This is a genomic window from Stenotrophomonas sp. CC22-02, from assembly GCF_004365115.1.
In the GTDB taxonomy this organism is placed as follows: Bacteria; Pseudomonadota; Gammaproteobacteria; order Xanthomonadales; family Xanthomonadaceae; genus Stenotrophomonas; species Stenotrophomonas forensis.
On the sequence record NZ_SOCO01000002.1, the window covers coordinates 282,785 to 339,934 of the forward strand.

The 57,150-nt window shown below is 66.4% G+C and carries 52 protein-coding genes (2 of these 52 only partly in view); 20 read left to right on the forward strand and 32 right to left on the reverse strand.

What is annotated here, in order from left to right; all coding sequences use genetic code 11:
* Positions 1-8, reverse strand: partial view of a 5'-nucleotidase, lipoprotein e(P4) family gene (locus tag N440_RS19130; RefSeq protein WP_053448397.1) — the start only. It extends 916 nt beyond the left edge of the window; only the first 8 of its 924 coding nucleotides appear in the window; it begins with the start codon at positions 6-8; the stop codon falls past the left edge of the window.
* 100 nt (positions 9-108) lie between these two features.
* On the opposite strand from N440_RS19130, the gene N440_RS19135 reads away from it, so the two are divergent.
* Positions 109-759, forward strand: coding sequence for a DUF480 domain-containing protein (locus N440_RS19135; protein ID WP_133936287.1), 651 nt, complete (start codon positions 109-111; stop codon positions 757-759).
* Between the two features lie 121 nt (positions 760-880).
* Here N440_RS19135 and N440_RS19140 read toward each other — a convergent pair whose 3' ends face one another.
* Positions 881-1,405 (reverse strand): GNAT family N-acetyltransferase, encoded by a 525-nt coding sequence (locus N440_RS19140; RefSeq protein WP_133936289.1) that lies wholly within the window; start codon positions 1,403-1,405, stop codon positions 881-883.
* A 268-nt stretch (positions 1,406-1,673) separates the two neighbouring features.
* Positions 1,674-3,650 carry a UvrD-helicase domain-containing protein gene (locus N440_RS19145; RefSeq protein ID WP_133936291.1) on the reverse strand — a complete coding sequence of 659 codons (1,977 nt, stop codon included), beginning with the start codon at positions 3,648-3,650 and terminating at the stop codon, positions 1,674-1,676.
* Between the two features lie 101 nt (positions 3,651-3,751).
* On the opposite strand from N440_RS19145, the gene N440_RS19150 reads away from it, so the two are divergent.
* Together N440_RS19150 and N440_RS19155 are read left to right on the forward strand one after the other, a co-directional pair.
* Complete coding sequence (locus N440_RS19150) at positions 3,752-4,372, forward strand: thymidine kinase (RefSeq protein WP_024958734.1); 621 nt, start codon at positions 3,752-3,754, stop codon at positions 4,370-4,372.
* A 99-nt stretch (positions 4,373-4,471) separates the two neighbouring features.
* Positions 4,472-5,179, forward strand: a complete 708-nt coding sequence (locus N440_RS19155; protein ID WP_004153410.1) for a sel1 repeat family protein — start codon at positions 4,472-4,474, stop codon at positions 5,177-5,179.
* Positions 5,180-5,215: 36 nt separating this feature from the next.
* Here the strand turns inward: N440_RS19155 and N440_RS19160 are convergent, their stop codons facing one another.
* The 4 genes from N440_RS19160 to N440_RS19175 all read right to left on the reverse strand — a co-directional run bounded on the left by N440_RS19160 (position 5,216) and on the right by N440_RS19175 (position 9,322).
* Positions 5,216-6,820 carry a glucan biosynthesis protein D gene (locus N440_RS19160; RefSeq protein WP_133936293.1) on the reverse strand — a complete coding sequence of 535 codons (1,605 nt, stop codon included), beginning with the start codon at positions 6,818-6,820 and terminating at the stop codon, positions 5,216-5,218.
* Between the two features lie 105 nt (positions 6,821-6,925).
* Entirely contained in the window at positions 6,926-7,738 is an 813-nt protein-coding gene (mutM, locus tag N440_RS19165) for a bifunctional DNA-formamidopyrimidine glycosylase/DNA-(apurinic or apyrimidinic site) lyase (protein ID WP_133936295.1), read from the reverse strand.
* 52 nt (positions 7,739-7,790) lie between these two features.
* Positions 7,791-8,123: an EF-hand domain-containing protein gene (locus N440_RS19170; RefSeq protein WP_133936297.1), complete on the reverse strand. Its 333-nt coding sequence runs from the start codon at positions 8,121-8,123 to the stop codon at positions 7,791-7,793.
* Entirely contained in the window at positions 8,120-9,322 is a 1,203-nt protein-coding gene (locus N440_RS19175; RefSeq protein WP_133936299.1) for a fatty acid desaturase, read from the reverse strand. The genes N440_RS19170 and N440_RS19175 overlap by 4 nt, the downstream gene beginning before the upstream one ends.
* A 151-nt stretch (positions 9,323-9,473) precedes the next feature.
* Between N440_RS19175 and N440_RS19180 the strand changes: the two genes are divergently transcribed.
* Positions 9,474-10,295 (forward strand): ATP-binding cassette domain-containing protein, encoded by an 822-nt coding sequence (locus tag N440_RS19180; RefSeq protein WP_133936301.1) that lies wholly within the window; start codon positions 9,474-9,476, stop codon positions 10,293-10,295.
* A gap of 128 nt (positions 10,296-10,423) precedes the next feature.
* Here N440_RS19180 and N440_RS19185 read toward each other — a convergent pair whose 3' ends face one another.
* Together N440_RS19185 and N440_RS19190 are read right to left on the reverse strand one after the other, a co-directional pair.
* Positions 10,424-11,632, reverse strand: a complete 1,209-nt coding sequence (locus N440_RS19185; protein WP_133936303.1) for a DUF4785 domain-containing protein — start codon at positions 11,630-11,632, stop codon at positions 10,424-10,426.
* A gap of 11 nt (positions 11,633-11,643) precedes the next feature.
* A complete protein-coding gene (locus N440_RS19190; RefSeq protein ID WP_004153391.1) occupies positions 11,644-12,522 on the reverse strand; it encodes a hypothetical protein in 879 nt (292 codons plus the stop codon).
* A gap of 262 nt (positions 12,523-12,784) precedes the next feature.
* Between N440_RS19190 and N440_RS19195 the strand changes: the two genes are divergently transcribed.
* The gene (locus N440_RS19195) at positions 12,785-13,624 is read left to right on the forward strand and encodes a phosphatase PAP2 family protein (protein WP_133936305.1); all 840 of its coding nucleotides are present in this window, start codon (positions 12,785-12,787) and stop codon (positions 13,622-13,624) included.
* 112 nt (positions 13,625-13,736) lie between these two features.
* Here the strand turns inward: N440_RS19195 and N440_RS19200 are convergent, their stop codons facing one another.
* Positions 13,737-16,007, reverse strand: coding sequence for a TonB-dependent receptor (locus N440_RS19200; protein WP_133936306.1), 2,271 nt, complete (start codon positions 16,005-16,007; stop codon positions 13,737-13,739).
* A 159-nt stretch (positions 16,008-16,166) separates the two neighbouring features.
* Here N440_RS19200 and N440_RS19205 point away from each other — a divergent pair, with 159 nt between their 5' ends.
* Positions 16,167-17,180, forward strand: a complete 1,014-nt coding sequence (locus N440_RS19205; RefSeq protein ID WP_049456661.1) for a TIGR00266 family protein — start codon at positions 16,167-16,169, stop codon at positions 17,178-17,180.
* A gap of 177 nt (positions 17,181-17,357) precedes the next feature.
* Complete coding sequence (locus N440_RS19210; protein WP_133936308.1) at positions 17,358-18,350, forward strand: patatin-like phospholipase family protein; 993 nt, start codon at positions 17,358-17,360, stop codon at positions 18,348-18,350.
* A gap of 46 nt (positions 18,351-18,396) precedes the next feature.
* Here the strand turns inward: N440_RS19210 and N440_RS19215 are convergent, their stop codons facing one another.
* Together N440_RS19215 and N440_RS19220 are read right to left on the reverse strand one after the other, a co-directional pair.
* Positions 18,397-19,140, reverse strand: coding sequence for a hypothetical protein (locus N440_RS19215; protein WP_133936311.1), 744 nt, complete (start codon positions 19,138-19,140; stop codon positions 18,397-18,399).
* Between the two features lie 156 nt (positions 19,141-19,296).
* Positions 19,297-19,782, reverse strand: coding sequence for an Lrp/AsnC family transcriptional regulator (locus tag N440_RS19220; RefSeq protein ID WP_133936313.1), 486 nt, complete (start codon positions 19,780-19,782; stop codon positions 19,297-19,299).
* Positions 19,783-19,907: 125 nt separating this feature from the next.
* Between N440_RS19220 and phhA the strand changes: the two genes are divergently transcribed.
* The gene (gene phhA, locus N440_RS19225) at positions 19,908-20,801 is read left to right on the forward strand and encodes a phenylalanine 4-monooxygenase (protein WP_133936315.1); all 894 of its coding nucleotides are present in this window, start codon (positions 19,908-19,910) and stop codon (positions 20,799-20,801) included.
* A 105-nt stretch (positions 20,802-20,906) separates the two neighbouring features.
* Here the strand turns inward: phhA and N440_RS19230 are convergent, their stop codons facing one another.
* The gene (locus N440_RS19230) at positions 20,907-21,962 is read right to left on the reverse strand and encodes a LacI family DNA-binding transcriptional regulator (protein WP_133936317.1); all 1,056 of its coding nucleotides are present in this window, start codon (positions 21,960-21,962) and stop codon (positions 20,907-20,909) included.
* Between the two features lie 238 nt (positions 21,963-22,200).
* Between N440_RS19230 and N440_RS19235 the strand changes: the two genes are divergently transcribed.
* The 4 genes from N440_RS19235 (at position 22,201) to N440_RS19250 (ending at position 25,178) form a co-directional block, all read left to right on the forward strand.
* Positions 22,201-22,791, forward strand: a complete 591-nt coding sequence (locus N440_RS19235) for a cysteine dioxygenase family protein (protein ID WP_133936318.1) — start codon at positions 22,201-22,203, stop codon at positions 22,789-22,791.
* Between the two features lie 105 nt (positions 22,792-22,896).
* Positions 22,897-23,535 (forward strand): bifunctional 4-hydroxy-2-oxoglutarate aldolase/2-dehydro-3-deoxy-phosphogluconate aldolase, encoded by a 639-nt coding sequence (eda, locus tag N440_RS19240; protein ID WP_133936319.1) that lies wholly within the window; start codon positions 22,897-22,899, stop codon positions 23,533-23,535.
* Positions 23,536-23,631: 96 nt separating this feature from the next.
* Complete coding sequence (adhP, locus tag N440_RS19245) at positions 23,632-24,660, forward strand: alcohol dehydrogenase AdhP (protein WP_133936320.1); 1,029 nt, start codon at positions 23,632-23,634, stop codon at positions 24,658-24,660.
* 125 nt (positions 24,661-24,785) lie between these two features.
* Positions 24,786-25,178, forward strand: coding sequence for a hypothetical protein (locus N440_RS19250; protein WP_133936321.1), 393 nt, complete (start codon positions 24,786-24,788; stop codon positions 25,176-25,178).
* A gap of 71 nt (positions 25,179-25,249) precedes the next feature.
* Here the strand turns inward: N440_RS19250 and ligD are convergent, their stop codons facing one another.
* From ligD to N440_RS19265, 3 genes are all read right to left on the reverse strand, one after another.
* Positions 25,250-27,736 (reverse strand): DNA ligase D, encoded by a 2,487-nt coding sequence (gene ligD / locus N440_RS19255; protein ID WP_133936322.1) that lies wholly within the window; start codon positions 27,734-27,736, stop codon positions 25,250-25,252.
* A 3-nt stretch (positions 27,737-27,739) separates the two neighbouring features.
* Positions 27,740-28,645, reverse strand: coding sequence for a Ku protein (locus N440_RS19260; RefSeq protein ID WP_133936323.1), 906 nt, complete (start codon positions 28,643-28,645; stop codon positions 27,740-27,742).
* Positions 28,646-28,812: 167 nt separating this feature from the next.
* A complete protein-coding gene (locus tag N440_RS19265) occupies positions 28,813-29,211 on the reverse strand; it encodes a hypothetical protein (protein ID WP_053448370.1) in 399 nt (132 codons plus the stop codon).
* A 146-nt stretch (positions 29,212-29,357) separates the two neighbouring features.
* Between N440_RS19265 and N440_RS19270 the strand changes: the two genes are divergently transcribed.
* On the forward strand, positions 29,358-29,702 hold the full coding sequence (locus N440_RS19270; RefSeq protein WP_004153343.1) for a hypothetical protein: 345 nt from the start codon (positions 29,358-29,360) through the stop codon (positions 29,700-29,702).
* Positions 29,703-29,781: 79 nt separating this feature from the next.
* On the opposite strand, the gene N440_RS19275 is transcribed toward N440_RS19270, so the two are convergent.
* Positions 29,782-31,872, reverse strand: coding sequence for a TonB-dependent receptor (locus tag N440_RS19275; RefSeq protein ID WP_133936324.1), 2,091 nt, complete (start codon positions 31,870-31,872; stop codon positions 29,782-29,784).
* 171 nt (positions 31,873-32,043) lie between these two features.
* On the opposite strand from N440_RS19275, the gene N440_RS19280 reads away from it, so the two are divergent.
* The 3 genes from N440_RS19280 to N440_RS19290 all read left to right on the forward strand — a co-directional run bounded on the left by N440_RS19280 (position 32,044) and on the right by N440_RS19290 (position 35,418).
* Positions 32,044-33,246, forward strand: a complete 1,203-nt coding sequence (locus N440_RS19280) for an amino acid aminotransferase (protein ID WP_133936325.1) — start codon at positions 32,044-32,046, stop codon at positions 33,244-33,246.
* A 341-nt stretch (positions 33,247-33,587) separates the two neighbouring features.
* Positions 33,588-34,604, forward strand: coding sequence for a class 1 fructose-bisphosphatase (locus tag N440_RS19285; RefSeq protein WP_133936326.1), 1,017 nt, complete (start codon positions 33,588-33,590; stop codon positions 34,602-34,604).
* A gap of 106 nt (positions 34,605-34,710) precedes the next feature.
* Positions 34,711-35,418, forward strand: coding sequence for a 2OG-Fe(II) oxygenase (locus N440_RS19290; RefSeq protein WP_049457828.1), 708 nt, complete (start codon positions 34,711-34,713; stop codon positions 35,416-35,418).
* 33 nt (positions 35,419-35,451) lie between these two features.
* Here N440_RS19290 and N440_RS19295 read toward each other — a convergent pair whose 3' ends face one another.
* From N440_RS19295 to dnaA, 15 genes are all read right to left on the reverse strand, one after another.
* Positions 35,452-36,543, reverse strand: a complete 1,092-nt coding sequence (locus N440_RS19295; protein WP_133936327.1) for a PA0069 family radical SAM protein — start codon at positions 36,541-36,543, stop codon at positions 35,452-35,454.
* A 143-nt stretch (positions 36,544-36,686) separates the two neighbouring features.
* Positions 36,687-37,430, reverse strand: a complete 744-nt coding sequence (locus N440_RS19300) for a pyridoxine 5'-phosphate synthase (protein WP_133936328.1) — start codon at positions 37,428-37,430, stop codon at positions 36,687-36,689.
* Between the two features lie 9 nt (positions 37,431-37,439).
* Complete coding sequence (locus N440_RS19305; RefSeq protein WP_049457825.1) at positions 37,440-37,709, reverse strand: hypothetical protein; 270 nt, start codon at positions 37,707-37,709, stop codon at positions 37,440-37,442.
* A gap of 40 nt (positions 37,710-37,749) precedes the next feature.
* A complete protein-coding gene (gene cls, locus N440_RS19310; protein ID WP_133936329.1) occupies positions 37,750-39,210 on the reverse strand; it encodes a cardiolipin synthase in 1,461 nt (486 codons plus the stop codon).
* Positions 39,211-39,312: 102 nt separating this feature from the next.
* Positions 39,313-39,726, reverse strand: a complete 414-nt coding sequence (locus N440_RS19315) for a biopolymer transporter ExbD (protein WP_004153330.1) — start codon at positions 39,724-39,726, stop codon at positions 39,313-39,315.
* Positions 39,727-39,729: 3 nt separating this feature from the next.
* On the reverse strand, positions 39,730-40,155 hold the full coding sequence (locus N440_RS19320; protein ID WP_040006786.1) for a biopolymer transporter ExbD: 426 nt from the start codon (positions 40,153-40,155) through the stop codon (positions 39,730-39,732).
* 57 nt (positions 40,156-40,212) lie between these two features.
* Entirely contained in the window at positions 40,213-40,974 is a 762-nt protein-coding gene (exbB, locus tag N440_RS19325) for a TonB-system energizer ExbB (RefSeq protein ID WP_008265438.1), read from the reverse strand.
* 92 nt (positions 40,975-41,066) lie between these two features.
* Entirely contained in the window at positions 41,067-41,624 is a 558-nt protein-coding gene (locus N440_RS19330; RefSeq protein WP_170871767.1) for an energy transducer TonB, read from the reverse strand.
* Positions 41,625-41,878: 254 nt separating this feature from the next.
* Positions 41,879-43,069, reverse strand: coding sequence for a tetratricopeptide repeat protein (locus N440_RS19335; RefSeq protein ID WP_006479408.1), 1,191 nt, complete (start codon positions 43,067-43,069; stop codon positions 41,879-41,881).
* Positions 43,070-43,201: 132 nt separating this feature from the next.
* A complete protein-coding gene (locus tag N440_RS19340) occupies positions 43,202-44,008 on the reverse strand; it encodes a M48 family metallopeptidase (RefSeq protein ID WP_006479406.1) in 807 nt (268 codons plus the stop codon).
* Between the two features lie 71 nt (positions 44,009-44,079).
* Positions 44,080-44,925, reverse strand: a complete 846-nt coding sequence (locus N440_RS19345; protein WP_133936330.1) for a CPBP family intramembrane glutamic endopeptidase — start codon at positions 44,923-44,925, stop codon at positions 44,080-44,082.
* A 67-nt stretch (positions 44,926-44,992) separates the two neighbouring features.
* Positions 44,993-47,452, reverse strand: a complete 2,460-nt coding sequence (gene gyrB, locus N440_RS19350; RefSeq protein ID WP_133936331.1) for a DNA topoisomerase (ATP-hydrolyzing) subunit B — start codon at positions 47,450-47,452, stop codon at positions 44,993-44,995.
* Between the two features lie 112 nt (positions 47,453-47,564).
* Complete coding sequence (gene recF, locus N440_RS19355) at positions 47,565-48,659, reverse strand: DNA replication/repair protein RecF (RefSeq protein WP_133936332.1); 1,095 nt, start codon at positions 48,657-48,659, stop codon at positions 47,565-47,567.
* 951 nt (positions 48,660-49,610) lie between these two features.
* Entirely contained in the window at positions 49,611-50,711 is a 1,101-nt protein-coding gene (dnaN, locus tag N440_RS19360) for a DNA polymerase III subunit beta (RefSeq protein ID WP_005411731.1), read from the reverse strand.
* Positions 50,712-50,986: 275 nt separating this feature from the next.
* Complete coding sequence (gene dnaA, locus N440_RS19365) at positions 50,987-52,318, reverse strand: chromosomal replication initiator protein DnaA (protein ID WP_005411730.1); 1,332 nt, start codon at positions 52,316-52,318, stop codon at positions 50,987-50,989.
* A gap of 255 nt (positions 52,319-52,573) precedes the next feature.
* On the opposite strand from dnaA, the gene rpmH reads away from it, so the two are divergent.
* From rpmH to N440_RS19385, 4 genes are all read left to right on the forward strand, one after another.
* Positions 52,574-52,714, forward strand: coding sequence for a 50S ribosomal protein L34 (gene rpmH / locus N440_RS19370; RefSeq protein ID WP_005411729.1), 141 nt, complete (start codon positions 52,574-52,576; stop codon positions 52,712-52,714).
* A 5-nt stretch (positions 52,715-52,719) separates the two neighbouring features.
* Positions 52,720-53,214, forward strand: coding sequence for a ribonuclease P protein component (gene rnpA, locus N440_RS19375; RefSeq protein ID WP_006479316.1), 495 nt, complete (start codon positions 52,720-52,722; stop codon positions 53,212-53,214).
* Complete coding sequence (yidC, locus tag N440_RS19380; protein WP_133936333.1) at positions 53,214-54,929, forward strand: membrane protein insertase YidC; 1,716 nt, start codon at positions 53,214-53,216, stop codon at positions 54,927-54,929. The genes rnpA and yidC overlap by 1 nt, the downstream gene beginning before the upstream one ends.
* A gap of 164 nt (positions 54,930-55,093) precedes the next feature.
* Positions 55,094-57,150, forward strand: the 5' portion of a protein-coding gene (locus N440_RS19385; RefSeq protein ID WP_133936334.1) for a polysaccharide deacetylase family protein. The gene runs 616 nt beyond the window's last position; only the first 2,057 of its 2,673 coding nucleotides appear in the window; its start codon is at positions 55,094-55,096; the stop codon falls past the right edge of the window.

Genomic DNA, 57,150 nt, shown 5'->3' on the forward strand with positions numbered 1-57,150 from the left:
CGACGCATGGGTTCACCGGCAATCAGATATACCGGCGCATTTTACCGGCAAAGCCGCCGCCGGGACGGCTATGCTTGGCGGTTGACCCGTTGCCCTTCCGGAGGCGCCATGACCGATTCCGCCCAGACCCCCGACGTTCCCCTGCTCGACGCCGTGCAGGCCCGCCTGCTGGGCTGCCTGGTGGAAAAGGAGGCGACCACCCCGGACACCTACCCGCTGACGGTCAATGCCGCGCAGTCGGCGGCCAACCAGAAGACCGCCCGCGAGCCGGTGATGAACGTCGACGCCGGCAGCGTGCAGCACGCCCTGCGCCAGCTGGAGACGATGGGCCTGGCCCGCCAGCACTTCTCCTCACGGGCTGACCGCTACGAGCACCGCCTCCAGGCCGCGCTGGACCTGACCCGGCAGCAGACCGTGCTGCTGGCGTTGTTGCTGCTGCGTGGGCCGCAGACGCTGGGCGAGCTGGTGACGCGCAGCGAACGCCTGCACCGCTTCGCCGACACCGACGAAGCCCGCCACGCCATCGAGCGCCTGCAGCAGCGCGCGCTGCTGGTAGTGCTGCCGCGTGCCAGCGGCCAGCGCGAAGACCGCTACATGCACCTGCTGTGTGGCGAAGTGGACGGCGCGGCGCTGGCGGCCAAGTACGCCAGCAGCGGCGGTGGCAGCGAGGCCGCCGACCCGGGCCTGGCCGAGCGCGTGGCCCAGTTGGAAGCGGCCGTGGCCGAACTTCAGGCGCAGCTGGCCGAACTGCGCGGCTGAAACTGCCCGGTAGTGCCGGCCGCCGGCCGGCAACCCTGGTTCACCGTGATGCCGGCCAGCGGCCGGCACTACCGGATGTTCTGCCGATGCAGTGCCGACCAGCGGTCGGCACCCACCACGATCAAACCTCGGCCGCGCCCGGCGTGGCATACAGCCGGCTCGGGCTGTCCACGCCCGGCAGCTGGATCACCCTGCGTTCCTGCATGCCCAGGCCCAGCAGGATCTTCCCGGACACCGCATTGTCCAGGTCGGTGATGCCGTACAGATCCACGATGCCCAGCTCCGCACGTGCATGCGCGAACACCGCCCGCGCCGCCTCACCGGCATAGCCCTGCCCGGCGAATTCCGACAGCACCGCATAGCCGATATCCGGCCCCGGCAGGCCATCCCGCCGCACCAGCCCGGCATTGCCCAGCCAGGCACTATCGGACAGGCGCTCGATGGCGTACATGCCGAACCCGTTCAACGCATAGCTGTGCAGCACGCGCAGCGCAATGTACTCGCGCGCCTGTTCCTCGCTGTGCACGTTGCGGTCGCCGATGAAGCGCACGAAGCCCGGATCATTCAGCAGCGCCAGCATCGGCACCGCATCGCGGTCGGGCTCGATCGCACGCAGACGCAGGCGTTCACTTTCGATGGGATGCACGCGCAGACCTCCAGCCGAAACCCCGATTCTGCCTCAACGCCCGGCTGTTGCCGTGGCCTTTGATCTTCTTTTTTCTTTTCCGTGGCTGGCGCGCACGGAACCTGTCCAGGGCCGGGTAGATGGGTTGCGCAGGGGCGTGAGCCGCATGGATGCGGCGACCGAGCTTACAGGGACGTACTTGCAGCGTCCCCTGCGCAGCCCATCTACCCGGCCAACCACAGATGTAATGCGAAGGGCGCCAACCACGAGGGGCTGCGCCGTTCGCCGATCAATCGAACAACGCCTCGATCGCCGCCAACCCCGCACTCGCCCGCTCCTTCTTCCGCGCCGCATCGGCCACCGGATCAGCACCATCGCGCTGGATCTCCTCGGTCGGGATCTCCTCGAAGAACCGGCTCGGCTTCAGCCGCACGTGCTCGCCGAACTTGCGCGTCAATTTGCTGTAGCTCATCCACAGCTGGATCTTGGCGCGGGTGATGCCCACGTACAGCAGGCGTCGTTCTTCCTGCAGGTTGCCCTCGTCCAGGCTGACCTGGTGCGGCAGCACGCCGTCCTCGCAGCCAACGATGAAGACATACGGGAATTCCAGCCCCTTGGAGGCATGCATGGTCATCATGCGCACCTGGTTGCCGCCCTCGTCCTTGTCGCTGCGCGACAGCAGCGCCAGCTGACCGGCCAGGTCGGCGGCGGTGGCACCGCGCGGGCCGCCCTCGAACCACTGCGCCAGTTCCTCGATGTTGTTGGCGCGACGCTGGTAGCTGGCTTCTTCCTTGGCCTGCTGGCGCAGCTCGCTGAGCAGGCCGGATTCCTTGGCGACCTTGCGGATCATGTCGCCGGAGGTGACCTGCCGGGTCTGCGCACGCAGGTCACGCAGGATGTCGGTGAAGCGGGCCAGGCTGTTGGCCGCGCGCGGCGGCAGCTGCTGCAGGGCACCGATCGCCTCGGCGGCCTGCGCCATCGGCATGTCCTTTTCCTGTGCCAGTTCAGCCAGCTTGGCCAGCGTGCCGGCACCCACATCGCGCTTGGGCGACTGCACCGCGCGCATGAACGCGGTGTCGTCGTCCGGGTTCACCAGCAGGCGCAGCCAGGCCAGCGTGTCCTTCACTTCCTGGCGCTCCAGGAACATGGTGCCGCCGGTCAGGTGGTACGGGATGCGCAGCAGCTGCATCGCCTTTTCCAGCGGCCGCGACTGGAAGTTGCCGCGGAACAGGATGCAGAAATCGCTCCACGGCACATTGCGCGACTGCGCCATGAAGGCGATCTCGGCCGCGACCTTTTCGGCTTCGTGTTCGCTGTTGCGGCATTCCCACACGCGGATGCGCTCGCCGTCGGCCTGGTCGCTCCACAGCTTCTTCAGGTGCTCGTGCGGGTTGTTGGCGATCAGCGCGTTGGCCGCGCGCAGCACGCGGTTGGAGCAGCGGTAGTTCTGCTCCAGCTTGATGATCTCCAGCGCGGGGTAATCGCGCCCCATCTGCTGCAGGTTCTCCGGGTTGGCGCCGCGCCAGGCATAGATCGACTGGTCATCGTCACCCACGCAGGTGAAGTTGCCCTTGTCACCGGCCAGCTGCTTGAGCAGCCGGTACTGCGCGTCGTTGGTGTCCTGGCATTCGTCCACCAGCAGGTAGCCGATGCGCTCGCGCCAGGCCACAGCGATGTCCGGGTTTTCTTCCAACACCTGCACCGGCAGGCGGATCAGGTCGTCGAAGTCGACCGCATTGAACGCGGTCAGGCGCAGCTGGTAGCGCTCGTAGACGCTGGCCGCTTCCTTCTCGCGGTTGCTGCGTGCGGCGGCCATCGCCTGCTCGGGCGACAGGCCGGCATTCTTCGCGCGCGACACCAGGTTCTTCATGTCCTCGATGTCGTCGGGCTTGGCGCCGTACATCAGATCCTTGATCTGTGCCGCCGCATCGTCGGCATCGAAGATCGAGAAGCCACGCTTCAGGCCCACCGCAGCGTGCTCGATCTGCAGGAACTTCAGGCCCAGCGCATGGAAGGTACAGATCGTCACCTCGTCGGCATCCTGCTCGCGCAGGCGCTTGGCCACGCGCTCGCGCATTTCCTTGGCCGACTTGTTGGTGAAGGTGATCGCCGCGATGCGCCGGGCCGGGTAGCGGCCACAGCCGATCAGGTGGGCGATCTTTTCCACGATCACGCGGGTCTTGCCGCTGCCGGCGCCGGCGAGCACCAGCAACGGACCTTCGATGTGCAGGACGGCGGCGGCTTGGGGGGGATTGAGACCGTGCATGGGGACAGGATTGTAGCGGGGCCGGGTGACGACCACAGCCGGCCACCGGTGGGGTTGCTGAACGGCTTCGGCGGACCGGGGCTGCGGCGTACAATCCGTCGATGGCCAAGCTCTACTTCTACTATTCGGCGATGAACGCCGGCAAGACCACCACCCTGCTGCAGAGCGCACACAACTATCGCGAGCGCGGCATGCGGGTGGCGATCCTGACCCCGCGCCTGGACGATCGCGCCGGCGCCGGCGTGGTCGCTTCGCGCATCGGCCTGCGCGCCGATGGCATGGCCTTCGACCGCGATACCGACCTGCAGCGCTGGGTCGAGCAGGATCTGGCAACGAACGGGCCGATGGGCTGCGTACTGGTGGACGAGGCGCAGTTCCTCACCCGCGCCCAGGTCTGGCAGCTCAGCGAAGTCGTCGACCAGCTGCGCATTCCGGTGCTGTGCTACGGCCTGCGCACCGATTTCCGCGGCGAGCTGTTCGAAGGCAGCCAGTACCTGCTGGCCTGGGCCGACGAGATGCAGGAGATCAAGACCATCTGCCACAGCGGCAAGAAGGCCACGATGACCGTGCGCGTGGACGAGCATGGCCACGCGGTACAGGATGGCCCGCAGGTGGAGATCGGCGGCAATGACCGCTACGTGTCGGTCAGCCGCGCCGAATTCAAGAAGATCACCCGCGGTGAAGGACGGATCGATCCGGCGCAGGCGCCGCTGCCGTTGTAACCCCAGCCGGAACATCCCGGCCCATGACCACCGGCGGTTTACAGGTTCCCGCCGGCTGCCTAGGCTGGAGCCGATCAGCTGTCGAACAGGACGTCCGCCATGCGCCGCACCCTGCTTTTGCTTGCCCTGTTGTCTGCCCACCTGCCCGCCCTGGCAGCCGAGCGTCCCGCCTCTCCGGAAGAGGACGCGACGCTGATCAATGCCGGCTTCCTCGACAGCCACCCGGACATCATGTACCGGCAATGGGGCGTCGGCGCGCTGCATCGCAATGACGTCAAGGCCGCCATGGATCATTTCCGCCGGGCCGCGCGTTATGCCGACAAGCCCGCCCAGGGCTACCTTGGCGAAATGTACTGGTTCGGGGTCGACCAGCCACGCGACCCGGTGATGGCATTCGCCTGGATGGATGTGGCCGCAGAACGCGGCTATCCGTTGTTCGCCGAACTGCGCGACGAGTACTGGGCAACCCTGCCACTGGAACAGCACCAGGCCGCACGTGCGCAGGCGCAGGCGCTGCGCGCCGAGTACGGTGATGCCGTGGCACGGCCACGCATGGCGGACGTTCTCAGGAAGGGTCGCCGGGAAATGACCGGCAGCCGCACCGGCTCGATGAGCAACAACGTCGATGTCGTCTTCATGGACGGCGGCATCAGCCGAACCATCAAGGCCGACCGCCTGTACGACCCGAAGTACTGGGACCCCAAGCAGTACGAACGCTGGCAGGACGAGACCTGGATGAAGATCCGCCGCGGCACGGTGCAGGTGGGCGTGCCGACCCAGAGCACCGCCACCGAGGCCAAGCCCTGAACGGGACGGGCCGGCGGCTGGCCGGCCCGTCACTGCTCAGTACAGCGTGCGCTCCGGCGCACCGGCCGGCGGCGGCGTGTACTGGTACAGCCAGGTCTCGGTGAGGGTCTTGCCGCCACTGCGCAGGAACAGGCGGATGTCGATCTGCTCGGTGCTGCCTTCCGGCGGCACCAGGTCGAACATCGCGCGGTAGCCGTTGATCTCGCGCAGCGGCCGTGCCGACACGATCTCGACCCGGCCGCGGCTGGCTTCCACCACCGCTTCAACCTCGGCCTTGTCGATCAGCGAGGCCAGCTCGCCACCTTCGAAGTCCACTGCGAAGCGCCAGCTGAAGTACTCGCGCTTCTTGCCGACCACGCCGCCCAGGCCGGTACGGCTGGCGACGCAATGCGCCAGCGGCGGCCGTGCCGGCGGTTCGGCGCCCCAGTACAGGCGGTAGCCGACCAGCAGTTCCTGGCCCGGCTGCGGCTTTTCCTTCGGGTTCCAGAACGCCACGATGTTGTCGAAGGTCTCGTCCACGGTGGGAATCTCCACCAGCTGCACCGAGCCCTCGCCCCACTCGCCCTTCGGCTCCACCCACAGGCACGGGCGCTTCTCGTAGAACACGCCATCGTCCTGGTAGTGGTCGAAGTTGCGGTCGCGCTGCAGCAGGCCGAAGCCGCGCGGATTGCGGTCCACGAACATGTTGAAACGCAGGTTGCGCGGGTTCAGCAACGGCCGCCAGATCCACTCACCGGCACCGGTCCACAGCGACAGGCCGTCGGTATCGTGGATTTCCGGGCGCCAGTCCCAGCCCATGCGGCGGTCGTTCTCGCCCACCTGGTACATGCTGGTGCACGGTGCGATGCCCAGCCGCTCGATCGCCTTGCGCGGGTACAGCGCGCTGTCGATGTCCATCAGCAACACGTCACCATTGGTGATCGCGAAGCGATAGGCGCCGGCCACGCTGGGCGAATCCAGCAGGCCATAGACCACGATGGTCTCCGAATCAGCCGACGGCTGTTCCAGGTAGTAGGCGATGAAATCCGGGAATTCCTCCGGCTTGCCCATGCCGGTGTCGATCGCCAGGCCGCGTGCGGACTGGCCATACTGGCCCTCCTTGCCGACCGCGCGGAAGTAGCTGGCGCCGAGGAACGCGGCGAAGTCGCGGTCGGTGTCCTTGCGTGTGTTGAGGCGGAACCCGGCGAAGCCGAGGTCGGCCGGCAGTTCGCCATCCTTGATGCCGCTCTTGCCGTAGTTGAACGCCGCGCCGTCATAGGCCAGCTCCTGCGCCTTGCCGTCGACCACATCGAACATGCGCACCGGCGAATGGAAGTACAGGCCCAGATGGAAGAACTTGGCCTGGAACCTGCCCGGCTGATCAGCCCACAGGGCGTGGTCCTGGCGGTAGCCGATCGACTGGTACTGGTCCCAGTCCAGGCCTTCCAGGCGGCCCGGCAGCACCCGCTTGTGGCTCTTGTAGGGCGCCTGTGCCAGCGCGCGTGCCTGGCCCTTCAGGGTGGCAAAGTCGAACGGCTGCGGCTGGCCCAGGCGGCGCAGGCCCATCTGGCCGCTCTTGCTGGCCGCGCATGCGGGCAGGGACGGCAGGCCGAATGCAGCCAGGGCGAGGGAGGCATTGCGGATGAAGTCGCGTCGTTGCATGCAGGCGCGTCAGGCACAGAAGGAAGGTCGGCCATCATAGGCAGACAAACGTTAACGGGCAGCGGAGACGCGCCCTGCCCGTTCAGCTGCCGCTGGCCGCCCGGCTCAGCGCTGGCAGTGGCTGCACCAGACGCTGGCACGCTGGCCGATGGTGGCGTGCTTCAGCGCGCGGCCACAGTTCGGGCAGGGCAGCCCATCACGGCCGTACACCAGCAGCTCCTGCTCGAAGTAGCCCGGTGCGCCGTCGGGGCTGATGAAGTCGCGCAGGGTGGTGCCGCCGCGGGTGATCGCATACCCCAGGATCTCCTTCACCGCGTCGGCCAGCCGCTGGTAGCGCTCGCGCGAGATCTTTCCCGCCTCGCGCAGCGGACTGATGCCGGCCTTGAACAGGCTCTCGGCGGCGTAGATGTTGCCCACGCCCACCACCACCGCCTGGTCCATCAGGAAGGTCTTCACCGGCGCGCTGCGACCACGGCTGCGGGCGAACAGGTAATCGCCATCGAAGGCATCGTCCAGCGGCTCCGGGCCCAGCCCCTGCAGCAGCGGGTGCGTCTCGCCGGCCGGTTGCCACAGCAGGCTGCCGAAGCGGCGCGGGTCGTTGAAGCGCAGCAGGCGGCCGTTGTCGAGGCTGATGTCGACGTGGTCGTGGGCACGCAGCGGGGTGTCGCCAGGCAACACGCGCAGGCTGCCGGACATGCCCAGGTGCAGCACCGCGCTGCCGATCGCGGTGTCCAGCAGCAGGTACTTGGCGCGCCGGCGGATGTCCTCGATGCGCTGCCCCGGCAGCCGTTCGGCCACTTCCGGCGGAATCGGCCAGCGCAGATCTGCGCGGCGCAGGATCACCCCATGCACGCGGCGCCCCTTCAGGTGCGGCGCCAGACCACGGCGGGTGGTTTCGACTTCGGGCAGTTCAGGCATGCGGCGATTCTACGCCTCACCGCCGGGTATGGCCCGGCGTCGGCAGACGTGCTCAGCGCGGTGGCGCGGCCAGCTCGCGTGCATCCAGGAACCCGTCGCCGTTGGCATCCTGCGTGTGGAAGCGCTGCACGATCACCTGCCGCTGCTGCTCGCGGCTGATCGCCCTGCCCTTGCCACCGGGCAGCTCGTCGGCGCTCAGCACGCCATCGCCATTGCGGTCCATGCGGTCGAAGGCGTACAGCATCCACTGCACGTACTCGGCCTCACTGACCTTGCCGTCGCCATCGCTGTCCATCCGCTGCAGGTAGCTGGCGGTATCGGTGACCTGGGCCAGCGCAGCACTCGGTAGCAGGGCAGCCAGCAGCAGCCCGAGCCCTGCCCTCACGCGCCCACCAGGCTGTAGCCCTTCAGGCGTGCGGCGTAGGCCTGCAACGCGGCGATACCGCTTTCCTCAGCCTCGCGGCACCAGGCCTGCAGTTGATGCAGGCGCTCGGCGGCATCGTGGCCGCGGGCTTCCAGCAGCGTGGCCAATCGCCCGCGGTACTCGACCAGGGTGCGGATGCGTGGCCGCTGTGCCACCCATTCGCTGAGCTGGGCACGGCTGTCCGGCTTCAGCCAGCGTCCGTCGTTGACCAGGCCGCGGCGCAGCCGGAGCGGCAGCAGGCGGCGCAGCTTGGCCCCGGCGTGGGCGGCCTCCTCGCGCAGGGCCGGCATGAATACATTGCGCTGGTAATCAGTCATCGCCTGGAAGCGGTGTGACAGCAGCGCCTTCAGGGTTTCGGCATCAGGCACGGCGATGTTCGGGCGCACGTCCATGGCCGGCGCCACCCGCAGCACCTTGGCCAGGCGCAGCGCCTGCAGCAGGCGGATCGCACTCCAGCCGATGTCGAATTCCCAGCGCCGCATCGCAAAGCGCGCCGAACTGGGGAAGGCATGGTGGTTGTTGTGCAGCTCTTCGCCCCCGATCCAGAAGCCCCACGGCGTCAGGTTGGTGGAGGTATCGGCCGATTCATAGTTGCGATAGCCCCACCAGTGGCCGAGCCCATTGACCACGCCGGCTGCCCAGAACGGGATCCATGCCATCTGGATCGCCCACAGGGCCACGCCGGGCAGGCCGAACAACACGGTATTGATCGCCAGCAGTAACACCGGCCCCAACGTGGCATGCGGCGTATACAGGCGGCGCTCGATCACGTCGTCAGGGGTGCCGCGTCCGTACTGCTCGATGTCCGCGCGCTGGCCGCGGGCTTCGCGATACAGCTCCACGCCGTGCCAGAACACCTTGCCGATACCGCGGGTGACCGGGCTGTGCGGGTCCTCCTCGGTCTCCACCTTGGCGTGGTGCTTGCGGTGGATGGCCACCCATTCGCGGGTGATCATCGAGGTGGTCAGCCACAGCCAGAAGCGGAACATGTGGGCCAGCGCCGGGTGGAAATCGACCCCGCGATGGGCCTGGCTGCGATGCAGGTAGAGGGTCACCGAGAAGATGGTGATCTGGGTGAAGACCAGCAGGACCGCCAGCATGGCCCACCAGCCCAGGCCGAGCACACCACCGGTCAACAGGGACATCAGGTCATCTGGCATGACGGCGCTCCGGTTCGGTGCGGGGATGGCAGACATCATGGGCGCTTGCGTTGCAAACTGCATCCCTGCGGCGGTGATCTGCACCGCCATCCGTGGCACCGTTCACAGTTGGGGACCCGAGTTGTCGAACCTTGATCCACGCGCCAGCACCATGACCGCCGCCGCGCCCGCTGCGGCACTGCCCCCGTTGATCGAACTGGACCGCGCCACCGTGGTGCGCGGACAGGTGAAGGTGCTGCACGGGCTCAGCCTGCGCATCGCGCAGGGCCAGCACACCGCCCTGCTCGGCCCCAACGGCTGCGGCAAGTCGACCTTCATCAAACTGATCACCCGCGAGCTGTACCCGCTGGCCCAGGGTGACGGCTCGGTCGCGGTCAGAGTGCTGGGCCAGAACCGCTGGCAGGTGGACCGGCTGCGCTCGCAGCTGGGCATCGTCACCGGTGACCTCAGCAGCAACCTGGCCGACATGCCCGGTCTGACCGTCGAACAGGCGGTGCTGTCCGGCTTCTTCGCCAGCTACGTGGTGCCGGCCTTCCGCGAAGTGACCGCCGACATGCGTACACGCGTCGGCGAGACGCTGACGATGACCGGTGCGTTGTCGCTGCGCGAACGCGCCTACGCCGAGCTGTCGGCCGGCGAGACCCGCCGCGTGCTGATCGCCCGCGCACTGGTCAACCGGCCGCAGGCGCTGCTGCTGGACGAGCCGTCCACCGGACTGGACCTGGTCGCCCGCGAGCAACTGGTGGCGACCATGCGGGTGCTGGCGCAGCAGGGCATCACCCTGGTGCTGGTGACCCACCACATTGAAGAGATCATTCCCGAGATCGAGCGCGTGGTGCTGCTGCGCGACGGTCGCGTGCTGGCCGATGGCAGCCGTGCCGAGCTGCTGCGCAACGAGCCGCTGTCGGCGGTGTTCGGCGGCGCCATCACGGTGATCGAGCAGGAAGGCCGGCTGACCGCGTACGCGGGGTAATCGACATGCCGTTGTAGAGCCGAGCCCACGCTCGGCTGCTCGTGATCACGGCAAACGGCAGCCGAGCATGGGCTCGGCTCTACAGGATGCAATGCAGCGGGCCGGAACCCGGCCCGCTGCACGCAACCTCAGAACCGCAACGCCAGCGCGCGCGATTCGATCGGTGCCATCCGGCTCTGGTCCTGCAGCTGCAGGTCACGCAGTTCGTACGGCGCACCGAAGCCCGCGGGCAACGCGGCCTGGTCGAACGGCAACACCAGCTGGCTGGCACCCGGGCCATCGAACCACGCCGCCGCATGTGCCTGTGCAACCGGCTTCAACTGGCCATCGCGGGCAGTGGCATACAGCGTGCCCCGCGCCTCGTAGCGGCCGGCGGCGGCCACCTGCAGCGGCAGCGCCACCTGGCGGCTGGCCGGGTCCGGCGTCGCCTGGCCACTGAAGCGCGCGGTCGGCCGCGCCACCGCGAAGGCCACCTTGCCATCGCGCAGCACACCATCGGCCTGGGCGAACACCTGCAGTTCCCACAGCCCCTGCGCAGTACCGACATCGGCCGGGATCCGCACCTGCGCGCGCAGGCTGCCATCGGTGGTGCGCAGCAACCGCTGCGGCCAGCTGCGGCCATCCGGTGCGACCAGCAGGGCTTCACCGCCGAGACCGCCACGACGCGATGCCAACGTTGCAGTGGTGGCACCGTCTTCCAGCAGGCGTGCCTGCAGCTGCACGCTACTGCCGGCCAGCACCTGCGCCTGGCTGGCCTGCACTTCCAGCCGCAGCGGGCTGTTCGGTTCCAGCACCTGCACCACGTAGCGGCCCTGCGCCTGTGCACTCTGCAGCGTGTACGCACCGGCCGCACTGGTCGCGCCGGTACGCAGCATGCTGCTGCCATCACCCACCGGCATCCCGGTCTCCTGCAGTGCGCGTGCATCGACACTGCTCGCCACGCTGCTGCGGCCGGCCGGGTCGCGCACCTGCAGGGTGTTGGCCGGCACGGCGCGGGCACCTTCGGCCGGGCTCAGCTGGATCACCGCATCGGGCGCCGTCAGCGGCAGGTCCAGGCCGCGCTGCAGCTGCGCGCCATCGACCTGCTGCCAGTAGCTGCGGCTGACCGAGGCATACGGCGGGGCGGCCTGCAGCGGTTGTGCCGGGTCCAGCACCCAGGCAAACGACAACGGCGCGTGTTCGCTTTCATCAGCAGGCAGCGGCGCGGCCACCAGTGCGGCAGGCACCTGATCGCCTGCGCGGGCGGCTTGCAGCGGCTGTGCGGCCTGCGCCGCGGACAGTGAAAGGGACAGCACCGCCAGCACCGCGCTGGCCAGCAGGGTGGAATGGATCGTCATGGTCGTCTCCCTCACTGGGTCAGGTCGTTGCGCAGGATCGTGCCGAGGCCGAAGCACTCGCGTCGGCTCTGGTTGTGGCTGAGCGGCTCTGCCCCCTGGGTGCGCGCCTTGTCGGTGAACCAGGTAGTGCCGGCGGCCTTCTGGCTGCTGCACTCCAGGAAACCATCGGAGCAGGACGACAACCAGTTCTGGGTGAACTCCAGACCGACATTGGCGGCATAGCCGCCGCAGTAACTGTTGCTGTCCCACACCGCCGATTCGACATCACTGCCGACCACCGCGCGGAAGGGTTTGGGCAATGCCGGGCGGCCGGCAGTGCCGTACAGATTCTGCGCGTTGTAGGTGGCCATGCTCGCCACCTGCTGCTGGCGCACAGCGTCGTTCTTGTAGCCGAGCAGCCAGCCCAGCGAGGTTTCGAAGGTGTTGCCGTTGAGCACCGCATCGGCCAGTGGCGTGCCCGCCGAAGACGGTGCCAGCGCGTTGACCTTGCGTACCGTGCGGATGATCTTCGGGTAACGGCTGTCGTAGGTCGGGTTGGACAGGATCCAGCGCATCACGTTGCCGCCGTTGGAGTGGGTGATCACCACCAGCTGGGTGATGCCACGGCTGTCGATGAAGCTGGTCAGCTGGTTGGCCAGGCAGCCGGCGGCTTCCGGCTTCCACATGTACTGGGTGAAATCGCAGTTGATGACGACGTAGTTGCTGCTGTTCGGCAGGCCCTGGCGCACGGTGTCGATGATGGCCGGCTGCCAGTAGTCCTGGGTGGCATTGGTCTGCGCGCCGGTACCATGCACGAAGGCCACGCCGACCACGTCGGCGGCCTGCGCCGGCGCTGTTGCCAGCCCGAGGACCAGGGCCAGGACGGTACTTCCTGTTGCGGTGCTGCGCATCGCTTCTCTCCCTCTGTCAGCGGATCCCCCCGACCCGGCTGTGACTGGACGGCCCCCGGTGCCTGCCGTTGTGCCGATGCTCACGGCGCAGGCGCGTGAAAGTCCGTGCGCTGCGCCCGGATTCAGAAGACTGAGGCCAATCGATGACGCTTTTCATATCGCGGCAATGACCGTGCCGGGTCTGGCGGTATGACCGATGGCCACTGCGGTGTCGTATGGGGGCTGCGATCATGGCGCGATGTTTTCTCCCCGGAGCCTGTCCATGTCGCTGATTTCCCACCCTGCCCGCCCGCTGCTCGGCCTTGCCGTCGCGGTGGCCCTGGCCGGTTGCGCCGCCACCGCCGCCAAGCCGACCGCCGTCGAAGCCAACATCACCACCAAGGCGGTGGGTTACCTGGACAAGAGCGCGGTACCGGCCAGCCTGGACCTGGTGCCGGCGCCGCCGGCGGCCGGTTCGGCTGCCCTCGCCCTCGACGAACAGGTCAGCCGTGAAGCCCGCGCGCTGCGTGGCAGCCCGCGCTTCGCCCAGGCCGGCGTCGATGCCGAACTCGGCTTCCCCGAAGGCGCCAACCACTTCTCCTGTGCCGCCGACATCGACGTCGATGCGGTGAAGACCCCGGCCCTGTACCGCCTGCTCGAGCGCAGCCGGATCGACGCCAGCGCCGCCACCAAGGCCGCCAAGAACCACTACCAGCGCCCGCGCCCGTTCATGGTCAACGGTGAGCCGACCTGCTCGCCGAAGGACGAAGACGGCCTGCGCAAGAATGGTTCCTACCCGTCCGGCCACACCTCGATCGGCTGGGCCTGGGCCTTGATCCTGTCGGAGATCGCGCCGGATCGCGCCGATGCCATCCAGGCCCGCGGCCGCAACTACGGCGAGAGCCGCCTGGTGTGCAACGTGCACTGGCAGAGCGACATCCTCGAAGGCCGCTTCATGGGCGCCGCCGCCGTGGCCCGCCTGCACGACAACGCCGCGTTCAACAAGGATCTGCTGGCCGCGCGCAGGGAGATCGCTGCCGCGCGCAAGGCCGGCCTGCACTCCAGCCGTGACTGCGCTACCGAGAATGCGGTGCTGAAGGTGCGCCCACAGAGCGCGCTGTAAGCGCGCGCCGGATCAACCGTTGCCGGCCAGCGGCCGGCACTACCGGTGGGTGTGAAACAGAAGGGCCGGCATTGCGCCGGCCCTTCTTCATTGCACTATCGCAACAACCGCATCAGAACTTCGCGGTGAACTCCACGCCCCAGGTACGCGGCTCGTTGAGGAAGCCGGTCAGGTTGTTGAAGTCGATCGCACCGACCACGCGGGTCTGGTTGGTCAGGTTGCGGCCGAACACGGCCACGTCGTACTGGCCGTAGTCCCAGTTGTAGCCCAGGCGCAGGCCGCCTTCCAGCGAGCTACGGCCGCGGAATTCCGGCGACTCGTAGATGAAGAAGTTCACCGCGCTGCGGTAGGCCCAGTCGGTGTAGGCATACAGCTCGCTGCCATCGCTGAGCGGGAAGCCCACGCGCAGGGTCGCGTTGTGGATCCACTTCGGCGCCTGCGGCAGCGGGTTGCCGTTGACCAGCGCGTAGGTCTGGCCGTTGATCACCGTGGTCGGATCGGTGATGGTGCAGCCACCGCCACAGATCGCCACCGCCAGGTTCTTGTCCTTGATCTCGGTGTCGTTGTAGCTGCTGCCGAAGGTCAGCAGGACGTTGTCGGCCAGGTAGGCCTCCAGGTCCAGCTCCACGCCCTGGCCGATGGTCTTGTTGGCGTTGAGCAGGGTGGCGGTGTTGTTGCTGCCGCCCACCGCGATCAGCTGCTGGCCATCGACGTTGTAGCGGAACACGCTCAGGCCCAGGCGTGCACGACGCTCGAACAGGTCGGCCTTGATGCCGGCTTCATACGAGATCACCTTCTCCGAATCGGCCTGCGACAGGCCCGGGGCGAAGGCCAGGCGGCCCTGGATCGACGGCGCGCGGAAGCCCTTGGCCACGCGGGCGTAGGCGTTGATGTCGTCGGTCAGCTTGTACACGCCGCTGACATCCCAGCTGACGTCGTTGACGTCGGTGTTGGCCAGGTACGGGCCACTGACCGGGGTGCCGAACGGAACGGCCTGCAGCACGCTGGCGCTGAAGTCCTTCTTGTCCTGGGTGTAGCGCACGCCGGCACGCAGCTTGAAGCGGTCGGTGACGTCGAAGTCACCCGAGGCGAACACCGCCCAGGCCTTGTTGCGCTGGTTCTGCACCACGTGACCGGTCTGCGGATTGCCCGGGGTCAGCGAGTCGTAGTTGAAGTTGTTGATGGTCACGTCTTCATCGAAGTAGAAGACGCCGGCCTGCCAGTCGAAGCGGCCCCACTCGTTGGACTCGATGCGGACTTCCTGCGTCCACTGGCGGTGGTGCGGCAGGCCGTCGGCCGATTCGGACGAGAACGGGATCAGGCCCGGGCCGTAGTTGCCGGCCCCCAGGAATGCTGCACCGTAGCCGCCGTCGATGTCGCCACGGTTGAGCGATTCGGCAGTCTCGTAGCCGGTGATCGAGTGCAGGGTGACCGAGCCGAGGTTCCACTGCAGGCGCGCGCTGCCACCCCAGGTTTCCAGGTCGGAGAAGTTGACGCCGTCGTTGGCCACCTTGTCGCGGTCGAAGTTCTCGATCAGCGAATTGCCGCCCTTCTGGATGATGTTGGCGCGGAACAGGCGGGCGGTGCCGTTGAGCTTGCGCTTGTGCAGGTTGAACAGCGCTTCGAAGTCATCGCCTTCGTACAGGAACTGCACGCGGCCGGCAGCTTCATCGTAGCCTTCGAAGCCACTGTTGGGCGCGCCGACGCGGGTGTTGTCGACCCAGTCGTCGCGGCGCTGGTAGATCGCCGACACGCGCGCCGACCAGCGGTCGGTCAGCGGGCCACCATAGGCGCCCTGCACGTTCCAGCTGTTGTAGCTGCCGTAGCCGACGCGGATGTAGCCATCGGCATCCTGCGACGGACGCGCCGAATCGAACTTGACCACGCCGGCCGGGGTGTTGCGGCCGAACAGCGTGCCCTGCGGGCCGCGCAGTACTTCCACGTTGGCCAGGTCGAACAGCGGGAAGCCCTTCAGCAGCGGGCTTTCCTGCACCACGTCGTCATACACCAGCGACACCGGCTGCGAGGCATTGAGGTCGAAGTCGGTGTTGCCCAGGCCGCGGATGTAGAAGCGCGGGAAGGCACGGCCGTAGGACGACTCGATGTTGAGGCTGGGCACGCGCGCGGCGAGGAAGCGGATGTCATCGCCGGCCGAGCCGAGCACATCCAGCTTCTCGCCCTGGATCGCGCTCAGTGCGACCGGTACGTCCTTGGCGTTCTCGACGCGGCGCTGCGCGGTCACCTGCAAGGCATCGAGGGCAACCGGATCCTTGGCAGCGGGGGTTTCCTGGGCGGCTGCTACCAGCGGCAGCAGGGCGGAAAGAGCGGCAACGAGGGGGCGCGCGACCGGAAATCGGCCACGGGAAGTGCGGGTCGGGGACATGGCGGTAGGCTGTGTTTGGAGGGGTGGTAAAACGGCGCTACCAGATAATTGTTGCAATACAGCACCTGCCTCGCAAATGCCTGCCGTTCATGGCGCCGTCGCCCACGCCCCGGCGCGCTCGCTAGACTCGGGGTTTTCCAGCCCCGCGGAGCCGTCGCGATGACCCAGTGGTACTTCCATGCCTCCGCCCAGGCCGACCGCGTCGGCCCGCTCGATGACCCGGCCGCGCGCCGCTATGCACAGGCCAACCCGCGCGCGCTGGCCTGGTGCCAGGGCATGAGCGGATGGACCCCCATCCCCGATGTGGCCGAGCTGCAGGTACCGGCGCCGGGCATGCCCACGACCCCACCGCCAGTCCCCGCCGTCTCCAGCGGCCGCGCCGACGACATCGACTTCCGCATCGTCGGCCATGAAATGCAGTTCGTGGAGATCGAGCTCGACCCCGGCGAAAGCGCCATCGCCGAGGCCGGTGCGCTGATGTTCAAGGACGCCACGGTGCAGATGGACACGGTGTTCGGCGCTGCAAACGGCGACCCGGGCGGCTTCATGGGCAAGGTGATGGCCGCCGGCAAGCGCGTGCTGACCGGCGAGAGCCTGTTCGCCACCGTCTACACCCAGAGCGGCCACGGCAAGGGCAAGGTCGCCTTCGCCGCGCCCTACCCCGGCACCGTGCTGGCGATGAAGCTGGACCAGCATGGCGGCCGCCTGATCTGCCAGAAGGACAGCTTCCTGGCCGGCGCGCGCGGCGTGCAGATCGGCGTGCAGTTCCAGCGCAGGATCATGACCGGGCTGTTCGGCGGCGAGGGCTTCATCATGCAGAAGCTGGAGGGCGACGGCTGGGTGTTCATCCACGCCGGCGGCTGCGTGATCGAGCGCGAGCTGGCCGCCGGCGAACGCCTGGACGTGGATACCGGCTGCGTAGTGGCCTACCACCCGACCGTGGACATGGATGTGCGCCGTGTCACTGGCGTCAAGAGCATGCTGTTCGGTGGCGAGGGCGTGTTCCTGGCCACGTTGACCGGGCCGGGCAAGGTCTGGCTGCAATCGCTGCCGTTCTCGCGCCTGGCCGGACGCATGTGGATGGCGGCGCCGCAGGGCGGTGGCCAGAGCCGTGGCGAGGGCTCGGTGCTCGGCGGGCTGGGCCGGATGCTGGACGGCGACAACCGGTTCTGACCTACTCGCCCGGTAGGTGCCGACCTTGGTCGGCACTGGAATCTGCGTATGCCGACCAAGGTCGGCATCTACCGCACCCCTTCCCTGAATGGGCGAGGCTCCCCACCCTGCCCGCCCCGCCAGCGCTTCGGTATGCTGGCGCCCTTTCCAGAATCCGGCGCCGCGAGCGCACTGCCGATGAGCCTGTTCCGTCCCCGCATGCTGCTGTCCGTCGCCCTGATCGGCCTGCTGGCCGGCTGCGGCGGCGATCCGGTCCGTCCCACGCCGCCGCCGGCACCGACCGTGGTGCCGCAGGCCAAGCCGGTGAAGATCGGCATCGCGCTGGGTGGCGGCGCGGCCAAGGGCTTCGCCCACATCGGCGTGATCAAGATGCTGGAAGCCAACGGCTTCGAACCGGTAGTGGTGTCCGGCACCAGTGCCGGCAGCGTGGTCGGCGCCCTGTATGCCAGCGGCATGGACGCGTTCCAGATGCAGAGCAAGGCGGTGGCGCTGGACGAAGCCAGCATCCGCGACGTGCGGCTGTTCTCCGGTGGCCTGGTGCAGGGCCAGAAGCTGCAGGACTACGTCAACGAACAGGTGGCCAACCGCCCGGCCGAACGCCTGAAAAAGCCGTTCGCCGCAGTCGCCACGCAGCTGGAAACCGGCGAGCGCGCGATCTTCGTGCGCGGCAACGTCGGCCAGGCCGTGCGCGCGTCGAGCAGCATCCCCGGCGTGTTCGAGCCGGTGAAGATCGGTGGCCACAACTACATCGATGGCGGCGTGGTCAGTCCGGTGCCGGTGGATGCCGCGCGCCAGCTCGGCGCCGACTTCGTGATCGCCGTGGACATCTCCAGCAAGGCCAGTGGCAAGGCGCCCACCGGCATGCTCGGCATCGTCAACCAGTCGATCTCGATCATGGGCCAGCGCCTGGGCGAGCAGGAACTGGCGCGCGCCGACATCGTGATCCGACCCAAGGTACTGGACATCGGCGCTGCCGATTTCAGCCAGCGCGGCACCGCGATCCTGGAGGGCGAGAAGGCCGCGATGGCGGCGATGCCGCAGATCCGCGCGAAGATCCAGCAGCTGCAGAAGGCGCGTGCCGCGGCAGCCGCACCCGCGCCGGTGGCGGCACCGAAGTGCGAGGAAGCCTCGCGCCTGGGCAAGCTGATGGGCCGCAAGGACAAGTGCTGACGGCGACCCGCTCGAGGCGGGTCGCCATCAAAGGCCCTGCGCCAGGTCAGGCGCCGATCTGGGCCAATGCATCATTGGCCGCGGCAGTCACCGAGCTGCCATAGCCCAGGATGAGCGATCCGTTGCAGGTCAGCGGGGCCTTGAGAATGACACCATTGATCTCGGCCCTGTCGAAGCTGCAGCTTTGCCCGGTGGCTGTCGAGAAGCGCATCAGGCGCATCGCAATGGTGTTGGCATCGTCGATGCTGGCACCGAGTCCACTGATCGACCAGGTCATCAGGGTGCGGGTGTTGCCGCAGTCATAGTGGTAGCGGAAACCATAGCTTTCCGGATAGTAGGAACCGCTCAAGGGCGCCCGGCAATGGGTGCCGGTTGCCGCCATTTCGTTGGCGATCGCCAGCGAGTTGCGCGCGGCCGTGGTGGGACTGTTGCCCACGCCCGCAATCGGCCAGCCGTTGCACACGAAGCTGGCGTAGACCCCCTTGCCATAGGCGCCAGTCTGGATGCTGGTGGCATCCGCGCTGCAGCTGACCCCGGCCTGCAGCACGGCCATGAAGCCATTGAGGTTCTCCACGGCCTCGTTGACCGAGACGCCGATTCCGTAGACGTAGCCGCCGTTGCATTGACGCGAAGCCAGCGTCGACGAGTTGCTGGTCATGCCGACGAACTCGGTGGCACCGCAACTCAACGCCAGAGGTTGGGCGTTGGCGGTCTGGGGTGAAGCACCCGCAGCGGCCGGTATCAGGCCAGCGGCAAGCAGGGCAATGACAGGAGCAAGGCAGACGTTCATGTCGATCTCTCCGGACAGGGTTGTCCAGTGAGTCTAGGAAGGCCGATCCCGTCACTCCGTCAGAGATCCATCCCCTATTTCGTAGGAAAACCCCTCGCGACGCTGAAGCTGCTTAGCGGATCACGCTCCGCCACATGCAATCGGCCGCGTCGTCGCTCAGGACTCCAGCTGCGACAGGGGCAATGCCTGGAAGCCCTTCACCGTGCGCAGCACGAAGCTGGAATTGGCATCGGCCACGCCCCCGGCGTTGAGCAGCCGGTCCAGCAGGAAGTGCGAGAAGTGCTCCAGGTCGCGCACGTAGACATGCAGCAGATAGTCCATGTCGCCGGTCAGTGCATGGCAGGCCACCACTTCATCCCAGCCCTGCACGCTGTCCACGAAGTGGCTGATGGCGGCCTGGTCGTGCTTTTCCAGCTGCACGCGCACGAAGGCCTGCAGGCCCAGCCGCAGCTGCCGTGGCTCCAGCCGCGCGCCATAACCGACGATCACGCCCTCGCTTTCCAGCCGCTGCAGGCGGCGCAGGCAGGCCGAGGGTGAGAGGTTCACCCGCGTCGCCAGCTCGGCATTGGTGGCGCGCCCATCCTTCTGGATTTCAGCCAGCAGGCGTATATCCGTGCGATCGAACTGGACTTCTCCGGCCATTGTTGCCCCGCAACATGGTGAGTACGCAAGGATATTGCGCCAACAAGGCCAATCGACGCAACTTTTGCAACCCTGTTGCGCGCGCCCTGCCCTAGCATCGTGGGTATCCCATCCCGGAGTGCCCCATGGACCTCGCCCAGCCCCGCCGCGTCGAACACCAGCAGACCGACAAGGGCTACGTGCCGGTGTATACCACCGCGCTCGTCGAGCAGCCGTGGGACACCTACAGCGCCGATGACCACGCCACCTGGAGCACGCTGTACCAGCGCCAGCGCGAGCTGCTGGTCGGCCGCGCCTGCCAGGAGTTCCTGGATGCGCAGGACGAGATGGGCATGAGCGCGCACATGATTCCGCGCTTCGACCAGCTCAACGAAGTGCTCGGTGCCGCCACCGGCTGGACCCTGGTCGGCGTCGAAGGCCTGCTGCCGGAACTGGATTTCTTCGACCACCTGGCCAACCGCCGTTTCCCGGTGACCTGGTGGATCCGTCGCCCGGACCAGATCGACTACATCGCCGAGCCGGACCTGTTCCACGATCTGTTCGGCCACGTGCCGCTGCTGATGAACCCGGTGTTCGCCGACTACATGGAGGCGTACGGCCGTGGCGGCGTCAAAGCCCACGCGATCGGCCCGGATGCGCTGCAGAACCTCACGCGCCTGTACTGGTACACGGTGGAGTTCGGCCTGATCGACACGCCCGACGGCCTGCGCATCTACGGTGCCGGCATCGTGTCATCGAAGGGCGAATCGCTGTATTCGCTGGAATCGGCCGCGCCCAACCGCATCGGCTTCGACCTGCAGCGGATCATGCGCACGAAGTACCGCATCGATACCTTCCAGAAGACCTACTTCGTCATCGACAGCTTCGAACAGCTGATGCAGGCGACATCGCCGGACTTCACCCCGATCTACGCGGCACTGGCCGACCAGGCGCATCTGCCGGCTGGCGACGTGCAGGACGACGACCGCGTGTTCCAGAAGGGCACGGGCGAAGGCTGGGCCGACGGTGGTGACGTGTAAGCGCATCAAACACGCCGCTTCGCACTGAAAACGGCGCACTCCGGTGCGCCGTTTCCATTGATGGCGGCCCGCGCCGTTTCAGCGCTGCAGGCCAGGGCAGGGCACTCAGGCGTCCACGGCCCGGCAGGAGCCGCGCACCATCAGCTGCGGATGCACGCTGGCCGCGGTCGGCGCCTCCGGTACGCCGGTCTGCACCAGCATCGCCGCGGCCATGCGGCCGATATCGGAGACGTGGCGGCGTACCGAGGTCAGCGGTGGCCACAGCCGCGACGCCAGCGGGCTGTCGTCGTAGCTGACGATCGACAGCTGCTGCGGCACCGCGATGCCCGCACGCAGGGCCACCTGGTAGACGCCTGCGGCCATTTCGTCGTTGCCGGCGAAGATCGCACTGGGCCTGCCTTCGCCAAGCAGCAGGCGCTCGGCGGCATGCACGCCGGACTCGAAGGTGTCGCCCGCTTCCAGCACGCGTTCACCCGGCAGGGTCAGCCCCACCTGGGCGAGCCGATCGAGGAAGCCATGGGTACGTTCGCGTGCAGCGCGGCGGTCACCGGGGCCGGCGATCACCGCGATGTCACGGTGGCCGAGCGAAAGCAGGTAACCCGCCGCCGCGGCAGCGCCATCGCGATCATGCGTGACCACGGCCTGCGCCTCGTCGTCGGACGCATGCGCGTTGATGCGCACGTAGCGGCAGTCGATCGCGTCCAGCACCTGCGCCAACGCAGCCGACTCGGACGCGCGTGGGCCGAGGATCACGCCATGCAGCTTCTGCTGCTGCACGAAGCGGCGCACACCCTGTGCGCACTCTGGATCCTCGCTGTCGCACGGATGCACCACCAGCTCGTAGCCGGTGCCGCGCAGCGCTTCCAGCGCGCCATGCTGCAGGTCGACGATGCATTGGGCGCCCGGGTCGTCATACACCAGGCCGATCAGGAAAGAGCGGCGGAACGCGAGTCCGCGCGCCAGGGGGTCGGGCACGTAACCGACCTCGCGCATCAACGCCTCCACCTTGTCGCGGGTGTCCTTGCGCACCAGCGGCGAGTTGTTGATGATTCTTGAAACCGTTTTCTTGGAAACTCCCGACAGTCGTGCGATGTCGTTGATCGTGGCAGCCTTGCCCTTCGATGCCGGCAATGCAGCATCGCTAATAATTCGCACTGACATGTATAGAACCAGGTAAGTCGGAGAACTCTAGCCTTGCGCCCGTCGGGCACGAAGTTGCGGAGTGTCGCAGCGGATGGGGAACGCGTCCTGTTCGACCACGCATGCTGCACAGGGTTCCATTGTGATCGTTCTACCCACTCCGCATCTGAACCGTTTTTCACGCGCTCGTGTCATCACTGCGGGCGCGACGCGTGCCACCGCCAACATTCCCTTAACCATGCTCGGCTACATTCGGGGCATGGACCTGCAGACTTCTCCGTTTCCGCCGTTCCGTGGCCGCGACCGGTTGATCGCCGCAGTCGATGCGGCGATGACCTCCGGTGATGCCGAACGCATCACCGCCGACCTGCAGCGGGCGCTGCAGGAGGCCATTGCGGACAGCCGCATCGAATTGCCCGAGTGCGTGCACCGTCCAGTCAGTGATCATTACGCGCGACGCCCGCTGTACCACAGCCGCGAACACGGCTACAGCGTGATTGCCATGAGCTGGGGCCCAGGGCAGGGCACGCCGCTGCACGACCACGATGCCATGTGGTGTGTGGAGGGCGTGTGGTTGGGCGAGCTGGAGATCACCCGCTATGAACTGCTGGAATGCGCCGGCGAGCGTTGGCGCTTCCGTCGCCACGCGGCGCTGCGCGGAGGCTGCGGCAGCGCCGGCAGCCTGATTCCGCCGCACGAGTACCACACCCTGCGCAATGCCAGCGACCAGTCACTGGCGATCTCGGTGCACGTGTACGAGGCACCGATGGAGCGATCTGCCGTATTCGACCCGCTCGGCGGCGACTGGTACCAGCGCCGCATCCAGGCACTGCAGGCCGACCCGGCCTGAACCCGGCGCGCTGCAGCACCTTCGCGATCCACGTGGCATCATGCGCCGCTGCGCTGCCGGGCCCGGCGGCGATCCGCGATGCCCCGTCGGGCAAGGAGCAAGACCATGTCCAGCGCTGATCCGCGCCTGCGCGCGCTGCTGAAGCTGGCACCGGTGATTCCGGTGTACACCCCCGAAGATGTGAATGAAGCGGTCAACGTGGCCCAGGCCCTGTTCCGCGGCGGCCTGCCGGTGATCGAAGTGACCCTGCGCACGCCGCAGGCACTGGATGCCATCAAGGCGATGGTCGAGGCCGTGCCGGATGCGGTGATCGGTGCCGGCACCGTGCTCAACGCCGCGCAGATGCAGGCGGCCAGGCAGGCCGGCGCGCGTTTCGCGGTATCGCCGGGTGCCACGCCGGCGCTGTATGCCGCCGCGCGTGATGCCGACCTGCCGTACCTGCCTGGCGCTGCCACGGCCTCGGACCTGATCCTCGGCCTGGAGCACGGCCGTGACACCTTCAAGTTCTTCCCGGCAGTGCAGGCCGGCGGTGCCGCGCTGCTGGCGGCCTGGCACGGCCCGTTCGCCGACGTGCGCTTCTGCCCGACCGGCGGCATCAGCGCGCAGACCGCGCCGCAGTTCCTGCACCTGCCCAACGTGCTGTGCGTGGGAGGCTCGTGGCTCACCACGCCGGCGCTGCTGCAGACCCGTGACTGGGACACCATCGAGCGCCTGGCCCGCGAGGCCTCGGTGCTGGCCAGCTGAACCGGCAGCACGAATCGTCAAAGGTTTGATCGTGATCAAAGCGCCGGCCCCGGGCCGGCGTCATTCTGTGGGCAAGCGCACTACGGAGATCCGGACATGAATCCAACCATGAAGGCCGCTGTCGTGCGTGAGTTCGGCAAACCACTGGTGATCGAGGAAGTCTCGGTACCGCGCCCGGGGGCGGGCGAGGTACTGGTCAGGATCGAGGCCTGTGGCGTCTGCCACACCGACCTGCACGCCGCCGAGGGCGACTGGCCGGTGAAACCGAACCCGCCATTCATCCCCGGCCACGAGGGCGTGGGGCACGTCGTGGCCGTGGGAGGCGGGGTAGGGCACGTCAGGGAAGGCGACAGGGTCGGCATCCCCTGGTTGTACTCGGCGTGTGGCCATTGCGAACACTGCCTGGGTGGCTGGGAGACGCTGTGCGAGACGCAGCGCAACACCGGTTACTCGGTCAACGGCGGCTTCGCCGAGTACGCACTGGCCGATGCCAACTATGTCGGCCTGCTTCCGAAGGAAGTGGGCTTCGTCGAGATCGCGCCGGTACTGTGCGCCGGCGTGACCGTCTACAAGGGGCTGAAGGTCACCGACACCAAACCCGGTGACTGGGTGGCGATTTCCGGCATCGGTGGCCTCGGCCACATGGCGGTGCAGTATGCCCGTGCGATGGGCCTGAACGTGGCCGCGGTGGACGTGGACGACAACAAGCTGGCATTGGCCCGGCAGCTCGGCGCGCAGGTCACCGTCAACGCGCGCACCACCGATCCGGCCGCATTCCTGAAGAAGGAGATCGGCGGTGCCCACGGTGCGCTGGTCACCGCCGTTTCGCCGAAGGCATTCGAGCAGGCGCTGGGCATGGTCCGCCGTGGCGGTACCGTCTCGCTCAATGGCCTGCCGCCGGGCAACTTCCCACTGGATATCTTCGGCATGGTGCTCAACGGCATCACCGTGCGTGGCTCGATCGTCGGCACCCGGCTGGACCTGCAGGAGTCGCTGCAGTTTGCCGCCGAGGGCAAGGTCGCCGCCACGGTCAGCACCGATCGCCTGGAAAACATCAACGACGTGTTCGCGCGCATGCACGCGGGCACCATCGAAGGCCGCGTGGTGCTCGACTTCGCCGCCTGACCGCCTGTGCATGGCCGCCGTTGCACCGTACCCCTCTCCCACGGGCACGGCGGCCATGCCGATACCGGTAACGCCGGCAGCTGGCCGGCAACCGCAGGCGCTTCGCGCAGCCGTACAATGCGCGCATGCCCGGCCTGCTCAAGACCCTGTTCCTGTCCATCGTCGCCCTGATCGGTGGCGTACTGTCGCTCGCGCTGGTCAGCAGCGTCGCCAGCTGGCTGCCACCGCTGCTGGGCCTGTCGCCAGGCAACAACAGCGTGCAGCTGGGCTGGGACCTGGCGTTCAGCGTGCTCGGTGGCGTCGCCGGCATCTCCTTTGCCACCTATTACGCGCCCTGCTGGCCGCGCTCGCATGGCTTCTCGATCTGGTCGCTGATCGCGCTGGGCTGCGGCTACGCGGTGTGGAGCGTAGGCGCGGATTTCCCGATGTGGTTCGTCGTTTCCCTGCTGGTCTCGCTGCCGCTGCAGCTGCTGGTGGGCTGGTGGTTCGGTCGCCGCGCGTCGCGCGATCCGGGCTGAGCGCATACAGGTACTGTCGGCCGCTGGCCGGCAACTGTGGGATGGCCGAGGTTGCCGGCCAGCGGCCGGCACTACCGCTTCAGCGGCGGCAGCGTCTGCTTCAACCGTTCAATGCCCTGCCAGGGGTCACCCTTCAGCCGCTTCGCACGCGCCAGCGCCCTGGTCATCGGGAACGCATCGGCGGCGGTCACCTTCGCCAGTTCCTCCCAGCGCAACGGCACCGCCACGCCAGCGCTCGCGCGCGCCCGCAATGACCACGAACATACGCTGGTAGCACCGCGCGTGTTGCGCAGCCAATCGATGAAGATCACCCCGCTGCGCTTCGCCTTGCTCATCGTCGCTACGTAGCGGTCAGGCTGCTGCAGTGCCATCGCCTGCGAGAACGCCTCGCAGAACGCCTTGGCCTGCTCCCAGTCCGCCTTCGGCTGCAGCGGCACCACCACGTGCACGCCCTTGCCGCCAGACAGCCGCACGAAGCTCTGCAGGCCGATCTGCAGCAGGCGGTCACGCACATCGCGCGCGCCGGCTTTCACCTGTGCCCAGCTCACGCCGTCGCCGGGGTCGAGATCGAACACCAGGCGGTCCGGATGCTCCGGGTCGTCTACCGTCGCACCCCACGGATGCAGCTCCAGCGTGTTCATCTGCACCAGCTGGAGCAGCCCACGCGCGTCGTCGATGTAGACATAGTCCTCGCGACCACTTTTCTGCTGCAGTGGCACCGCATGCACGGCGTCACCCAGCCCGGGGCCATGATGCTTCTGGAAGAAGCAGGCCTTGCCAACACCCTCGGGACAGCGCAGCAGCGACAACGGCCTGCCGGCAATCTCCGGCAGGATCCAGCGCGCCATCTGCCGGTAATAGTCGGCCACGTCGCCCTTGCTGAGTTTCTGATCCCGGAATACCACGCGTTCGGGGTGCGTGATCTCCACCTCGCCCGCGGCGTCCACGTCTGCAGCGCTCACTTCCAGATCCTCCACCTGCTTGTCGTTGCGCAGCCGCTTGAAACTGGCCTGGCGCAGCAGCCCTTCCTTGCCCCAGCCACGGAAGGCGACCTCGGCCACCGCCACCGGTTTCACCCAGCGCACGCTGGACGCGCGGAACGGCACATGCGCCGGCAACGGCAGCACGGGGGTCTTCACCGCCAACGGCTGCAGTGCCTTGTGCAGCGCGCGCAGGCGTTCGTCGTCGAAGCCGGTGCCTACGCGACCAACATAGCGCAGGCCGGCCCTGTCCTGCGCGGCCAGAAGCAACGAGCCGAATCCCACCCGCGAACCCTTCGGGGCGGTGTACCCCACGATGATGAACTCATCGCTGTCTTCGTGCTTCACCTTGGCCCAGCTGCGCGCACGGGCATTCACATACGGAGCATCCACCTGCTTGCTCACGATGCCCTCGAAACCGGCCTTGCCACTGGCAGCGAACACCTGTGGCCCGTGATCGATCACATGCTCACTGAAGGCGAGGATGCCAGGCACATTGCCCAGCAGCGCTTTCAGCAGCGCCTTGCGTTCCAGCAGGGGCGCGTGGCTGATGTCGGCACCCGCAACACCTGGCAGGTCGAAGACGATGTAGCGCAGTGGCTGTTTCGAACTACCGTCGATCACCCGTTGCAGTGCTGCGAAGTCACTGCGGCCCTGCGCATCCAGTACAACCAGTTCACCGTCCAGGCGCGCATCGCGCACCGGCAGCGCCCGGATGGCCTGCACGACTTCGGGAAAATCGGCCGTCCAGTCCAGTCCGTTGCGCGAGCGCAGTTTCACTTCGCCATCGTGCAGATCAGCCAGCAGTCGATAGCCGTCCCACTTGATCTCATGCAGCCAGTGCTCGCCATCCGGCGCGCTGTCGCGGTGATCGGTCAATTGCGGTTTGAAGGCGCGTGGGTAGGGCGTGCCACGTGCGCCGTCCAGTTTCAGCGCGCGCGCATGCCAGCGTGCATCGGCCTTGCGGGTAGCCCTGCGTGCGGCCGGTGCAGCGCGCTCTGTCCTTCCCGCCGTGCGCGTCTTCGCCGCCGATGAGCGTTTCGGCACGGGCGCTTCCAATAGATCGTCCGCTTCGGCATCGCGCGCCTCCTCATCATCGCGCTTGATCAGCAGCCATTGCACCTGACGCCCCTTCATCGCCGTGCGCACCAGCTTCCAACCGCCGGCCAACCGCTGCCCGTGCAGAACGAAGTCGATCTTGCCCGCCGCCAGTGCCTGCAATGGATCACCTTCGCAGGCCCAGGTGCCATGATCGAACACCTCCACATGGCCCGCGCCGTAATGGCCTTCAGGGATGTCGCCCTCGAAGCCGGCATAGGACAGCGGATGGTCTTCCACTTCCACCGCCAGCCGCTTCTCGCCGACCCGCAGCGAAGGCCCCTTCGGCACGGCCCAGCTCTTCAGTACACCGTCCATTTCCAGGCGGAAATCGTAGTGGCGCGAACTGGCATGATGCAGCTGGATGACGAACGTTGGCCGTCGCTTCGGGTCACCGTGGGCGGCGGTGTCGTCAGGCTCCGGCGTCTGGCCGCTGCCTCCGCCGAGGCGACGCTTGCGCCGGTACTGGTGCAGCGACATGGCTCAACCTGCCTTGCGCCGCGTGGTCTTCTTGACGGCCTTCTTGACGGCCTTCTTTGCCACCTTCTTCGCAGGCGCCTTGCGGGCCGCCGTCTTCTTCGCCGGTGTGCGCGTGTTTGCGTCCAGGCTTTTCTGCAGCAGCGCCATGAAGTCGACCACGTTGGTGGCCGCATCCTCATGCGGTGCCGGCTCCTCTTCCACCCGGGTGGTGCCGCCCTTGGACTTGATGCGCTTGTTCAGCACCTGCTGCAGGCGCGCGCGGAATTCGTCGTGGTACTGCGAGGGGTCCCAGTCACCGGCCATCGACTCGATCAGCTGCTCGGCCATTGCCGATTCCTTGCCGGTGATCCGGTAGTCGGAGAGTTTTCCGGTGGGCAGCGCGTAGTCGTCCGGATCCACCAGTTCCTGCGGATAGCGCAGGATCATCAGCACCAGCGCGTCTTCCTGCGGCATTACCGCGCACAGATACTCACGCGTGCGTACCACCACCCGCGCGATGCCAACCTTGCCGGTTTTTCGCAGCGTCTCGCGCAGCAGCACATACCCCTTCTCGGCCTTCTTGCCTGGCACCAGCAGATACGGCTTCTCGTAGTAGCGCGGATCGATCTGCGCTGCATCCACGAACGATTCCACTTCCACCGCTTCGTGGCTTTCCGGCGCGGCCGAGCGGATATCGCCTTCCTCCAGCACGACATAGCTGCCCTTGTCGTACTCGTAGGCTTTGACGATGTCCTTCCAGGGCACTTCCTCGCCGGTATCGGCGTTGACCCGCTCGAACCGGATCGGTTTGCGGTCACGCGAATCGAGCATGCGGAACTGCAGGTCGACCTTGCGTTCGCCGGACATCAGCGACACCGGCACATTGAGCAGTCCGAAGGACAGCGTGCCGGTCCAGATGGGGCGGGCCATGGAGATACCTGTGACGGGGCAGGGGACAGCCAGCTTCAGCCCGGCGATGTAAACCACCCGTGTCGGTGCCGTGCACGTGGGTTCTACGCAGATGCGGTAGTGCCGGCCGCTGGCCGGCAACCCCAGAAAACTTCAGGCAGCGAACCTCTGCCGGCCAGCGGCCGGCACTACTGCAGTAGTGGCCGCACTGCCGCTGCCGGAATATGGTCCAGCGCGCGCCAGGCGTCTTCCACCACCGGCCGCGCCTGCGACCAGCTCAGCCGCGACTGCCCGCGCATCTGCTCCCAGTGCTCGGCCAGTTCCTCGCAGGTATCGGCGGCGTCACCGCGCGGCCAGTCGGCGGCGTGGGTGGTCAGCGCGAAGGCATAGACCGGGCACAGGTCACGCCAGTTGCGATGGCCGGGCCCGCGACGCTCCTCGTAATCGCTGAGCATGTACTGCAGGTAGTCCTGTGCCACCGCCTGCGGGTCTTCATGGCGACGCGTGCGGCGCTGCGCGGTGCGCTGGCCGAGCGGATCGAGCAGGGCGTTGAACACGGACGGTGCGGGTCGTTCAAGACGGGGCATGGCCGGCTCCTGCAGCGGGGGCGGGTGGGCAGGAATACGCGCGGTGCCGTTACCAGCGGGTGAGCGAGATGTTCATGACGCCAGGTTCGCGGCAGCTTTACCTTGCTGGCGGTGTAGTGGAGGCCCCGAGCGCAGGCAGCCAGACCATGAGCCGTGAAACCTCCCGAGACCCGCTGCGGGAAAACCACCCGCCCATTGCCGGCGAGCAGCGTGGCAAGCGCGACGCCGACACTGCCGATTACCGCGGTACCGGGGCCCCCTTCTTCGATGCCGCGCAGGGTGACGACCACCTGCCGGTGAAGCATGAAGCTGAACAGGCGGCCCAGGACCGCAAGGACGGCGGCGACCGCCATCGTGGCGGCCAGGAGAGCCCGCTCAAGCGTCGCGAGCGCAAGCAGCGGGCCAGCGACAACCAGGACGAGGCACTGGAGGAAACCTTCCCGGCCAGCGACCCGACCTCACCGTTCGTGCCGGCCAAGGCCCCCGACTGACCGGTAGTGCCGGCCGCTGGCCGGCAACCTCCTGACGTCCTGCACGGCGCGATGCCGGCCAGCGGCCGGCACTACCACTTCAGCGCCACGACCACTGCAGGCCGACATTGGCCCGCCGTCCGGGTCCCGGCTCGTAGAAGCGGCCATTGCCGTCATTGACGATCACCGAGCCGATGTAGGCCTGGTCCAGTACGTTCTCCAACCGTGCGAAGGCCCGCAGCTCGCCACCCGGCAGGTTCCAGCGACGCCCGCCTTCCAGGTGCAGCAGGGCAAAGCCGGGCGCACGTTCGGTCGCCACGTCGTTGACCACGGTATCGCTACTGGCGGACGCCTCCAGCGCCCACTGCCAGTCGCCCGGCGTCCACTGCAGCCGGGCGAATGCCTGCTGGCGCGGCACGCCGGGTAGACGACTGCCAGCGTCGACCCTGGCATTCGAGGTCACATAGGGCGAGCGCACCTGCGCCTGCAGCCAAGTCCAGGCCAGCTGCAGCTCCAGTTGCCCGGCCAGCGGCTGGCGGTACTGCAGCTCCAGCCCCTGGCGACGGGTGCGGCCGATGTTGCGATAGGTGCTTCGTCCACCGATGTTGCTGGCAACGGCCAGCTCATCGTCGGTATCTGCACGGAACAGGCTGACATCAAGCTGGGTTCCATCCTGTGCGTGCCACTTGCTGCCGACTTCGACGGAGCGGCTGCGCGCGGCCGCGAGATCCAGTGCCAGTCCCGCCTGGCCGTCGGCGCGATAGCCCAGTTCGTTGAAGGTGGGCGTCTCGAAGCCGCGGCCCACAGCAGCGTGCAGGCGCCACTGCGGGCTGGCCTCGAAGCTGATGCCGGCCACCGGTGTGGTCGACTGGTAGCGGCGGTGGCCGCTGTCGTCCGGGTTGCGACCGGTGATGTAGCGATCGTCCGATTCGAAACGCACGCTGCTGTGGCGCACGCCCGCCAGCAACGACCAGCGCGGGCTCCATTGCCACCAGGCCTGCGCGAACTGGTCCACGTTCTGCACGATGTCGATCTGGTCGCGGCGCAGCTGCCCGCGTACGCCCAGCGTGCTGCCGATGAAGTTCTCGTAGCCGGTGCGGTGCTGGCGCTGGCGGTCCGCGCTGAGCCCGGCCACCACGTCCAGCGGCCGGGCGGCGAGGTCGCCGTGCCAGCCCCAGCGCGCGTCCAACCCACCGTAGCCTCCGTCCAGGTCGATCACCCCGCCCGCATGCAGGGGATTGGCCTGGGCCGCCGGCGGAATCGGCAGGTACTGACGCACCGCGCGCTGGCCGGCATAGCCCATCAGCTGCCAGCGCTGCGCGCCGGCCTCGCGGGTCCAGCGCAGCCCGGCCTGCTGCTGGCGCACCGATTTGCGGGTGTTGTACTGGTGTGCCACGGCGGTGGCCTGGCGTGGGTCCGCCGCCACCTGCGCGCGGGTCAGGCCCAGCGGGTCCTGCGCATCGGGCGCATCCAGCGCATTGAGCAGCAGCTCCAGCCGCCCACCGCCCAGATCACCGCCGATGCGCGCATTGAGCGATTCACGGCGTGCGCGGCTGTGGTCACGCCAGCCATCGGTACGGAAGTGGTTGGCGGCGATGTTGTAGTCCAGCCCGTGGCCTGCACCCTGCAGTTGCGCACCGACACTGAGCGTGTTGTCGGCGCCGGCATTGAGGCGCAGCCGCCACGGGTCGCCGGCCTGGCCCTGCGCGCTCCAGACCTGCAGCACGCCACCGGAGGAATTGCCATACAGCGCCGAGAACGGCCCACGCAGCACGTCGATGCGCTCGGCGCCGAGCAGGCTGGCATGCGACAACTGACCCTGGCCGTCGGGCATGGTCGCCGGTACGCCGTCGATCAGCACCCGCACCCCGCGCACACCGAAGGTCGAGCGCGCGCCGAACCCCCGGATCGACAGCTGCGTGTCCTGCGCGAAATTCTGCCGGTCGCGCGCGACCAGGCCCGGCACACCGGCCAACGCCTCGGACAGCTGTGCGCTGGCGCCAGCGCGGCCGGCGTCGATCCAGACCGTGTCCTGGCTGGCCGGCAGAGCGAACGGGTCGATGCCGGGCACGCGTGCGGCCTGCACCTGCACGGCAGGCAGGGCGGTGGGGGCGGGCTCGGCCATGCCGGCAAATGGCGACAGCAGCAGGGCGGAGAGCGGCAGGCAACGGCGTCGTGCGGCGGGATTCATGATTCAGGTTGATGGATCGGGCGGCAACGCACGCCATGGTACGGGCCCGGGGATGACGATGGCGGCGGCCAGCCCCGGCAGGCTTTGTTACGATGGGCTGTTTCCGGCTGGAAAGCCGTAAGCCGCGTGGCGCAATTCCTCCCCCTTTCCGTCTACCGAACGAGTACCGCCGTGTCCTTCTTTGCAAACGTGGAACTGGTCCCAGGCGACCCGATCCTGGGCCTGACCGAGGCGTACAACGCCGACAGCCGCCCGACCAAGGTCAACCTGGGTGTGGGCATCTACTACGACGAGAGTGGCCGCATTCCGCTGCTGCGCGCCGTCAAGCAGATCGAGCAGCAGCTCGCCGCGGAAGCCAAGCCGCGCGGCTACCTGCCGATCGATGGCCTGCCGGCGTACACGCAGGCCACGCGCGAACTGGTGTTCGGCAAGGACTCGCCGCTGCTGGCCGCCGGCCGCGTCACCACCGCGCAGACGGTGGGTGGCAGCGGTGCGCTGCGCGTCGGCGCCGACGTGCTGAAGAAGCTGCTGCCGCACGCCACCGTTGCGCTTAGCAACCCGAGCTGGGAAAACCACCGCGCCGTGTTCAGCGCGGCCGGCTTCGAGGTGGTGGATTACACCTACTTCGACCCGACCACCCATGGCGTCGATTTCGACGGCATGCTGGCCGACCTGGGCAAGCTGCAGGCCGGCACCGTGGTGCTGCTGCACGCCTGCTGCCACAACCCCACCGGCGCCGACCTCACCGTCACCCAGTGGAAGCAGGTCGCGCAGCTGCTGAAGGACAAGCAGCTGTTCCCCTTCATCGACATGGCCTACCAGGGCTTCGACAAGGGCATCGAGCAGGACGGCGCCGCCGTTCGCATCATCGCCGAAGCCGGCATCGACAGCTTCATCGTCGCCAACTCGTACTCCAAGTCGTTCTCGCTGTACGGCGAACGCGTGGGTGCGCTGTCGATGGTGGCGCCGACCGCCGCTGACGCCAAGGCCGTGCAGTCGCAGGTCAAGCGCGTGATCCGCACCATCTACTCCAGCCCGTCCACCCATGGTGCCGCGCTGGTGGCCGGCGTGCTGACCAACCCGGACCTGCGCGCGATGTGGGAGCAGGAACTGACCGAGATGCGCGAGCGCATCCATGCCCTGCGCCAGGGCCTGGTCGAGAAGCTGGCCGCTGCCGGTGCACCGCAGTTCGGCTTCATCAACGAGCAGGCCGGCATGTTCTCCTACTCCGGCCTCAGCCGTGAGCAGGTCGAGCGCCTGCGCGACGAGTTCGGCATCTACGCCGTCGGCACCGGCCGCATCTGCGTAGCCGCGCTGAACCAGAACAACCTGGAATACGTCGCCAAGGCCGTGGCCACCGTCGCCAAGGGCTGAAGCAACGCACCAGTGGTTTGATCACAAAGGCGCCGCGAGGCGCCTTTGTTTTTTTGCATTTGCCCCTGCCTTTGCCACACCCACCGCGCTCGCGGCGAACCCTGAAGCGCGTGGGAGGGGGAGGCGATGCAGGACCGTTGGCGCCATGGATGGCGCCATCGAGCTTACATGGACGTACTTGCAGCGTGTCCTGCATCGCCTCCCCCTCCCACGAGCCTCGACAAAAGGAAGGCGCCACGAGCGCAACGCATCTGGAAACGATTACGCCTTCCCGCGGTCACGCACGCCCCCGCCAGACCGGCGACAATAGGCGTTTTCCCGCTGCCGAGACCTGCCCGCTCATGTCCCGTACTTCGTTGACCCGCTTCCTGATCCAGGAACAGCACGCCGGCCGCATCAACGCCGACCTGCGCCAGCTGATCGCGGTCGTCGCCCGCGCCTGCACCAGCATCTCCATCGCCGTCAGCAAGGGCGCCCTCGGCGGCGTGCTCGGCGAGGCCGGTACCGGCAACGTGCAGGGTGAAGCGCAGAAGAAGCTGGATGTCATCAGCAACGAGATCCTGCTCGAAGCCAACGCCTGGGGTGGCCACCTCGCCGCCTGCGCTTCGGAAGAAATGGACCACAGCCAGCCGGTGCCGGACATCTATCCGCGTGGCGACTTCCTGCTGCTGTTCGATCCCCTCGATGGCAGCTCCAACATCGACGTCAACGTCTCCGTCGGCACCATCTTCTCGGTACTGCGCTGCCCGACCAACGTCGAACTGCCGGGCGATGACGCGTTCCTGCAGCCGGGCAGCAAGCAGATCGCCGCCGGTTACTGCATCTACGGGCCCAGCACCCAGCTGGTGCTGACCGTCGGCCACGGCACCCACGCCTTCACCCTGGACCGCGAGAAGGGCGAATTCGTGCTGACCACCGAGAACATGCAGATTCCGGCAGCCACCCAGGAATTCGCCATCAACATGTCTAACCAGCGTCATTGGGAAGCGCCGATGCAGGCCTACGTCGGTGATCTGCTGGCCGGCAAGGAAGGCGCACGCGGCAAGAACTTCAACATGCGCTGGATCGCCAGCATGGTCGCCGACGTGCATCGCATCCTGACCCGCGGCGGCATCTTCATCTACCCGTGGGACAAGAAGGACCCGTCCAAGGCCGGCAAGTTGCGCCTGATGTACGAAGCCAACCCGATGGGCCTGCTGGTCGAACAGGCCGGTGGCGCCGCCTGGACCGGCCGCGAGCGCATCCTCGATATCCAGCCTGACCAGCTGCACCAGCGCGTCCCGGTGTTCCTCGGCTCGCGCGAGGAAGTGGCCGAAGCCGTGCGCTACCACCACGCGCACGACGACGCGCAGCGCTGAGGGCCGTCACCGACAACGGTCATGGCAGAGCGATGACATGACCGTGGGGTGACACCACGGGCGGCAAACGGCACCATCGAGCCATTGCCGCCTAAGGAATGCACGCATGCACGAGCAGGGCCCGGTCGATTTCATCGAAGTCATCCACAATGCCGTCCCCAGCGACGTCTGCGCGGCGATCGTCGAGCGCATGCGTGCAACGCGTGGCCTGCTGCCCGGTGCGGTGGGCAGTGGTGTGTTCCCGGAACTCAAGCACAGCAAGGATCTGCGCATCAGTGGACTGGACGGCTGGCAGGATGTCGACCAGCAGCTGCAGATCGCGGTGTTCAACGGCCTGCTGACTTATCTACGCCGTTATCCACAGGCGTTGATCGCTCCGCTGATGTTGCAGATCCAGGACAGCAATGGCCAGCCGCGACGCCTGTCTGCCGAGGACTTCCCCGACATGCCGCCGCAGCAGCTGGCCGACCTGGCCCGCACCTGCCTGCGTCCGGGCGCGATCAACCTGCAATGGTACGCGGCGGGCGAAGGCGGCTACCCGTACTGGCACTGCGAGCTGTACCCGAAGGATGCGCAGGCCGAGACCCTGCACCGGCACGTGCTGTGGACGCTGTACCTCAACGAAGACTTCGACGAAGGCGAAACCGAGTTCCTGTTCCAGGGCCGCAAGATCGCCCCGCGCACCGGCAGCCTGCTCATTGCGCCGACGGCGTTCACCCACACCCATCGTGGCAACCGTCCGCAGGGCGGCGACAAGTTCATCGCCACCAGCTGGATCCTGTTCCAGAGCGCGCAGAAGTTGTTTGGCGCGTAGCCTCGAGTAGGGTCGAGCTTGCCTCGACCCTACTCAGAACAACGAGCCCTGCGGCGAATCCTTCTTCGGCGGCAGCGGCTTCTGGAACCGGCTGCAATCCAGCTTCGGCCAATGACTGTTCTGCGCATTGAACCCGAGGCGCTTGCGCGCCAGCTTGAAGCGGTTGTTCAACAGGTCCGCATACACGCCTTCGCCGCGCATGCGCGTGCCGAACTGGCTGTCGTAGTCCTTGCCACCGCGCAGCTGCTGGATGGTACTCATCACGTGCGCGGCGCGATCCGGGTGATGGGTATCGAGCCAATCGCGGAACAGCGGTGCCACTTCCAGTGGCAGGCGCAGCAGCACGTAACCCGCGGTGCTGGCGCCGGCGTCATGCGCGGCGTCCAGCACGGCTTCCAGTTCGCTGTCGTTGATCCATGGAATCACCGGCGCCACCATCACCCCGACCGGAATACCGGCCTCATGCAGCCGCTTCATCGCGCGCAGCCGCGCATGCGGTGCCGACGCGCGCGGTTCGAGCTTTGCGGAAAGATGCGGGTCCAGCGAGGTCACCGAGAAGTGCACGCTGACCAGGTTCTCCGCGGCCAGCGGCGCGAGCAGATCGATATCCCTCTCGACCAGCGCGTTCTTGGTGATCAACGAGAACGGATGTTTCGTCTCCAGCATCACTTCGATCAACTGACGGGTCAGCTTGAACTTGCGCTCGATCGGTTGGTAGGCATCGGTGTTGATGCCCAGCGCGATCGGCTGCGGCACGTAACCCGGTTTCGACAGCTCCTTGCGCAGCAGCTGCGGCGCATTGGTCTTGGCAAACAGCTTGGTCTCGAAATCCAGGCCCGGCGACAGGTTCAGATAGGCATGCGAGGGGCGCGCAAAGCAGTACGAGCAGCCATGCTCGCAGCCGCGATACGGATTCACCGACTGGCTGAAGCCGACGTCCGGTGAGTTGTTCCGGGTGATGATGCTGCGTGCGGTTTCGGCGCGCACCTCGGTGCGCAGGCGTGGGGCGAGGAACTCTTCGCTCTCATCGACGGCCCAGCCATCATCCACCGCCTCGCTGACGGTGCTTTCAAAGCGCCCGGCAAGGTGGGACGTGGAACCTCGGCCCTTGATCGCAATACCCATGGACGCAGGGTACGCCGCGACCGTCTCAACGGCTGCGACGGCCGTCTGAAGGGTTCAGCCCCTTATAGAGTCGAGCCATGCTCGACTCCATTTCCCATCCGTCCCGGGGCAGTCGAGCATGGCTCGACTCTGCAGGGGAGGGGTCAGAGCAGCGCCAGGTACCCGCGCACGGTGGCGTCCAGGCCGTCATACAGCGCTTCACCGATCAGTGCGTGGCCGATCGACACCTCCAGCACATCCGGCACGTGGGCCAGGAAGTCGCGCAGGTTGTCCTGCGACAGATCGTGGCCAGCGTTGACGCCCAGGCCGGCGGCCTGCGCTCGACGCGCAGCGGTGGCGAACAGCGCCAGCATCGTCTCGGCATCGCCGGCCGCGTGCGCTTCCGCATAGGGGCCGGTGTACAGCTCGATGCGGTCTGCGCCGACTTCAGCTGCCTGCTCCAGCAACGGATTGCCAGCATCGACGAACAGGCTGACCCGGCAGCCCATCGCCTTCAGCTCGGCGATCAGCGGGCGCAGGCGCTCGCCGTCGCGTTCGAAGTCGAAGCCATGGTCGGACGTGATCTGGCCGTCGCCGTCCGGCACCAGGGTGGCCTGTGCCGGGCGGGTCTGCGCGCACAGCGGCAGCAACCCCGGGTAACCCTCGCGTGGCGGTGCGAACGGGTTGCCTTCGATGTTGAACTCGACGCCACGGGCGCGGGTCAGCGTGGACAGGGCCAGCACGTCCTCGGCGGTGATATGGCGGCGGTCCGGCCGCGGGTGCACGGTGATGCCATGTGCACCGGCATCCAGGCAGGCCTGGGCGGCGCGCACCACGTCCGGTTCGGCACCGCCACGCGAATTGCGCAGGACGGCGATCTTGTTGACGTTGACGCTGAGCTGGGTCATGGAACGGTACTACTTGGAAAGAGGGGACGGATCGTGGTCGTTGCCGTCATCGGTGCGACGGGCCTGGGCCTGTTCGCGCAGGCGCCGCAGTTCCTCGGCATCGACCAGGGTGGCTGGGTCGCGCTGCAGGTCGCCAAAGCGGGCCACGTAACGGCCGCGTACCCAGGCCAGCAGGAAGGCGAGGGCAGCCAGCAGGCACAGGGTCATCAGCCCGGCGCTGGGGGTCTTCAGCGCAAAGGCGAAACAGCCCAGCGCCAGCAGCAGGTACAACCAGTACATAGTCGGGCTCCCCGGATGATCGGCGCAGTGTAGCGCTGCGTCAGAGCAGCGGCGAGGCCAGCCGCGCGAACGCCTCGGGCAGGCGGTGCAGCCACAGCGAGCGGCCGGCCTGGTCGTGCACGCGGGTGGCACGATCGAATTCGCCCTGCAGCAGCTCGGCCAGGGCGGCGACGCGGTCACGGTCGCTGATCATCATCGACAGCTCGAAGTTCAGCCGGAAGCTGCGATGGTCGAAGTTGGCGCTGCCGACGATGCAGACATCGTCATCGGCGATGAAGGCCTTGGTATGCAGCATGCGCGGGCCGTACTCGTAGATCTTCACGCCGGCATGCAGCAGCTCGTCGAAGTAGGAGCGCGCGGCCTGGGTGACGAACCAGGAGTCGCTCATCTTCGGCACCAGCAGGCGTACGTCCAGGCCGCCCAGCGCCGCCGAGGTCAGCGCCATGCGGGCGGCCTCGCCGGGCACGAAGTAGGGCGTGACCAGCCAGACGCGTTCGTGTGCTTCCTGGATCGCGGCCACATGCAGGCGGTGGATGGTTTCCCAGCCGGAGTCCGGGCCGGAGACCAGCACCTGCGCGCTGATCGGTCCGTCCGCACGCAGCGGCATGTCCGCCGGCCACAGCCGCGCGATGTCGAAGCGCGAATGGTCCTGCCCGCTGGCGTACAGCCAGTCTTCGGCGAACACCAGCTGCAGGCTGCGCACCACGTGGCCGCGGATGCGCATGTGCAGGTCACGGTAGGCGTCGGCCCGGCGGCTCTCGTCTTCGTCGTCGGTGATGTTGATGCCGCCGGTGAAGGCCAGGCGGCCGTCCACGATTACCAGCTTGCGATGGGTACGCAGGTTCAGCCAGGGGCGCTTGAACGGCTTCAGCAGCTGTCGCGGGTGGAACCAGATCGCTTCACCGCCCGCATCCAGCAGCGGTTGCAGGAAGCGGCGGGGCAGGGCGGAAGAGCCCACCGCATCGAGCAGCAGGCGCACCTGCACGCCGGCACGGGCGCGCTCGACCAGGGCATCGCGCAGCGCGGTGCCGGCGTGGTCCGGGTTGAAGATGTAGTACTCCAGATGCACGTGGTCGCGCGCCTGTGCGACGGCTTCCAGCAGGGCCGCGTAGGTGGCGGCGCCATCCACCAGCCAGGTCACTTCGGTGGCACTGCTCGGTGCCAGCCCGGTGGTGGCCTGGGCGATCTTGGCCAGCTCGGTACAGTCCGCATCGGGTGGGCAGACGTCGCTGTAGTGCTCCATGCCCGAACGCGCACGGCCACGGCGCAGGCGCTGCCGCTTCACCTTCTGCGGGCCGAGCAGGTAGTAGATGAAGAGGCCCAGGTACGGCAGCAACGCCAGCGACAGGATCCAGCTCAGCGTCGCGACGGGCTCGCGCTTCTGCAGCATGATCCAGCCCGCCAGGGCGAACAGGTACAGCAGGTAGGCCACCGCCAGGATCGTGCCGAGGTGGGCGATGCCGTCGAGCCAGTGGCGCAGGGAGTCGAAGAGGGCGAGCATCCGCCGATCATAGCGGCCCGGGCCGTCAGGGATAAAAAAAGACGCCCCTGTTTCCAGGGGCGTCTGCAGTCGCGTCATGACTGTGGTGTTGCGGTGTAGCGATTACTGCTGCACAAAACCGATCTTCTTCATCTGAGCATTCTTCGCGGCGGCCAGGACCTTGGCCATCACGTCGTACTCGGAATCCGGGCTGGCGTCGATGCGCAGTTCCGGCTGGTTGGTCGGGTCACGCTGGACCTCCTGCTCCATCCGCTGCTGCAGCTCGCCGGTATTGATCGGGCTGTTGTTCCACGAGACCTGGTTGCTGGCGTCGATCTTCAGCTCGATCGGCGGCGGCGGTTCGACCAGCTGCGGCGGTGGGTTGAGCACGCGCTGCGGCAGGTCAACGGCGATCGGGTACGTCATGATCGGCGCGGTCACGATGAAGATGATCAGCAGAACCAGCATCACGTCCACGAGGGGCGTGACGTTGATGTCTGCCATGGGGCCCTTGCCACCACCACTACTGAATGCCATGGCTTATTGCCCCTTTTCTTTGGTCGCGACGAAGCCGACGTCCAGCATGCCCTGCTCCTGCGCGACCTTGGTCAGGTCGTTGATGACGCGCATCTTGGTGGTGCGGTCACCACGCAGGTTCAGCGGCGGCTGCGGGGTCTGCTGGGCGGCGGTCGCCAAGCGCGACTCGAGAGTCTGCTTGTTGATTTCTTCGTCGTTCCAGTAGATCGAGCCGTCTTCCTTGACTGCCAGGGTGATCGGGCCGGCACGCTTTTCAGCGTCTTCCGGCTTCTGGATCAGGTTGGCTTCCGGCAGATCCACCTTGACCTTGTGGGACATCAGGGGCGCCGTGATGATGAAGATGATCAGCAGCACCAGCATCACGTCCACGAGGGGCGTAACGTTGATGTCGGCCATGGGGCCGCCGCTGTTACCACTACTGAAAGCCATAACGGGCTCCGTCTAGATCGTGTTGACTACGTTCTCGCTGGGTACAGCGCGTCGCAATTAGCGGACGCGCGAACCGGTGGCGAAGAAGTCGTGCAGGTCGTGCGCGAAGGTATCGAACTTGCTGATGGTCGCGCTGTTGACCTTGCTGAAGAAGTTGAAGGCGAACACGGCCGGGATTGCGACGAACAGACCGATCGCGGTCATGATCAGCGCTTCACCCACCGGGCCGGCAACGGCGTCGATCGAAGCGGAGCCGGTGGCACCGATCTTGATCAGCGCGCCGTAGATGCCCCACACGGTACCCAGCAGACCGACGAACGGAGCGGTCGCACCGACGGTCGCCAGCAGGGTCATGCCCGACTGCAGCTTGTTGCTTTCGCGGGTGACGGCCTGGCGCAGGGCGCGGTCGACGAACTCCGAACGGCTCAGGTTCTCACCGACGCCGCCGGTGGCACCGCCTTCAGCGCGCTGGTGGTGGGCAGCTGCCTGGGCAGCGTCCAGGGCGATCTTCGAGAACGGCTCGGAAGCCGGCTGTTCTTCCATCGCACGGATGGCGTCCTGTGCGTTCGGGGTGTCCCAGAACAGGCTGACGACGCGATCAGCAGCGCTCTTCAGACGAACCGAACGGAAGATGTTGATGACGGTCCAGTACCAGGACATGGCCGACATCACGATCAGGGTCAGCAGCACGACCCAGGAAACCGCGAAATCACCCGGCTTGGTGGTCATTTCGTGGATCAGGTGCTCGAAGCCCATCTGCGACAGGGCGTTGGACGGATTGCCCCCGGCAGCAGCGGCGATGAAAAGTTCCTGCAGCATGACGCTTACCTTTGTTGTGTGTGGTGATAAAGGGTGTAGCTAAGCTAAACAATCGAACCGTGGGCGGGGGTGGCCGGCAGCCACCCGGCCCATCAGTTCAGCGCAAAGTTGACCGGGACGCGAACGCGACCTGCCGCCTTCTTACCGCCAGATTCAGCGGCGTTGAAGCGCCACTTGCGAGCTGCTTCCATCGCAGCACGGTCCAGGTCGCGGTTACGGCTGGACTTTTCCACCGTGACATTGGTGACGTTGCCGCTGGCATCGACATCAATGATCAGGATCACTTCGCCCTGGATACCGGCGCGGAAGGCTGCCGGCGGGTAGCGCGGCGGATTCATGGCCTTCGACGAGATGTCCACGCTGGCCTCGATCGAGGTCGGCGGTGCCGGCGGCGACGGCGGCGACGGCGGGGTGACGATGTCGTTCGGGCGCGGTTCCGGCACGTCCACGACCGGCGCCTGCGGCGGCGGCGGGACCGGCGACGGCTTCGGCGGCGACAGATTCTTCACCGGCGGCGGCGGAGTATCTGTCGGCGGCGGCGGCGGCGGCGGCGGGGGCGGCGGCGGCGGTGCGTCGACGATGGTCACCATGACGTTGCGCTCCTTCTCCGCAACGGCCTTGGGAGCCACGGCGGGAATGAGGAGCATCATGAAGGCGGCCAGATGCAGGGCAATTACAAACGCGATGCCGACGATGCGAGGCCAGCTCAGCCCCTTGTCATCGGGTTGTTCGTACCGGTGAACGACTAGTTGTTCCGTCATGCGCCAAGAGCTCAATAGTGGGGCCGGGATGCCGGGGGCGGAATCCCTGATCAGCGGTGCATGACACCGCAGGAACCTCCAAGCTTATACCAATCCTGAGCGCCTGCGCATCAATCGAGCAGGCATTCAGGCGTTATTCCTACTTACTTCAGGTTGATGATTTTCTTGGCATCAGCCTGGTTCTTCACACCCTTCGCCAGCGCCTGCTGGGCGGCCTGCTTGGCCTCCGGGATGCGACCTTCGGCATGCAGGACGCGTGCCAGGTTCAGGTAGGTCTCACCGTCCTTGGAGAGCGGGGCGGCCTTCTGCCACGCGTCGATCGCCTGCGGCACCTGGTCGGAGTAGTAGTAGGACTGGGCCAGCGCCAGGTAGACCTGGTAATCCGGCTTCAGGATGCCCTTCTGCAACCCTTCGTTGATGACCGCGATGACGTCCTTTTCCTTGTGCTCGGTGTTGGCATAGATCGAGTACAGCTGCTTGTACTCGCGCTCTTCGGTGAGCTGGCCGCTGCTGCGCAGCTTGTCCATCACCGCAGCCGCCTTGTCCATCTGGTCGGCCTGCATGTACATGCTGGCCAGGTTCAGCTGGGCCTTCTTGTCGTTCGGGTTCTTGGCCGCCAGTGCCTCGGCTTCCTTGACCGCTTCACCGGACTGGCCGGCTTCGGACAGGGCCGCCATCAGCAGCTGGTTCCAGTTGTCCTTCGGTTCGGTGGCGCCGGCGATGGCCTGCTTCAGCACCGGGATCGCTTCCTGGTAGCGCTCCAGCTGGTACAGCGCCTGGCCCTTGGCAATCAGTTCTTCCGGCTTGGTCGACTTGCTCTCGGCGAAGTACTTGTCGAGGGTGGCCAGGCCTTCGGCGGTCTTGTCGTCCTGCATCTGCAGCTGGCCCAGCATCAGCATCGACTGGAAGTGGCCGTTGTTGTCCAGGCCGTTGAACTGGATGACCTGCTTCAGATAGGCGATCGCCGCCGGAGTGTCGTCAGTCTGGTAGGCGGCCTGCGAGGCCAGCTGCGCGGCCAGCGACTTGTCGTACTCGTTCGAGGCGCTGTCGGCCAGGATCGCGTCAGCCTGTTCGCGGGTCTCCGGGAACTTTTCCTTGTTGTAGCTGTCGATCATCTTCTGCAGCTTGCTGCCCATCTTGGCCGAGGCCTTGACGGTCGGCTCCTGGCGGGTCGCATTCGGGTACAGCGCTTCGGCCTTGGCCTGCTTGCTGCCGCCGCGGTTGCCACGCTCGGACGAACGCGAGGACTGCGCGAAGGCATCGGTGACCACGGCGCCGGTCAGGGCGGTCGCGACGAGGACGGAAAGCACAGCTTTGTGGTTACGCAAAATCATCGTTCACCTCGATCGAACCGCCGGTTAGCGGCAAAGTCGGACTGTCAGAAAAATCTGAGCCGCCAAACGTATCAGAAACAGATGGCGTGAGAAATCGTTTTATGTGCTGCAATACAGCATAGAACTGCGCACTCATCCGCACTTTGGCCGCAGTCCGGCCGCCTGCGCCTGCTGATAGACCGGCGTCAGCGCCGGTGCATCGCGTCGCAACTCCTGGATCCGGTTGGCCGGGTCGGGGTGGGTGGACAGCCATTGTGGGCTGCGACCGCCACTGGCGGCCATCATGTTCTGCCAAAGATCGACCGCCTGCGCCGGGTTGAAACCGGCCTGGGCCATCAGTCGCTGGCCGATCACGTCGGCCTCGCTTTCCTGGGTACGCGAGCCCGGCAGCAGGAACGCGGTCTGCGCGCCCATCCCACCGAGCTGGTTCACGGTGCTGGCAGCGCCCTCGCCGTAAGCGGCCCCGGCCAGTGCGCCGAGCACGGCCAGGCCGGTCTGCGCGCCCATCTGGCGGGTGATGCGCTCTTCGTGGTGACGCGCGATGACATGGCCGATCTCATGGCCGATCACGGCAGCCAGCTGGTCCTGGTTCTTCGCCACGGTGAAGATGCCGGTGTTCACGCCCACCTTGCCGCCGGGCAGGGCGAACGCGTTCGGCTCCTTGTCGACGAATACCGCCGTCTCCCACCGTACGCCACGGTATTGGGCTGGCAGCTGCGCGACCAGCGCATTGACCACGCACTGCACGTAACCGTTCTGGCGGCCGTCAGTGCTGATTTTTTCCTTCTGCTTGGTTTCGGCGAACGCCTGTGCGCCCAGCTGGTCCAGCTGGGCCTGGGAGACGCCGCCCACCATCTGTCGGCGCCCGGTCGGGGACGTCGTGGTCGCGCAGGCGCTGACCAGGGTGGTGATGACAAGGGCCAGCAGCAGTTGTTTCATGGAAGCTCCCCCGTGTTCATGTCCGCAGTGTGTAGCGTACCGGCTTAATCTTTCGTCAAGCGGACACGGCGTTACGTTGACCCCAGGAACACCATCGCGGCAAGTGCAACGGCATTGTTCAGCGCATGCGCGGTGATCGCGGCCCACAACGTGCCGGTGCGGCGGTACAGCCAGCAGAACGCAGCGCCCATGCCGCCATACACCAGCCACAGCTGGAGCATGCCCGGCAGGGAATTCTTGCTCATTCCCGGCACTTCGTGGACCAGGGCGAACGCCAGGCTGCTGAGGATGATGCCCAGCCAGGGACGGCCGGCTTTCCACAGGCGCCCGAACAACACACGGCGGAACAGCAGTTCCTCGTAGGCCGGCGCCAGCACCACGGCGAACAACACGAGGAACAACGGGAAACGCGCGATCGCGTTCTGCATCAGTTCCACGTTGGTCGGCACCGGTTCGATGCCGAACTGCTTGGCCAGGAAGGCGATGCCATTGCTGCCGATCACGATCAGCGCAGCCACCAGCACGGTCCAGCCCCAGGTCGAAGGCCGCAGCAGCGCCTGGCGGGAGGCGGAGCGCTCGTCCGAGGTGGCCGGACGCCGCCAGAAATACACCACCAGAGCGGCGCCGCCGGTGGCGATCAAGGCCATCAGGATCTGCGCCAGTGCACCCGGCTGGCCAACCGCCGCGCCAACCGCGTCAGGCGACAGCACGCCCCCCTGGGCCTCGGCATTGGCATGGCTGACCACGATCGCGCGGTAGAACCCCCAGAACAGCCCGGTGATCACGCTCAAGGCGAACAGGGTGACAGTGGCGATGCCCAGGTCGATGAAGAAACCCGCCAACGGGGAACCGGCGCGCGGCGCGGCCGAGGCCGGCGGAATCGGGGGCGGGGCGGAAACCGGGGCGGAAGCGGACATCAGGTACCTGCGTTCAAGGGGCGAAGGCCGGCGCGCCTCCCCGCGCACCGGCCGTGTCCCGATTGTGTCAGATATCCAGGTTGGCGACCTTCAGCGCGTTGTCCTCGATGAAATCGCGACGCGGTTCAACCACATCGCCCATCAGGGTGCTGAAGATCTGGTCGGCGGCAACGGCATCTTCGATGCGCACCTGCAGCAGCCGACGGGTTTCCGGGTTCACGGTGGTGTCCCACAGCTGCTCCGGATTCATTTCACCCAGACCCTTGAATCGCTGGATCTGGCGGCCGCGCTTGGCCTCTTCGAGCAGCCAGTTCTGCGCCTTGGCAAAACTGTCCACTTCGATCGACTTGGCGCCGCGGGAAATGGTCGCACCCTCGCGGATCAGGCCGTGCAGCAGCTTGGAGGCCTGGTGGATCGCGCGCAGTTCGCCGCTTTCGAAGGCCGACATCGGCAACACCTGGATGTGCTGCTCGCCCATGTGGCGACGGGTCACCAGCACGGCGGCCGGGCGCTCGTCGTTGGCTTCCTGCAGTTCCAGGCTGAAGCGCGGGCTGCCCAGGCTGCCCTGGTTGAGGCGCTTGGCCAGTGCATCCAGGCCTTCGCCTTCGCCGGCAGTGCGCAGGCTGTCCATGTCCATCGGCACGAAATCGACCAGCGCTTCGAGCAGGTTGCGGTCGTAGCGGTGCGCGTTGCGTTCGATCGAATCCAGCGCCGCGGCGTAGGCCAGCAGCAGCTTTTCCAGCGCCAGGCCTTCGATGCCGGGTTCGCCAGCGGCCGGCACCAGCGCTGCGTTTTCCACCGCGCTGCTGGCCAGATAGCTGTCCAGCGCCGGGTCGTCCTTCAGGTACAGCTCCTGCTTGCCCTGCTTGATCTTGTACAGCGGCGGCAGGCCGATGTAGACATAACCGCGCTCGATCAGCTCCGGCATCTGACGGTAGAAGAACGTCAGCAGCAGGGTGCGGATGTGCGCGCCGTCGACGTCGGCGTCGGTCATGATGATGATCTTGTGGTAACGCAGCTTGTCCGGGTTGTACTCGTCGCGGCCGATGCCGGTGCCCAGCGCGGTGATCAGCGTACCGACCTGGTCCGACGACAGCATGCGGTCGAAGCGCGCGCGTTCCACGTTGAGGATCTTGCCGCGCAGCGGCAGCACCGCCTGGTTCTTGCGGTTGCGACCCTGCTTGGCCGAGCCACCTGCCGAGTCACCCTCGACGATGAACAGCTCGGACAACGCCGGATCCTTTTCCTGGCAGTCGGCCAGCTTGCCCGGCAGGCCGGCGATGTCCAGCGCGCCCTTGCGGCGGGTCAGGTCGCGGGCCTTGCGCGCCGCTTCACGTGCGCGCGCGGCGTCGACGATCTTGCCGGCGATGGCCTTGGCTTCGTTCGGGTTTTCCTGCAGGAATTCTTCCAGGCGTGCGCCGAAGGCGTTTTCAACGGCCGGGCGCACGTCGGAGCTGACCAGCTTTTCCTTGGTCTGGCTGGAGAAGCTCGGGTCGGGCACCTTCACCGACAGCACCGCGATCATGCCTTCGCGCATGTCATCGCCGGTCAGGTTGATCTTGGCCTGCTTGGCGATGCCGTTCTGCTCGATGTAGTTGTTGAGCACACGGGTCAGCGCACCACGGAAGCCGGCAAGATGGGTACCGCCGTCCTTCTGCGGGATGTTGTTGGTGAAGCAGTACATCGTCTCCTGGTAGGAGTCGGTCCACTGCAGCGCCACGTCCACGACGATGTTGTTGTGCTCGCCGGTGACCGAGATGACGTTCGGGTGCAGCGGGGTCTTCAGCTGCGCCAGATGCTCCACGAAGCTGCGGATGCCGCCTTCGTAGTGGAAGTCGTCGCGACGGCCGTCGCCACGCTCATCCGCAAGGACGATCTTGACGCCGGAATTGAGGAACGAGAGTTCGCGCAGGCGGCGAGCCAGGATGTCGTAGTGGAATTCCACGTTGTCGTGGAACGCCACGGTCGACGGCCAGAAGCGCACGGTGGTGCCGCGCTTGGTGGTGGTTTCCAGCTTGGCCAGCGGGGTCACGGCCGCACCGTTGCTGAATTCCTGCTGGTAGTGGAAGCCGTTCTGGAACACATCCACCAGCAGCTTCTGCGACAGCGCGTTGACCACACTGACGCCCACGCCGTGCAGGCCGCCAGACACCTTGTAGCTGTTGTCATCGAACTTGCCGCCTGCGTGCAGCACGGTCATCACGACTTCGGCTGCCGAAACCTCGCGGCCCAGCTTGGCGCTCATCTGCTCGTGCTTGCCGGTCGGGATGCCGCGACCGTTATCGGACACCGAGACCGAGCCATCGGTGTGGATCGTCACTGCCACGTGGTCGGCATGGCCGGCCAGCGCTTCGTCGATCGAGTTGTCGACGACCTCGAACACCATGTGGTGCAGACCGGTGCCGTCATGCACGTCACCGATGTACATGCCGGGACGCTTGCGGACAGCCTCCAGGCCTTCCAGGGCGGTAATGCTGTTGGCGTCGTAATTGCCGTTGTTTGCCGGGGTGTTCTGTTCGTCGCTCATTGCGCTTGCCGTAGGCTCCGCAGGTCGGCCACCGCGCGAGGCGATGTGCCGAGAATGAAAGGATTCCAACCCGAATTATACCAGCCGGGGTCGAGCGGCCCTGGGGTCACCACTATGGCACAGCCACGATCTGTGCATGTTCCACGTGGAACCGGGTGATATCAGCGAGGTCCTGCAGCGCCGACGGGGTTTCGGTGGCGGTAATGAAGATCTGCGCCGGGCCATCGAGCAGACGCTGCAGGACCCGCGCCTGGTGGGTGCGATCCAGCTCCGAGGCCAGATCATCGAGTGCGATCACCGGCCACTCGCCGCGTTGCTCCGCGTAGTCCTCGGCCTGCGCCAGCAGGCACGCCAGCGCGGTCAGCTTGGCCTGCCCCCGTGACAGCGCGTCGCGACCGGGAATGTTGTGGAAATCCACGCTCCAGTCTGCGCGGTGCGGGCCGACCGAGGTGTAACCGGCCTGGCGATCCCGTTCGCGGGCCAGAAGCAGGGCATCGGCCAGAGGAAGCTCATGGCGACGCCAGCCTGGGCTCAATTCCAGCCCCTGAATCCCAAGTTGCGGGGCCAGGGTGGCTGCCAACGACACCGTGCGCTGCTGCAGTCGCTCCAGGTAGTGCTGGCGGCGGCTGGTCAGCGGTTCTCCCGCCTCGGCCAGCTCGTGATCCCAGGTATCGAGCATACGCGATGGTCCACCCTGCTTGAGCAGCGCATTGCGCTGCTTCAGTGCCCGCGAGTAGCGGCGCCACAGGGACAGGAAATCAGGTTCCACGTGGAACAGGCCCCAATCGAGGAAGCGACGACGGGGTTCTCCACCGCCGCTCACCAGCGCATGGCTGCCTGGCTCGAAGGTGACAACCGCCAGCGCAGCACAGAGATTGCCCAGCTGCGCGACGTCCTCGCCGTCCAATCGGCCTTTCCAGTCCTGGCCACTGTGGCGCAGGCCTGCCTTGCGGCGATGGGGCGGGTGATGGGCGCGCTGCTCGTCCCATTCCACGAAGATTTCCAGCGCCTCCTGGCCCTGACGGACCAGGCCATCCCGAACCCGGCCGCGAAAGCTGCGGCCATAGGCCATCAGGTGCAGGGCCTCGAGCACGCTGGTCTTGCCGGCACCGTTGTCGCCGGTCAGCAGGTTCAATCCTGGCTGCGGCGACAGGTCCACCGCACTGAAGCGACGCAGTTGGTGCAGGGCGAGGCGGCGGATCTGCATGGGGCGCGAAGGACCATCCGCACGGGGCGGTAGTAGGGTGGGTAATCCATCAGCTTACTGCATCGGTCAAGTCGGACGCGGTGGCGACGGCACTCAGGCCAGGACGCGCTATCCGCCGATCAGCATTTGCGCGTTCCACGTGGTGAACAGGCCATCTGGCGTCCCTCGCGATCTGGAAGGGCCTGAAATTGCTTCAAATCTGCGCCGGGTTCCACGGTGTGGACCCTCAGATTTCAGCGATTTCACGGCATTCGAGCTGCGCCACGGACGGCCTCAACGTCGATCCCAATCGAAACCGCCACCGATTCCTTCAAATCTGCGATGAGAGCCCCTGCAGGGTTCCACAGAATTCAAGGAATTCAGACCGGCCGTTCCACGCTGTCCACAGCGGAACTGTATGAGTTATACACAAGGTATGGGCAATCTGTGGATAAAAAAGCCCTTTTACCGGGACGGCGAAACTATCCACAGGTTCCCCCCCAGCCCCAAGGCGCTCTATACAGGGGGTTTCAGCTGTATAAATTCCTTTTAAAACATGGAGATAGTGCATTTTTCCACGAGATCTGGCCCTACCATCACCACCATGCTTTAGATTTATACCCAGATTTAGAAGCCAGGATCGACCCGATTTCGTCCAAACGCGTCCTGTGGACAGTGGCGTTTCCAGAAGCAGCAGCCACGCCTTCGAAGACCATCGCGGGCGCGCCTCATGTGCTCGCCGATGGCACTCCGATCAAGCGGCCCGATCCAGCAAACGCAATCCTGGTCACACCCGATCCAACGGCGGACTTGCACAGACGAATGTTGGAGGCGAGCTGCAGGCCAGGTTCCACTCCAACACCGTTGCATCAACGCTTGAGCCAGCGCGAGTACCAATGCTCCACGTGGAACAAAAAAAACGCCCGGGAAAGTCCCGGGCGTCGTTCGGTTCCACGTGGAACAGCGCTGACGTCAGAGGCGCAGCGGCATCACCACATGACGCGACTTCTCGCTGCTGGATTCACGCACCAGCGCCGAGGAGTTGGAGTCGCGCAGCTGGATGATGACTTCCTCGTCGCGCAGCGCAGACAGGGCATCCAACAGGTAGTTCACATTGAAGCCGATGGCCAGATCGCTGACCGTGGTATCGGCTTCGATTTCTTCCTGGGCTTCTTCCTGTTCCGGGTTGTGCGCGCTGATCTTCAGGTTGCCCGGCGAGACTTCCACGCGGATACCGCGGTACTTCTCGTTGGACAGGATCGCGGCGCGCTGCAGCGAGGCACGCAGGGCTTCACGGTCAACCTTCACTTCGCGGTCGGCGCCGATCGGGATGACGGCCTCGTAATCCGGGAATCGGCCGTCGATCAGCTTCGAGGTGAAAGTGACATCGTCGCGCTTGACGCGCACGTGGCTACGCCCGACTTCCAGCTCGATCTCGCGATCACCGCTTTCCAGCAGGCGCTGCAGCTCGGTCACGCCTTTGCGCGGCACGATGATCTGGCGCTTGGAACCGCTGGGCTTGGCCAGATCGGTTTCACACAGCGCCAGGCGATGACCGTCCGTGGCGACGGTACGCAAGGCGTCACCGCGCAGGTCGAACAGCAGGCCGTTGAGGTAATACCGCACGTCCTGTTGGGCCATCGCGAACGCAGTGCGTTCGATCAGCTCCTTCAGGGTCGCTTCGCCGATGGCCACGCGCTCGGTGGCTTCCACTTCGTCCACCGACGGGAAGTCGTTGGAGGGCAGGGTTGCCAGGGTGAAGCGGCTGCGACCGGCCTGCACGGTGATCTTGTCACCGGTCTGCGAGACGGTGATCCGGCTGCCGTCGGGCAGGGCGCGGATGATCTCGAACAGCTTGCGGGCGGGAATGGTGGTTTCGCCGTCCTGGGCATCTTCAACCGCGATCCGCGACACCATCTCCACTTCCAGGTCGGTACCGGTCAGCGACAGCTGGCCGTTCTGCACCTGGACCAGGAAATTGGCCAGAACCGGAAGGGTCTGGCGGCGTTCGACCACGTTGACGACCTGTGCCAACGGCTTGAGAAAGGCTTCGCGCTGCAGTGTGAAACGCATGTGGTTCCGTGCCCCTATGCTTTAAAAAATGTGGAATAAATCAAAAGCTTGGTGGTGCTGGTAGAGACAGAATCGCTGGAAAACAACGCTAAGTCTTTGTAAATAAAAGAATTTCAGACCTCGAAACCCTCTGTATTACCGACCCCCAGGGGGTGGGGAAAGCTGTGGATAGAATCGCCGCGATTTCAGACGCCATTTTTATCCACAACGTGTCCCGCGCTTGCTACCGGATTCTGCACCGTTTTGTGCGATGACGCCTCATCGGCATCCGTGCATCATTCGCTCAGCTTCCGGATCAGCTTGTCCCAGTCCTCGCGGAGCTTGCCGTCGGTTTCCATCAGGGTCCGGATCTGGCGGCAGGCATGCAGCACCGTGGTGTGATCGCGACCGGCGAAGGCATCGCCGATCTCGGGCAGGCTGTGCTCGGTCAGTTCCTTGGTCAGGGCCATGGCGACCTGGCGCGGGCGGGCCAGCGAGCGGGTCCGACGCTTGGACAGCAGATCCTTGATCTGCAGGCCGTAGTAGTCGGCAACGGTTTTCTGGATGTTGGGAATGCTGATCGCCTGCTGCTGGGCACGCAGCAGGTCGCGCAGGGTTTCCTGGGCGAATTCGGTGGTGATCGCGCGGCCGGTGAAATTGGCGCGGGCGGTCAGGGTATTGAGCGCGCCTTCGAGGTCGCGCACATTGGAGCGCATCTTCTTGGCGATCAGGAACGCAACGTCATCGGGAATCTCGGCACCGCGTTCGCGCGCCTTGGCCAGCACGATCGCGGCACGGGTCTCGAAGTCCGGCGGTTCGATCGCGACCGACAGGCCCCAGGCAAGCCGCGACTTCAGGCGCGCTTCCAGGCCTTCGACTTCGCGCGGATAGCGGTCGCAGGTCAGGATGATCTGCTGCTTGCCATCGAACAGCGCGTTGAAGGTGTGGAAGAACTCCTCCTGGGTGCGGTCCTTGCCGGCGAAGAACTGGATGTCATCGATCAGCAGCGCGTCCACCTGCTGGAACTGGCGCTTGAACTGATCCATGGTTTTTTCCTGCAGGGCCCGGATCATCGCGCTGAAGAACTGCTCCGAACGCAGGTACAGCACCTTCGCCCCCGGGTTGGCCTGGCGCATGGCATTACCGGCGGCGAACATCAGGTGGGTCTTGCCCAGGCCGGTGCCTCCGTACAGCAGCAGCGGGTTGTGCGCACGGTCGCCCGGCTTCTGCGCCGCCTGGAAGGCAGCGGCCAGGCCCAGCTGGTTGCTGCGGCCTTCGACGAAGTTGGCGAAGGTGTAGTGGTTGTCCAGGTTGCCGGCGAACGGTACCTGCGGTTCGCTGGAGACGTGCGCCGACGGCGTGGAAACCGGCGCGTTCTGCGCCTCCACCGGGCGTGGGCGCGAGCCGATTTCAAGAAAAACGTCGCTGAAACCGGCGAAATGAGCCAGCAGTTCGCGGATCCGGGCCAGGTACAGCTCGCGGACCTGGTCGACGATGAAGGCATTCGGTGCATACAGCACCAGGCTGTCCACGCGCAGATCGGCCTGCAGCGGCTTCAACCAGGTATGAACGTCTTCCGGCGGGAACTCCGCTTCGAGGCGCTCGAGACTACGGGACCAAGCATCCATCAGCAATAATCGTCCGGTGGCCGGGGCGTGGACGCGACAAGGCGCCCAAACACAGGCCGGAAAGGGGGGAAATGGATGGCTCAGACTACCACCGAGCGCTCGCCTTCGGAATGCTTGTCCCCTACTTATTCACAAAAACATCCACAGCTATTGCACAGGGCAGTGAATTGGCGTAGCTCCCAGGGCTTGACTTGGGGCGGGGTACCTCTCTAGAATTTCCGGTTCTTTCCGTCCCATTCATACGAGAGGCCCCCAATGGCCACGAAGCGCACCTACCAGCCCAGCAACCTCAAGCGTAAGCGCGACCACGGCTTCCGTGCCCGTATGAAGACCGCTGACGGCCGCAAGATCCTGTCGCGTCGCCGCGCCAAGGGCCGCAAAGTCCTGAGCGCCTGATTGCCATGCCGCACCTCGCGGCAGACGCAATCCCTTCGACAGTGAATACTGCAGACCCGCGCAAGCGATTCCCTCGCTCTGCGCGGGTTCGCACGCGTGCCGAATACTCAACGGTCTTCAACGGCGCCCGCCGTGTGTCCGATCCGCTGATGACCCTGCACTGGCTGCCGGCTGACCGGCCGGCCAGGCTGGGTCTGGCGGTTTCCCGCAAGGTTGATCCGAACGCCGTCGGGCGTAACCGGATCAAGCGCGTCCTGCGCGACATCCTGCGTCAGACACGTACCGAAATCCAGCCAGGCGACTTCGTCGTCGTGGCTCGTAGTGCTGCGCGTTCCGCCAGCAACGACGAGATCCGCCAGGCCTTCCTGCGCCTGCTGCGTCGCCTGCGTGCATTGCCCACGCCGGGCGTGGACGGCACAATGCCGCCGCCTGATGGCATCGCAACTCCTTCTTTGACCGAGCCGGCATCGCGTCCCGGCCCCGCCGAGCCTGTCCGCTGATGAACCAGACCCGCGTATTCCTCATTTTTGCCTGGCTGATGGTGGCCGTGCTGCTGTGGATGGAGTGGAGCCGTGAAAAGGCTGCTCCGACCCCGGCACCGACGACCACGTCGGCCCCGGCCGCCGCACAGAGCGTTCCGGGTGCAACCCCGGGCGCCATCCCCAGTGCCCAGGTCCCGGGTGCCCCCGGCCAGGCTGCCGTGCAGGCCCAGGCCAGTGCCACCCCGGCCAGCCAGCGCGTGACCGTCACCACCGACGTGCTGCGCCTGGTGCTCGATGGCGGCCGTGTGCTCGATGCCGAGCTGCTGCAGTTTCCGCAGACCAAGGACGAAGGCAGCCCGCCGGTGCGCCTGCTGACCGAAGACCCCGCGCATCCGTACAGCGCGATCAGCGGTTGGGCCAGCGAGGACAAGAACACTCCGGTCCCGGGCGCCGACGGCTTCAAGCTGGTCGGTGACACCCGCGACTTCGTGCTGGCCAAGGGCCAGAACGAGCTGCAGATTCCGTTCGTGTGGACCGCCGACAACGGCGTGACCATCAAGCGCACCCTCACCGTCTCGCGCAACGAGTACGCGGTGCGCTTCAAGGACGAAGTCAGCAACACCGGCACCGCGCCGTGGAACGGTTACGTCTACCGCACCCTGGACCGCACCCCGACCATCCTGTCGCGGAGCATGACCAACCCGGACTCCTTCAGCTTCAACGGCGCCACCTGGTACGACAACGACAAGAAGTACCAGCGTCGTGCGTTCAAGGATTACCTGGAAGACGGCACGCTGAACCAGAACATCACCGGCGGCTGGCTGGCGATGCTGCAGCACCATTTCTTCACCGCCTGGATCCCGCAGAAGGACCAGACCGCGCACTACGTGCTGTCGCAGGTGGCCGGTCGTGACCTGATTGAAGCGCGTGGCCCGGCCTTCACCGTGGCCCCGGGCCAGTCCACCAGCACCGAGGCCCGCCTGTGGGTCGGCCCGAAGCTGGTCAACCTGATCGCCAAGGAAGACGTGCCGGGCCTGGACCGCGTGGTCGACTACAGCCGCTTCTCGATGATGGCGGTGATCGGGCAGGGCCTGTTCTGGGTGCTGAACCAGGTGCACAAGCTGGTCGGCAACTGGGGCTGGGCGATCGTCGGCCTGGTGGTGCTGCTGAAGCTGGTGCTGTACCCGCTGTCGGCGACCCAGTACAAGAGCGGTGCCAAGATGCGCCGCTTCCAGCCGCGCATCGCGCAGCTGAAGGAACGCTATGGCGACGACCGCCAGAAGTTCCAGACCGCGATGATGGAGCTGTACAAGAAGGAAAAGATCAATCCGATGGGCGGCTGCCTGCCGATCCTCATCCAGATGCCGATCTTCTTCGCCCTGTACTGGGTGCTGGTGGAATCGGTCGAACTTCGCCAGGCGCCCTGGTTCGGCTGGATCCAGGACCTGACCGCACGCGACCCGTACTTCATCCTGCCGGTCATCAACGTGGCGGTGATGTGGTTCACCCAGAAGCTGACCCCGGCACCGGGCATGGACCCGATGCAGCAGAAGATGATGCAGTTCATGCCGCTGGTGTTCGGCGTCATGATGGCCTTCATGCCGTCCGGCCTGGTGCTGTACTGGGTGGTCAACGGCGGCCTGGGCCTGCTGCAGCAGTGGTGGATGACCAAGCGCCACGGCGGCGAGCCGGTCCCGGCCACCACTGCCCCGGCCCCGGTCAAGAAGAAGTAACGCCGACCTGTAGAGTCGACTGTTAGTCGACTGGCGTTGGGGATGGAGCAGTCGACCAAGGTCGACTCTACCCCCCGGTCGATGAAAAGCCCGCCGCAAGGCGGGCTTTTCGCATGCGGCGTTAGAATTCCCGGCACACCGTTCCTCCCACCTTCGAGTCCACCATGCCGCGTGCGCTGTCGTTCCGCCTGTTCCTGCCCTCGCTGTTGTTGACCCTGGTCGTGGCCGGGTGTGGCGACAAGGATGCGAAGGCACCGGCGACCGCCGTCACCCAGCCCAGCGCGCAGGCCGCGGCCGCCGCCGATCCGGCCGCCGCACCGCTGCTGGCGGCGCTGCAGAAGCAGCTGGACGGCTATCGCCGGATCATCATGCTGCTGGCCGATGAAGACCAGCAGAGCGCTACGGACCGGGGTACTTCCACGCGCGTTGGCCAGCAGCTGTTTCACGATGGCCTGGAACAGCGCACGGCGATTGCCGCGCAGTTCGACACCCTGCTGCGCGGTACCAGCCCGCAGCGCTTCGCCACCCTGGGCACCGTGCTGGACTACATCGAGTCGGCACCGGAACTGTTCGACGCCGATCGTCTGGCGTTCCGCGAAGTGCTGCGCGATCTGCACGAACGGGTCGGTACCGATTCATCGCTGCCGGCGGTGAAACTGCACCAGCGCATCGGCGAAGACCTGGAAGCACTCGATGAAATCGAGCGCAACTACAACCAGGAACTGACCCGGATCTTCAGCCGCTTCGAGCGCACCCGCGCCATCGACCTGAAGCGGGAGAAGTGGGAGGACTACATCGCCCATCTGCGCAAGGACTACAGCCGCGAAGCGATCCTGCGCGACTACGGGGTGGTCGAGCCGTACCCGATGTCGATGAAGGACAGCGACCGCGAGATCTTCGGCCGCGACCTGCCGGCCAAGACCGTGGTGCTGACCTTCGACGACGGCCCGCACAAGGCCTACACCGATGAAGTGGTGGCCATCCTCAAGCGCTATGACGTACCGGGCGTGTTCTTCGAGGTGGGCCGCAACCTGGGCAAGGTCGAGAGCGACGGCAAGGTCAGCCTGGGGCCGATGGCGAAGATCAGCCGCAGCCTGATGGAAGAGGGCTACGCGGTGGGCAACCACAGCCTGACCCACGCGCAGCTCTCGCGCACCACCGGTGATGCGCTGCGCCAGCAGGTGCTGGACACCGACACGCTGCTGAAGGACGTCGACAGCAAGCGTGCACCGTTGTTCCGCTTCCCTTATGGCGCGCGCAATGCCGAAGGCCTGCAGCTGCTCAACGAAGCCGGCCTGAAGTCGATCATGTGGAACATCGATTCGATGGACTGGGCTGATCCGGTGCCGGAATCGATCGTGCAGCGCGTGCTGGACCAGGTGAACAAGGAACAGCGCGGCATCATCCTGTTCCATGACATCCACGACCGCGCGGTGAAGGCGCTGCCACAGATCCTCGACCGCCTGATTGCCGATGGCTACCAGTTCGCGGGGTGGAACGGCCGCGACTTCAGCGTCAGCCGTGCCCGCAAGGGCGCCGCCAGCGATGCCACCGTCACTACCGGCTACGAGAAGTCGTGGGCGATCGTGGTCGGCATCGACACCTATGCCAAGTGGCCGAAGCTGGAATATGCCAGCCATGATGCACAGGCGGTGGCCGATACCCTGACCGGGCAGTTCGGCTTCCCGTCCTCGCAGGTGATCGTGCTGAAGAACGAGCAGGCGACCCGCAACAACATCCTGGCCGCCTTCCATGACCGCCTGGCCGACAACCGCACCGGAAAGAACGACCGCGTGTTCGTGTTCTTCGCCGGCCACGGTGCGACCCGCCAGCTCGCCTCCGGGCGTGACCTCGGCTACATCATCCCGGTGGATTCGGACCCGAAGGAGTTCGCCACCGACGCGATCGCGATGACCGACATCCAGAACATCGCCGAGAGCATGCAGGCCAAGCACGTGATGTTCGTGATGGATGCCTGCTACAGCGGCCTCGGCCTGACCCGGGGCGGCCCCTCGTCGTCGTCATTCCTGCGCGAGAACGCACGCCGCAGCGCGCGGCAGATGCTGACTGCCGGCGGTGCCGACCAGCAGGTGGCCGATGCCGGCCCGAACGGCCACTCGGTGTTCACCTGGGTGTTGCTGCAGGCGCTGGCCGGCAAGGGCGACCTCAACGGCGATGGCCTGATCACCGGCACCGAGCTGGCCGCCTACGTGGCCCCGGC

Coding starts and splice junctions, on each gene's coding strand:
- N440_RS19135 (WP_133936287.1), top strand. CDS start 109: ATGACCGATTCCGCCCAGACCCCCGACGTTCCCCTGCTCGACGCCGTG.
- N440_RS19145 (WP_133936291.1), bottom strand. CDS start 3,650: ATGCACGGTCTCAATCCCCCCCAAGCCGCCGCCGTCCTGCACATCGAA.
- N440_RS19150 (WP_024958734.1), top strand. CDS start 3,752: ATGGCCAAGCTCTACTTCTACTATTCGGCGATGAACGCCGGCAAGACC.
- N440_RS19155 (WP_004153410.1), top strand. CDS start 4,472: ATGCGCCGCACCCTGCTTTTGCTTGCCCTGTTGTCTGCCCACCTGCCC.
- N440_RS19160 (WP_133936293.1), bottom strand. CDS start 6,820: ATGCAACGACGCGACTTCATCCGCAATGCCTCCCTCGCCCTGGCTGCA.
- mutM (WP_133936295.1), bottom strand. CDS start 7,738: ATGCCTGAACTGCCCGAAGTCGAAACCACCCGCCGTGGTCTGGCGCCG.
- N440_RS19175 (WP_133936299.1), bottom strand. CDS start 9,322: ATGCCAGATGACCTGATGTCCCTGTTGACCGGTGGTGTGCTCGGCCTG.
- N440_RS19180 (WP_133936301.1), top strand. CDS start 9,474: ATGACCGCCGCCGCGCCCGCTGCGGCACTGCCCCCGTTGATCGAACTG.
- N440_RS19185 (WP_133936303.1), bottom strand. CDS start 11,632: ATGACGATCCATTCCACCCTGCTGGCCAGCGCGGTGCTGGCGGTGCTG.
- N440_RS19190 (WP_004153391.1), bottom strand. CDS start 12,522: ATGCGCAGCACCGCAACAGGAAGTACCGTCCTGGCCCTGGTCCTCGGG.
- N440_RS19195 (WP_133936305.1), top strand. CDS start 12,785: ATGTCGCTGATTTCCCACCCTGCCCGCCCGCTGCTCGGCCTTGCCGTC.
- N440_RS19200 (WP_133936306.1), bottom strand. CDS start 16,007: ATGTCCCCGACCCGCACTTCCCGTGGCCGATTTCCGGTCGCGCGCCCC.
- N440_RS19205 (WP_049456661.1), top strand. CDS start 16,167: ATGACCCAGTGGTACTTCCATGCCTCCGCCCAGGCCGACCGCGTCGGC.
- N440_RS19210 (WP_133936308.1), top strand. CDS start 17,358: ATGAGCCTGTTCCGTCCCCGCATGCTGCTGTCCGTCGCCCTGATCGGC.
- N440_RS19215 (WP_133936311.1), bottom strand. CDS start 19,140: ATGAACGTCTGCCTTGCTCCTGTCATTGCCCTGCTTGCCGCTGGCCTG.
- N440_RS19220 (WP_133936313.1), bottom strand. CDS start 19,782: ATGGCCGGAGAAGTCCAGTTCGATCGCACGGATATACGCCTGCTGGCT.
- phhA (WP_133936315.1), top strand. CDS start 19,908: ATGGACCTCGCCCAGCCCCGCCGCGTCGAACACCAGCAGACCGACAAG.
- N440_RS19230 (WP_133936317.1), bottom strand. CDS start 21,962: ATGTCAGTGCGAATTATTAGCGATGCTGCATTGCCGGCATCGAAGGGC.
- N440_RS19235 (WP_133936318.1), top strand. CDS start 22,201: ATGGACCTGCAGACTTCTCCGTTTCCGCCGTTCCGTGGCCGCGACCGG.
- eda (WP_133936319.1), top strand. CDS start 22,897: ATGTCCAGCGCTGATCCGCGCCTGCGCGCGCTGCTGAAGCTGGCACCG.
- adhP (WP_133936320.1), top strand. CDS start 23,632: ATGAATCCAACCATGAAGGCCGCTGTCGTGCGTGAGTTCGGCAAACCA.
- N440_RS19250 (WP_133936321.1), top strand. CDS start 24,786: ATGCCCGGCCTGCTCAAGACCCTGTTCCTGTCCATCGTCGCCCTGATC.
- ligD (WP_133936322.1), bottom strand. CDS start 27,736: ATGTCGCTGCACCAGTACCGGCGCAAGCGTCGCCTCGGCGGAGGCAGC.
- N440_RS19260 (WP_133936323.1), bottom strand. CDS start 28,645: ATGGCCCGCCCCATCTGGACCGGCACGCTGTCCTTCGGACTGCTCAAT.
- N440_RS19265 (WP_053448370.1), bottom strand. CDS start 29,211: ATGCCCCGTCTTGAACGACCCGCACCGTCCGTGTTCAACGCCCTGCTC.
- N440_RS19270 (WP_004153343.1), top strand. CDS start 29,358: ATGAGCCGTGAAACCTCCCGAGACCCGCTGCGGGAAAACCACCCGCCC.
- N440_RS19275 (WP_133936324.1), bottom strand. CDS start 31,872: ATGAATCCCGCCGCACGACGCCGTTGCCTGCCGCTCTCCGCCCTGCTG.
- N440_RS19285 (WP_133936326.1), top strand. CDS start 33,588: ATGTCCCGTACTTCGTTGACCCGCTTCCTGATCCAGGAACAGCACGCC.
- N440_RS19290 (WP_049457828.1), top strand. CDS start 34,711: ATGCACGAGCAGGGCCCGGTCGATTTCATCGAAGTCATCCACAATGCC.
- N440_RS19295 (WP_133936327.1), bottom strand. CDS start 36,543: ATGGGTATTGCGATCAAGGGCCGAGGTTCCACGTCCCACCTTGCCGGG.
- N440_RS19300 (WP_133936328.1), bottom strand. CDS start 37,430: ATGACCCAGCTCAGCGTCAACGTCAACAAGATCGCCGTCCTGCGCAAT.
- N440_RS19305 (WP_049457825.1), bottom strand. CDS start 37,709: ATGTACTGGTTGTACCTGCTGCTGGCGCTGGGCTGTTTCGCCTTTGCG.
- cls (WP_133936329.1), bottom strand. CDS start 39,210: ATGCTCGCCCTCTTCGACTCCCTGCGCCACTGGCTCGACGGCATCGCC.
- N440_RS19315 (WP_004153330.1), bottom strand. CDS start 39,726: ATGGCATTCAGTAGTGGTGGTGGCAAGGGCCCCATGGCAGACATCAAC.
- N440_RS19320 (WP_040006786.1), bottom strand. CDS start 40,155: ATGGCTTTCAGTAGTGGTAACAGCGGCGGCCCCATGGCCGACATCAAC.
- exbB (WP_008265438.1), bottom strand. CDS start 40,974: ATGCTGCAGGAACTTTTCATCGCCGCTGCTGCCGGGGGCAATCCGTCC.
- N440_RS19330 (WP_170871767.1), bottom strand. CDS start 41,624: ATGATGCTCCTCATTCCCGCCGTGGCTCCCAAGGCCGTTGCGGAGAAG.
- N440_RS19335 (WP_006479408.1), bottom strand. CDS start 43,069: ATGATTTTGCGTAACCACAAAGCTGTGCTTTCCGTCCTCGTCGCGACC.
- N440_RS19340 (WP_006479406.1), bottom strand. CDS start 44,008: ATGAAACAACTGCTGCTGGCCCTTGTCATCACCACCCTGGTCAGCGCC.
- N440_RS19345 (WP_133936330.1), bottom strand. CDS start 44,925: ATGTCCGCTTCCGCCCCGGTTTCCGCCCCGCCCCCGATTCCGCCGGCC.
- gyrB (WP_133936331.1), bottom strand. CDS start 47,452: ATGAGCGACGAACAGAACACCCCGGCAAACAACGGCAATTACGACGCC.
- recF (WP_133936332.1), bottom strand. CDS start 48,659: ATGCAGATCCGCCGCCTCGCCCTGCACCAACTGCGTCGCTTCAGTGCG.
- dnaN (WP_005411731.1), bottom strand. CDS start 50,711: ATGCGTTTCACACTGCAGCGCGAAGCCTTTCTCAAGCCGTTGGCACAG.
- dnaA (WP_005411730.1), bottom strand. CDS start 52,318: ATGGATGCTTGGTCCCGTAGTCTCGAGCGCCTCGAAGCGGAGTTCCCG.
- rpmH (WP_005411729.1), top strand. CDS start 52,574: ATGGCCACGAAGCGCACCTACCAGCCCAGCAACCTCAAGCGTAAGCGC.
- rnpA (WP_006479316.1), top strand. CDS start 52,720: ATGCCGCACCTCGCGGCAGACGCAATCCCTTCGACAGTGAATACTGCA.
- yidC (WP_133936333.1), top strand. CDS start 53,214: ATGAACCAGACCCGCGTATTCCTCATTTTTGCCTGGCTGATGGTGGCC.